56 protein-coding genes, 1 tRNA gene and 1 pseudogene (2 of these 58 cut by a window edge) are annotated in these 57,671 nt (G+C 48.5%); 38 read left to right on the forward strand and 20 right to left on the reverse strand.

Annotated features, from left to right (window positions below; translation table 11 throughout):
* Positions 1–1,881 carry the 3' portion of a tetratricopeptide repeat protein gene (locus tag ACWHYD_RS19725; protein WP_447963711.1) on the forward strand. Its footprint begins 384 nt before the window's first position, so 1,881 of the gene's 2,265 nt are visible here — the last part of the coding sequence; its start codon lies off the left edge, out of view; its stop codon occupies positions 1,879–1,881.
* Positions 1,882–2,446: 565 nt separating this feature from the next.
* Positions 2,447–2,598, forward strand: a pseudogene (locus tag ACWHYD_RS19730) (transposase); the annotation flags it as partial.
* Here ACWHYD_RS19730 and ACWHYD_RS19735 read toward each other — a convergent pair.
* Entirely contained in the window at positions 2,587–4,107 is a 1,521-nt protein-coding gene (locus ACWHYD_RS19735) for a hypothetical protein (protein WP_447963712.1), read from the reverse strand. The pseudogene ACWHYD_RS19730 and the gene ACWHYD_RS19735 sit on opposite strands and share 12 nt — an antisense overlap.
* Positions 4,108–4,861: 754 nt before the next feature.
* On the opposite strand from ACWHYD_RS19735, the gene ACWHYD_RS19740 reads away from it, so the two are divergent.
* From ACWHYD_RS19740 to ACWHYD_RS19755, 4 genes are all read left to right on the forward strand, one after another.
* Positions 4,862–5,125 carry a transposase gene (locus ACWHYD_RS19740; RefSeq protein WP_447963713.1) on the forward strand — a complete coding sequence of 88 codons (264 nt, stop codon included), beginning with the start codon at positions 4,862–4,864 and terminating at the stop codon, positions 5,123–5,125.
* 34 nt (positions 5,126–5,159) lie between these two features.
* Complete coding sequence (locus ACWHYD_RS19745; protein ID WP_447963714.1) at positions 5,160–5,951, forward strand: IS3 family transposase; 792 nt, start codon at positions 5,160–5,162, stop codon at positions 5,949–5,951.
* Positions 5,952–6,079: 128 nt separating this feature from the next.
* Positions 6,080–6,328: a hypothetical protein gene (locus tag ACWHYD_RS19750; RefSeq protein ID WP_447963715.1), complete on the forward strand. Its 249-nt coding sequence runs from the start codon at positions 6,080–6,082 to the stop codon at positions 6,326–6,328.
* Between the two features lie 253 nt (positions 6,329–6,581).
* Positions 6,582–6,827, forward strand: a complete 246-nt coding sequence (locus tag ACWHYD_RS19755; RefSeq protein WP_447963716.1) for a hypothetical protein — start codon at positions 6,582–6,584, stop codon at positions 6,825–6,827.
* Positions 6,828–6,888: 61 nt separating this feature from the next.
* On the opposite strand, the gene ACWHYD_RS19760 is transcribed toward ACWHYD_RS19755, so the two are convergent.
* Positions 6,889–7,398, reverse strand: a complete 510-nt coding sequence (locus tag ACWHYD_RS19760; RefSeq protein ID WP_447963717.1) for a JAB domain-containing protein — start codon at positions 7,396–7,398, stop codon at positions 6,889–6,891.
* Between the two features lie 161 nt (positions 7,399–7,559).
* Between ACWHYD_RS19760 and ACWHYD_RS19765 the strand changes: the two genes are divergently transcribed.
* Entirely contained in the window at positions 7,560–8,108 is a 549-nt protein-coding gene (locus ACWHYD_RS19765) for a hypothetical protein (RefSeq protein ID WP_447963718.1), read from the forward strand.
* Positions 8,109–8,193: 85 nt separating this feature from the next.
* Here ACWHYD_RS19765 and ACWHYD_RS19770 read toward each other — a convergent pair whose 3' ends face one another.
* The 3 genes from ACWHYD_RS19770 to ACWHYD_RS19780 are packed head-to-tail and all read right to left on the reverse strand — an operon-like array spanning position 8,194 to position 9,981.
* On the reverse strand, positions 8,194–8,670 hold the full coding sequence (locus ACWHYD_RS19770; RefSeq protein ID WP_447963719.1) for a hypothetical protein: 477 nt from the start codon (positions 8,668–8,670) through the stop codon (positions 8,194–8,196).
* Positions 8,667–9,230, reverse strand: coding sequence for a hypothetical protein (locus ACWHYD_RS19775; protein WP_447963720.1), 564 nt, complete (start codon positions 9,228–9,230; stop codon positions 8,667–8,669). Before ACWHYD_RS19775 ends, ACWHYD_RS19770 begins: the two co-directional genes overlap by 4 nt.
* Positions 9,187–9,981 (reverse strand): TIGR04255 family protein, encoded by a 795-nt coding sequence (locus ACWHYD_RS19780; protein WP_447963721.1) that lies wholly within the window; start codon positions 9,979–9,981, stop codon positions 9,187–9,189. The genes ACWHYD_RS19775 and ACWHYD_RS19780 overlap by 44 nt, the downstream gene beginning before the upstream one ends.
* Positions 9,982–10,623: 642 nt before the next feature.
* Here ACWHYD_RS19780 and ACWHYD_RS19785 point away from each other — a divergent pair.
* Together ACWHYD_RS19785 and ACWHYD_RS19790 are read left to right on the forward strand one after the other, a co-directional pair.
* Complete coding sequence (locus tag ACWHYD_RS19785) at positions 10,624–10,908, forward strand: hypothetical protein (protein ID WP_447963722.1); 285 nt, start codon at positions 10,624–10,626, stop codon at positions 10,906–10,908.
* 179 nt (positions 10,909–11,087) lie between these two features.
* On the forward strand, positions 11,088–12,515 hold the full coding sequence (locus tag ACWHYD_RS19790) for a phosphoglucomutase/phosphomannomutase family protein (RefSeq protein ID WP_447963723.1): 1,428 nt from the start codon (positions 11,088–11,090) through the stop codon (positions 12,513–12,515).
* A gap of 263 nt (positions 12,516–12,778) precedes the next feature.
* Here the strand turns inward: ACWHYD_RS19790 and ACWHYD_RS19795 are convergent, their stop codons facing one another.
* Positions 12,779–13,156, reverse strand: coding sequence for an HPF/RaiA family ribosome-associated protein (locus ACWHYD_RS19795; RefSeq protein ID WP_447963724.1), 378 nt, complete (start codon positions 13,154–13,156; stop codon positions 12,779–12,781).
* A 291-nt stretch (positions 13,157–13,447) separates the two neighbouring features.
* Between ACWHYD_RS19795 and msrB the strand changes: the two genes are divergently transcribed.
* Positions 13,448–13,933 carry a peptide-methionine (R)-S-oxide reductase MsrB gene (gene msrB, locus ACWHYD_RS19800; protein ID WP_447963725.1) on the forward strand — a complete coding sequence of 162 codons (486 nt, stop codon included), beginning with the start codon at positions 13,448–13,450 and terminating at the stop codon, positions 13,931–13,933.
* On the opposite strand, the gene ACWHYD_RS19805 is transcribed toward msrB, so the two are convergent.
* Positions 13,899–16,505, reverse strand: coding sequence for a sigma 54-interacting transcriptional regulator (locus ACWHYD_RS19805; protein ID WP_447963726.1), 2,607 nt, complete (start codon positions 16,503–16,505; stop codon positions 13,899–13,901). The two genes, msrB and ACWHYD_RS19805, sit on opposite strands and share 35 nt — an antisense overlap.
* Here ACWHYD_RS19805 and ACWHYD_RS19810 point away from each other — a divergent pair.
* Positions 16,450–16,710 (forward strand): hypothetical protein, encoded by a 261-nt coding sequence (locus ACWHYD_RS19810; protein ID WP_447965914.1) that lies wholly within the window; start codon positions 16,450–16,452, stop codon positions 16,708–16,710. The genes ACWHYD_RS19805 and ACWHYD_RS19810 overlap by 56 nt on opposite strands.
* Positions 16,711–16,762: 52 nt before the next feature.
* On the opposite strand, the gene ACWHYD_RS19815 is transcribed toward ACWHYD_RS19810, so the two are convergent.
* The 3 genes from ACWHYD_RS19815 to ACWHYD_RS19825 form a co-directional block, all read right to left on the reverse strand.
* On the reverse strand, positions 16,763–18,751 hold the full coding sequence (locus ACWHYD_RS19815; protein WP_447963727.1) for a tetratricopeptide repeat protein: 1,989 nt from the start codon (positions 18,749–18,751) through the stop codon (positions 16,763–16,765).
* Positions 18,752–18,868: 117 nt separating this feature from the next.
* The gene (locus tag ACWHYD_RS19820) at positions 18,869–19,492 is read right to left on the reverse strand and encodes a class I SAM-dependent methyltransferase (protein WP_447963728.1); all 624 of its coding nucleotides are present in this window, start codon (positions 19,490–19,492) and stop codon (positions 18,869–18,871) included.
* 474 nt (positions 19,493–19,966) lie between these two features.
* A tRNA-Leu gene (locus ACWHYD_RS19825) sits at positions 19,967–20,050 on the reverse strand.
* Positions 20,051–20,159: 109 nt separating this feature from the next.
* Between ACWHYD_RS19825 and ACWHYD_RS19830 the strand changes: the two genes are divergently transcribed.
* From ACWHYD_RS19830 to ACWHYD_RS19860, 7 genes are all read left to right on the forward strand, one after another.
* Positions 20,160–20,855: an HAD family hydrolase gene (locus tag ACWHYD_RS19830; RefSeq protein ID WP_447963729.1), complete on the forward strand. Its 696-nt coding sequence runs from the start codon at positions 20,160–20,162 to the stop codon at positions 20,853–20,855.
* 244 nt (positions 20,856–21,099) lie between these two features.
* Positions 21,100–21,753, forward strand: coding sequence for a 7-carboxy-7-deazaguanine synthase QueE (queE, locus tag ACWHYD_RS19835; protein WP_447963730.1), 654 nt, complete (start codon positions 21,100–21,102; stop codon positions 21,751–21,753).
* Positions 21,754–21,806: 53 nt separating this feature from the next.
* Complete coding sequence (locus ACWHYD_RS19840; RefSeq protein ID WP_447963731.1) at positions 21,807–23,312, forward strand: leucyl aminopeptidase; 1,506 nt, start codon at positions 21,807–21,809, stop codon at positions 23,310–23,312.
* 15 nt (positions 23,313–23,327) lie between these two features.
* Positions 23,328–24,416, forward strand: coding sequence for a beta-N-acetylhexosaminidase (gene nagZ, locus ACWHYD_RS19845; protein ID WP_447963732.1), 1,089 nt, complete (start codon positions 23,328–23,330; stop codon positions 24,414–24,416).
* Positions 24,417–24,680: 264 nt separating this feature from the next.
* Positions 24,681–25,082, forward strand: coding sequence for a hypothetical protein (locus ACWHYD_RS19850; RefSeq protein WP_447963733.1), 402 nt, complete (start codon positions 24,681–24,683; stop codon positions 25,080–25,082).
* Positions 25,083–25,097: 15 nt separating this feature from the next.
* Entirely contained in the window at positions 25,098–25,577 is a 480-nt protein-coding gene (locus ACWHYD_RS19855; RefSeq protein WP_447963734.1) for a phosphate-starvation-inducible PsiE family protein, read from the forward strand.
* A gap of 148 nt (positions 25,578–25,725) precedes the next feature.
* Positions 25,726–26,145: a hypothetical protein gene (locus ACWHYD_RS19860; RefSeq protein WP_447963735.1), complete on the forward strand. Its 420-nt coding sequence runs from the start codon at positions 25,726–25,728 to the stop codon at positions 26,143–26,145.
* Between the two features lie 80 nt (positions 26,146–26,225).
* Here ACWHYD_RS19860 and ACWHYD_RS19865 read toward each other — a convergent pair whose 3' ends face one another.
* From ACWHYD_RS19865 to ACWHYD_RS19875, 3 genes are all read right to left on the reverse strand, one after another.
* On the reverse strand, positions 26,226–26,978 hold the full coding sequence (locus tag ACWHYD_RS19865) for a gamma-glutamyl-gamma-aminobutyrate hydrolase family protein (protein WP_447963736.1): 753 nt from the start codon (positions 26,976–26,978) through the stop codon (positions 26,226–26,228).
* A gap of 42 nt (positions 26,979–27,020) precedes the next feature.
* A complete protein-coding gene (locus tag ACWHYD_RS19870; RefSeq protein WP_447963737.1) occupies positions 27,021–27,413 on the reverse strand; it encodes a hypothetical protein in 393 nt (130 codons plus the stop codon).
* A 123-nt stretch (positions 27,414–27,536) separates the two neighbouring features.
* Complete coding sequence (locus ACWHYD_RS19875) at positions 27,537–27,857, reverse strand: hypothetical protein (RefSeq protein WP_447963738.1); 321 nt, start codon at positions 27,855–27,857, stop codon at positions 27,537–27,539.
* A gap of 325 nt (positions 27,858–28,182) precedes the next feature.
* On the opposite strand from ACWHYD_RS19875, the gene tatA reads away from it, so the two are divergent.
* From tatA to ACWHYD_RS19920, 9 genes are all read left to right on the forward strand, one after another.
* Entirely contained in the window at positions 28,183–28,971 is a 789-nt protein-coding gene (gene tatA / locus ACWHYD_RS19880; protein WP_447963739.1) for a twin-arginine translocase TatA/TatE family subunit, read from the forward strand.
* A 7-nt stretch (positions 28,972–28,978) separates the two neighbouring features.
* Entirely contained in the window at positions 28,979–29,752 is a 774-nt protein-coding gene (locus tag ACWHYD_RS19885) for a HEAT repeat domain-containing protein (protein ID WP_447963740.1), read from the forward strand.
* 157 nt (positions 29,753–29,909) lie between these two features.
* Positions 29,910–30,155, forward strand: coding sequence for a hypothetical protein (locus ACWHYD_RS19890; RefSeq protein WP_447963741.1), 246 nt, complete (start codon positions 29,910–29,912; stop codon positions 30,153–30,155).
* Between the two features lie 171 nt (positions 30,156–30,326).
* Positions 30,327–30,695: a response regulator gene (locus tag ACWHYD_RS19895; protein WP_447963742.1), complete on the forward strand. Its 369-nt coding sequence runs from the start codon at positions 30,327–30,329 to the stop codon at positions 30,693–30,695.
* Positions 30,696–30,973: 278 nt separating this feature from the next.
* Positions 30,974–31,228 (forward strand): hypothetical protein, encoded by a 255-nt coding sequence (locus tag ACWHYD_RS19900; RefSeq protein WP_447963743.1) that lies wholly within the window; start codon positions 30,974–30,976, stop codon positions 31,226–31,228.
* Positions 31,229–31,904: 676 nt separating this feature from the next.
* Complete coding sequence (locus ACWHYD_RS19905; RefSeq protein WP_447965902.1) at positions 31,905–32,057, forward strand: putative metalloprotease CJM1_0395 family protein; 153 nt, start codon at positions 31,905–31,907, stop codon at positions 32,055–32,057.
* 670 nt (positions 32,058–32,727) lie between these two features.
* Complete coding sequence (locus tag ACWHYD_RS19910) at positions 32,728–33,822, forward strand: methyltransferase domain-containing protein (RefSeq protein ID WP_447963744.1); 1,095 nt, start codon at positions 32,728–32,730, stop codon at positions 33,820–33,822.
* A 161-nt stretch (positions 33,823–33,983) separates the two neighbouring features.
* Positions 33,984–34,496 (forward strand): DUF3015 family protein, encoded by a 513-nt coding sequence (locus ACWHYD_RS19915; RefSeq protein WP_447963745.1) that lies wholly within the window; start codon positions 33,984–33,986, stop codon positions 34,494–34,496.
* 157 nt (positions 34,497–34,653) lie between these two features.
* Positions 34,654–36,468 carry an Lnb N-terminal periplasmic domain-containing protein gene (locus ACWHYD_RS19920; protein WP_447963746.1) on the forward strand — a complete coding sequence of 605 codons (1,815 nt, stop codon included), beginning with the start codon at positions 34,654–34,656 and terminating at the stop codon, positions 36,466–36,468.
* A gap of 124 nt (positions 36,469–36,592) precedes the next feature.
* On the opposite strand, the gene ACWHYD_RS19925 is transcribed toward ACWHYD_RS19920, so the two are convergent.
* Together ACWHYD_RS19925 and ACWHYD_RS19930 are read right to left on the reverse strand one after the other, a co-directional pair.
* Positions 36,593–37,225, reverse strand: a complete 633-nt coding sequence (locus tag ACWHYD_RS19925; RefSeq protein ID WP_447963747.1) for an outer membrane protein — start codon at positions 37,223–37,225, stop codon at positions 36,593–36,595.
* Between the two features lie 127 nt (positions 37,226–37,352).
* A complete protein-coding gene (locus ACWHYD_RS19930) occupies positions 37,353–37,697 on the reverse strand; it encodes a TRL domain-containing protein (protein ID WP_447963748.1) in 345 nt (114 codons plus the stop codon).
* Between the two features lie 290 nt (positions 37,698–37,987).
* On the opposite strand from ACWHYD_RS19930, the gene ACWHYD_RS19935 reads away from it, so the two are divergent.
* The 3 genes from ACWHYD_RS19935 to ACWHYD_RS19945 all read left to right on the forward strand — a co-directional run bounded on the left by ACWHYD_RS19935 (position 37,988) and on the right by ACWHYD_RS19945 (position 41,531).
* Complete coding sequence (locus tag ACWHYD_RS19935; protein WP_447963749.1) at positions 37,988–38,839, forward strand: MBL fold metallo-hydrolase; 852 nt, start codon at positions 37,988–37,990, stop codon at positions 38,837–38,839.
* A 407-nt stretch (positions 38,840–39,246) separates the two neighbouring features.
* Positions 39,247–40,020: a site-2 protease family protein gene (locus tag ACWHYD_RS19940; RefSeq protein WP_447963750.1), complete on the forward strand. Its 774-nt coding sequence runs from the start codon at positions 39,247–39,249 to the stop codon at positions 40,018–40,020.
* Between the two features lie 107 nt (positions 40,021–40,127).
* Complete coding sequence (locus ACWHYD_RS19945) at positions 40,128–41,531, forward strand: M20/M25/M40 family metallo-hydrolase (RefSeq protein ID WP_447963751.1); 1,404 nt, start codon at positions 40,128–40,130, stop codon at positions 41,529–41,531.
* Here the strand turns inward: ACWHYD_RS19945 and ACWHYD_RS19950 are convergent.
* The 5 genes from ACWHYD_RS19950 to ACWHYD_RS19970 all read right to left on the reverse strand — a co-directional run bounded on the left by ACWHYD_RS19950 (position 41,528) and on the right by ACWHYD_RS19970 (position 47,855).
* Entirely contained in the window at positions 41,528–41,914 is a 387-nt protein-coding gene (locus ACWHYD_RS19950) for a c-type cytochrome (protein ID WP_447963752.1), read from the reverse strand. The genes ACWHYD_RS19945 and ACWHYD_RS19950 overlap by 4 nt on opposite strands.
* Before the next feature lie 107 nt (positions 41,915–42,021).
* On the reverse strand, positions 42,022–43,437 hold the full coding sequence (der, locus tag ACWHYD_RS19955; protein WP_447963753.1) for a ribosome biogenesis GTPase Der: 1,416 nt from the start codon (positions 43,435–43,437) through the stop codon (positions 42,022–42,024).
* Positions 43,438–43,853: 416 nt separating this feature from the next.
* On the reverse strand, positions 43,854–44,381 hold the full coding sequence (locus tag ACWHYD_RS19960) for a hypothetical protein (RefSeq protein WP_447963754.1): 528 nt from the start codon (positions 44,379–44,381) through the stop codon (positions 43,854–43,856).
* Complete coding sequence (locus ACWHYD_RS19965; protein WP_447963755.1) at positions 44,381–45,763, reverse strand: radical SAM protein; 1,383 nt, start codon at positions 45,761–45,763, stop codon at positions 44,381–44,383. Before ACWHYD_RS19965 ends, ACWHYD_RS19960 begins: the two co-directional genes overlap by 1 nt.
* Positions 45,756–47,855 (reverse strand): universal stress protein, encoded by a 2,100-nt coding sequence (locus ACWHYD_RS19970; RefSeq protein WP_447963756.1) that lies wholly within the window; start codon positions 47,853–47,855, stop codon positions 45,756–45,758. Before ACWHYD_RS19970 ends, ACWHYD_RS19965 begins: the two co-directional genes overlap by 8 nt.
* Positions 47,856–48,626: 771 nt before the next feature.
* Here ACWHYD_RS19970 and metK point away from each other — a divergent pair.
* From metK to ACWHYD_RS20010, 8 genes are all read left to right on the forward strand, one after another.
* Complete coding sequence (gene metK, locus ACWHYD_RS19975; RefSeq protein ID WP_447963757.1) at positions 48,627–49,778, forward strand: methionine adenosyltransferase; 1,152 nt, start codon at positions 48,627–48,629, stop codon at positions 49,776–49,778.
* 102 nt (positions 49,779–49,880) lie between these two features.
* Entirely contained in the window at positions 49,881–51,263 is a 1,383-nt protein-coding gene (gene ahcY / locus ACWHYD_RS19980) for an adenosylhomocysteinase (RefSeq protein WP_447963758.1), read from the forward strand.
* Positions 51,264–51,703: 440 nt separating this feature from the next.
* Positions 51,704–52,564: an acyl-CoA desaturase gene (locus ACWHYD_RS19985; RefSeq protein WP_447963759.1), complete on the forward strand. Its 861-nt coding sequence runs from the start codon at positions 51,704–51,706 to the stop codon at positions 52,562–52,564.
* 123 nt (positions 52,565–52,687) lie between these two features.
* A complete protein-coding gene (locus ACWHYD_RS19990; protein WP_447963760.1) occupies positions 52,688–53,920 on the forward strand; it encodes an acetylornithine transaminase in 1,233 nt (410 codons plus the stop codon).
* Between the two features lie 3 nt (positions 53,921–53,923).
* On the forward strand, positions 53,924–54,928 hold the full coding sequence (gene argF, locus ACWHYD_RS19995; protein ID WP_447963761.1) for an ornithine carbamoyltransferase: 1,005 nt from the start codon (positions 53,924–53,926) through the stop codon (positions 54,926–54,928).
* A 62-nt stretch (positions 54,929–54,990) separates the two neighbouring features.
* Positions 54,991–56,424: an argininosuccinate lyase gene (argH, locus tag ACWHYD_RS20000; protein WP_447965903.1), complete on the forward strand. Its 1,434-nt coding sequence runs from the start codon at positions 54,991–54,993 to the stop codon at positions 56,422–56,424.
* Entirely contained in the window at positions 56,421–56,672 is a 252-nt protein-coding gene (locus tag ACWHYD_RS20005) for a hypothetical protein (RefSeq protein ID WP_447963762.1), read from the forward strand. Before argH ends, ACWHYD_RS20005 begins: the two co-directional genes overlap by 4 nt.
* A gap of 87 nt (positions 56,673–56,759) precedes the next feature.
* Positions 56,760–57,671 carry the 5' portion of a B12-binding domain-containing radical SAM protein gene (locus tag ACWHYD_RS20010; RefSeq protein WP_447963763.1) on the forward strand. 966 nt of this gene lie beyond the right edge of the window, so 912 of the gene's 1,878 nt are visible here — the first part of the coding sequence; the start codon lies at positions 56,760–56,762; the stop codon falls past the right edge of the window.

Here is a 57,671-nt window from a genome sequence, read left to right on the forward strand (position 1 = left end):
CATCGTCTAAAACGCATGACAATGGGCTACTTAAGAATGGGTGTTCCTGGTTTAAAGAGTATATGGGAATTAGACAAGGAAAGAAGGAACGGGAATCCTGATCAGCGAGGACAATCCAATATTAGTTCTCGTTTTTGGTTTTACCCCGTCCTTCACAGTGTGTCCGTTCGACAGGATGTGGTGGCCATAAAAGGGTTACAGGTAGGAGTATTTACGGAGATACTTTCGGCAGAAATTGATGGGAAGGTGATTGAAGATCTTTCTAGTTTTACCGATGAAACTTCCGAAACCTTTGCCCAGATGGTCAGCAACAGCTTTGATGATTTGGCTCAGGTGCACCCATCGTTTTCAAGAGTGCAGGGCTTGGATGAATTGGTCGCTCTTACCAAAGCCATGGAGGACATGGAGGAGAAGCCCAATCTCGATTGGTGGCTGGAGAGGTATACGGTAAAAGAAGTTCCAATCCCCCAACAACTCAAATTTCTCAAACGAGAAGAAAAATATAAAGTTTCAACTAACGATGGTTACATTGTAAGGGGAAGGCGGACTTCCTCAGGCGGGGTGCAGCTTATGGCCCTTGCCTTGAGATTGAAATCCGGGGATGTAACTGCGTTAAAAGAAGCAGTATTAAAAACCCGCATCTCCCTCGATGCGTTGAGCTGGGGGTTTGTCGTAGGCGAATGGATCATCCCGACTTCGGGAGAAATGGTGTCCTTGGAGAATATTGTGCCGCTTTTCACGCAGGCTGTGTTTCTTCAGAGAAATAAACGATACGATGCAGCCATCACCCTATACGAAAAGATCATCAGTCTAAAACCGGACTGGGAATGGGCCTACAACAATCGGGGAGTGGCATACGTCAGCAAGGGAGATGGGGACCGGGCCCTCGCGGATTACACTCGAGCCTTAGAACTCAACCCCAAAGATGCGGAAGCCTATTACAATCGGGGAGTGGCATACAACAGCAAGGGAGATGAGGCAAGGGCCCTCGCGGATTACACTCGAGCCTTAGAACTCAAACCCAAATTTGCTGAAGCTTACACCAATCGCGGAGCGACATACTTGAACAAGGGAGATGAGGCCCGGGCCCTCGCGGATTACACTCGGGCCATAGAACTCAACCCCAAAGATGCGGAAGCCTATTACAATCGGGGAGCGGCATACAACAGCAAGGGAGCTTGGGATCGGGCCCTCGCCGATTTCACTCGAGCCTTAGAACTCAAGCCCAAATTTGTGGAAGCCTACACCATGCGGGGAGTGGCATACAACAGGATGAAAGATTGGCCCAGGGCCCTAGCCGATTTCACTCAGGCGTTAGAATTCAACCCACAACATGCTAATGCCTATGCTAATCGGGGAGTGACATACGCCTGGAAGGGAGATTGGGACCGGGCCCTCGCCGATTTCACCCGAGCCTTAGAACTCAACCCACAACATGCTAATGCCTATTTTAATCGAGGAGTGGCATACGACAGGATGAAAGACTGGAACCGTGCCCTCGCGGATTTCACTCGGGCCATAGAACTCAAGCCTAAATCTGCGGAAGCCTACACCAATCGCGGAGCGACATATTTGAACAAGGGAGATGAGGCCCGGGCCCTCGCGGATTTCACTCGGGCCATAGAACTCAACCCAAAAGATGAGGAAGTCTATTACAAGCGGGGAATGATATACTTCGGCAAGGGAGATGGGGACCAGGCCCTCGCGGATTTTACTCGAGCCTTAGAACTCAATCCAAGGAATTTTGAAGCCAATGACAGTATAGGATTAATTTTTGGTGAAAAAGGAAATCAAGAAAAAGGTTGTTATTATTTGAAACAGGCTTGTCGGTACGGAAAGTGTAGAAGTTTTAATATGTTAAAGCAGAAAGGTTATTGTTAAAATCTAACTTCTGGTTTTCCCTTGATCCATATATGTAGTACCAAACCCCTATCAAACAGTACTATGAATCCCTCCGACTCACACAATGGCCCTCAGCGATTTCGAAAGCCCATGCTTGCGGGAGTTTGAGCGGATCAGGGAAGAGGCTTTTTTCAGCAAGCCCTATGTAAAAGACCAATACGGCCCAGGAGGAGCGGAGTGCAGCAGAGCAGCTGATCAACAATCGGTGGGCCTAGGTGAGAAAAGTCCTTCCCGGTGAAAGGCTTGTGCTTGCGCCTGATTGAACGAAACCTGTTTTGAGACCTTTTTGGATGGACCGCGCTTGAAAAGAAAAGAAGGTTAGATGAGTGAATTGACCATTCGCGGTGAGGGATAATTAGTCAAAACAAAAGACTTGATAAACATCTAGCAAGCTTCTCAAGTGGGCGGTACGGCGGAGAGAAATTCCACTCGCTTTCCATCCTCCAACCCAAAGGAGGAGCCATGAACAAATTGTGTAAGCTTTCCCCAAACGTGGACAGACGAAAAGTAGAGCTTCCTGGAATGATTGACCCAGGAGATTCTCATGAAAACGTCTCGATTCAGCGAAACCCAAATTGTCGCCATTCTGAATCAATCCGATGCCGGCATCAAGGTCAAGACCTGTGCCGCGACCATGGGATCAGCGATGCGACCTATTACAACTGGAAGGCCAAGTACGGCGGACTAACCGAAAGCTTCAAGTTTCTCAATTACCTCCAGGTCTTGAGGTATTCCACATTCATGCGCCTTTGAGAGGAATTCTGCCGCTAGAGGGTATTGAGAAGTTCGAAAGTAAAGCTCTCCAATTGACTCATAGGCTCTGCAAAGATTGGGTTGTAGTTTAAGAGCTTTTTCTAGGTCTGCTATTGCTTTTTTTGCTAATGATTCATCCGGTTTCATCATATTAATGAATGGATCATTTTGGGGAATCTCGATGAAAAAGTTCCATTGAATAAAATGGTGAATATTATATATTTCCCCACGAATAAAATACCCCTTAGGATCTAATGGGGCTAATCGAATAGCCGTATCAATATCCGTAATTGCTACTGAATCAAATTGAGCTACATGCTTTGTTACTCCACTACTGCTGGTCATCAAACTTAGGTTTCCATCTCGGTCATATTTTGTTCTGGCAAACGCTCTTAACCTAAAGGCTTGAGCATTTGTGGGGTCTATTGTAATGGCATTTGAAAATGCTTCTATGGCCAACAGATAAGAAGAAAGTTCTTCCTTAATAACATCTTTAATATCCAGACCATTTTGGTTCAGTTGTTTAGCTTTTTCCCGGAAAGAGTCGCCTGTTTGATCAAAGTTAATTCCTTCTCGAATACGGGCGTCGACATCTTTTGTAGCTTGCTCGAGTTTGGACAATACCTGAGTCTTGTATTTTGTATCAGGATAGGATGCCAGGAAGTTTTTGAAATCATTGCGATTTCCATTCTTGATGATTTCGCTCCAGGTTGCCGCTTCGAGCTTGTCCTTCAATTCTGGCAGATATTTCGTATCTGGATAGCGATTTCTATAGGCTGCATATGTCTCTGACTCATCCTTCTTTAAGGCCGCTTGCCATTCGAGTATTTCTAGCTTTGCTTTCAATTCTGGCAGGTATTTCGTATTTGGATAGCGGTATTCGAAGGCCGTATATGTTTCTAACTCGTCCTCCTGTAAGGCCGCTTGCCATTCGAGTATTTCTAGCTTTGCTTTCAATTCTGGCAGGTATTTCGTATTTGGATAGCGGTATTCGAAGGCCGTATATGTTTCTAACTCGTCCTCCTGTAAGGCCACTTGCCATTCGAGTATTTCTAGCTTTGCTTTCAATTCTGGCAGGTATTTCGTATTTGGATAGCGGTATTCGAAGGCCGTATATGTCTCTATATCATCCTTCTGTAAAGCTGCTTGCCATTCAAGTATTTCTAGCTTTGCTTCCAATTCTAAGTAATGCTCTGACAACGAATATTTTGTGGCAAACTGCAGAAGAGAAGTTATTGTATTTTCTGAACTAGCCTTTTCCCACTCCAAATCTTCGACTCGTGACCTTGCATTCTTTGCATACTTAGTATCAGGAAATTCTTCCAAGAAATTCTGGTAAGCGATAACCGAGTCTTTCTTTTTTGTCGCTTCCCAATGACTTTCGACGCTCGTACACCCTGGGAAGATAATGAAAAAAGTAAGCGAGGTTATCAGAGCTAAAAGAGTCGGCATCTTTTTTTTCCTCTATAGTGAGGGGGACACTGAGTCTAGCCCAACAAAGATAATGGAATGGACGGCTTCTTTCAAGGGCACCTCAGGTGCTATGTTGGTTCGCATTTATTCTCCAACAAAAAAGAAGGCCTCCCCAATGGATATGGTTGCCATGGATCTCGACCTGGCAAAGAATGTCTATAACTCCACGGGGTTAACGCAAGCGGGCCCGTGGTGTTGCGCAAACGTTTGATCCCTCCTAAATTTCTTGCGTTTTTACCGTCCCTTCCTCCGTGTGTTATCTGCATGAAAGCCTGTTCTGGTGTATATCATCGGGCACAGGAATTAGACCCTCGTGGCCATGATGTTCGGCTGATGCCCGCGCAGCACCCTATTTCCGTCGTTTCATGACGGATTCTTCCCTCGTTGATCAGCCACACTGTACTAAGTTCCAAACCCTTCTGTCTTAAGGGAGTGCAGTATAATATTCCCTCAATTCTCTTTCTTCTCCAAAACTAGAAATTGAAATAACTCAAAGGCCACGCTTTTTCGATATAAAGGGTGTTATGCAAGACACCTTATACATAAGGAAGGATGTGGCGAATCCCTTGCTGATTTGACCTTCTAATATAGTCTGATAAAAACTATTATCAGATATGGACAAAAACACAAGGTGAGGATGTTTTTAGGAAAATTTGTCAAAATACTCTTGGAGTGCCCCCCGCATTTTGGACTAAAGCTATGTTAGGTTTTCCTCAACCTGGGGAGGATCAACATGAAGAAGAACCGATTCACGGAAGAACAAATTGTGGGCATTCTTCGTGATGCTGAAGCCAGTACGATTGAGAAGACCGCTCGACAGCATGGGGTCTCGGAACAGTCGATCTATCGGTGGAAGCGCCAGTTTGGGCAGATGGCGGTCGCGGATGTGCGGGAACTGCGGCAGTTACGCCAGGAAAATGTGCGACTCAAGAAGGTCTTGGCTGAACGGGACCTGGAAGTCGAAGTGATGAAGGAATTGCAGGCAAAAAAGTGGTAAGCCCGCGTGGACGGCGGCAGGTAGCTCGTGCCGCTTGTGTGCGTGGGCTTCGAGCGTGCCGCGCCGCCTGGCTCTGCTCAACGCCACGCTCCGGCCTGCGCTATATTTCACGACAAATCCGACGGGATGCAGATTAGCTCAAGCTCTCCGTGAGGTGGGCAAGCGTTATCCGCAGTGGGGGTATCGATTAGCGGGGAGTTTTCTCCAAAACCGTGGTTGGCGGGTGAATCTCAAGCGCGTTCATCGAGTGTGGCAGCAACAGGGGCTCGGGCTCCCAAGCCGGAAACGTCGCAGGAAGTTCCGCACCGGAGCAACGATCCAACCCAAGGCTAAGACTCAACACGATGTCTGGAGTTGGGATTTCGTCCACGATATCTATGCCGACGGCGAAACCTTTCGGTGTTTAACCGTTAAAGATGAAGCTACTCGGTTTTGTTTGGCCATTGCCGTGGGGTGCTCCTTGACGCATTACCATGTGATCGAGGTGTTACGCCAGCTCATGACTCGGTATGGCCGCCCGCGGTATCTGCGCAGCGACAACGGGCCGGAACTGGTCGCCCTCAATCTCATGATGTTTTTGAAAGACCAGGAAATTATTCCGAGTCGAATCGAACCCGACAAACCCTGGCAAAATGGGAGTAACGAAAGCTTCAACGGCACATTTCGCCGCGAATGCCTCGATGCCGAGCTCTTCCAGAGCTTGGCAGAGGCGAGGGTGGTGATTGAAGCCTGGCGGCGGCAGTATAATTACGAGCGGCCCCACAGTGCCCTTGGCTACCAAGTGCCTGCGGCGGTCTTTGAGGGAGCCATTATCCGGAAAACCTAACAAGTAAATTGGACAAAGAACGGGGGCAGCTCACCCTCTACCAAAGGCAATAAAAAATGAGAGCGCCAATCTTCTTTTACCTGTGGGACGGTTCCCGCCAGCGTTTTATTGAGGAACACGAATTCTACGTGGATCAAGCCAAAAAGCGCTTACTATCTCAATTCGGAAATATTGAAGAGGAAGCCCAAGAATTTGGGGAAAGATGGTTTTCTGAAGCTGGCCGAGGGGTTGGTCCCGACAATTACGATCTGGGTAATCTTGCCGATCAAGCCACCGACCAAAGCATTAATTTTTTTGAATTGCTAACTCACCTACATGCTCAAACCCAGCTAAGTGTTGTTGCGGGCATGTACCATGAATGGGAAAAGCAACTTTGAGATTGGGGCTCGCAAGATTTAGTAATTCATTCCCAGGGTGGGAGGGCGATAAAAGCTGCGATTTGGAATGTAAATGTAAAAACATTTTCAATCTTTTAAAATGTTGTGATTGGAATGTGTATGATAAGCCTTATTATAGTCACCTTAATATCTCCCGTTTAGTTGTCAATGTTTATAAGCATGGGCGAGGACCTTCCTTTGAAGAATTATAAATCGATTCTCTCGATTCTTAAGGGACATTTGGGGAGGTGATTTGGAAGGAGATGACCTTTTTCATTTTTTGGATTACCCAAAGGTCAGCATCAACGACAAAGACTTCGACAAATTTTCCAATGCTATCATCTCCTTTTGGAGGGATGCGCCAGAGAAAACTCCACCAATTCCTTTTGATGAAATTACAACCCGTACTCCCGAATGGTTCTGGAAGGCAATCAAAAAAGATTCCCCAACTAAAAAAACCAAAAAAATCGTTGAAGGAAGTTTTTTCATAAAATTGTAAATCCTTACCAAGGATTCTTATTTTAGCTCCACCCTATTTGAGAGTATTGAAAGAAGGAGAACTACGGGCTGGGAACGGGTGGAGCTGTAGCCAATTGTCCTTGGTCGACAAAACTGTAATGCGTGTGTTCCCCAATAATGACTTGATCGAGGAGCGTAATACCTAACAACGTCCCAGCCTCTGATAATCGCTTGGTGAGTGTATGATCTTCTGGGCTTGGATCGGGATTGCCCGAAGGGTGATTATGAACGCCAATGATGGCAGCGGCATTGGCCAGAAGGGCCGTTTTATAGACTTCCCGTGGATGGACAATCGAGACGGTTAAGGAGCCGATCGAAACGGTATGTTGGGCGATCACTGTATGCTTGGCATTGAGCAACAACACGCGAAGTTCTTCCCAGTCGAGGCGGAGCATGTCCGCACATAACCGGGCGACATCCTGACTGTGGGCAATGGGGGGATGATAGGGTCCTTCCGTTTCTTGGACCAGCATCACGCGCACCCATGGCATCGAAAGGCTGGGGGTGAAGGCAGAGGGGTCCGATGTCATGTCATACTCAGTGAGGTTCATTACAATAATCTTTTCAATAATCCCCTCTCTAAAGGAGGAATGGCGGATCGTCAAGGATTAATGAAGGAAAAGGGAAATTATGGCGAAGGTCTCGACGCCTCAATAAACGGACACGATTGCTCTTCGTTAATTTCCATGACGACCATGGAATTAACGCGGGTATGTGCAATTGCCAAAACCCATTTTTTTTGTATCCGGTCCCGTTATCGAAGATTGTTGATCGGGTGCTCGATTACTCGATTCGAACGGTCGAACCATGGGACCTGATTGATATTGAATTTATGAATGGGGACGAAATTGATTTCGAACGCTGGTTTGAGTGGTGTGATGATATGACGCTTTCGATCAGTTTCAAGAACCACGAACATGACACGACCGAAACCTTAGAGGTGGATATCATCCAAGTCATGCGCGACGTGTTAAAAGAAAAAAGTTGGTCTTTATACATCGGCGGCTTAGAAATTGAGCTGGGAGGAGACCACCTCATGGTGGAGGGAAAGAACCATTATCTTAAAAATGGGATGGTACGGATTGCTGTTGTAAGCTCCCCTGTCACACCGAAAAGCCAAGTTATTAGCGTGTGTCAGGGTTATTTCATCCATTTGGACTTGGGGAGTTTGAGGCGGCGCGGGCTCCGCAACCGTGGACGAAACTTCGGTTTGGTAAATTTATCCCCGGTACGGCATGGTAGGACTTTGGCCGCTCGATAAAATGACGCAGTGACATTCATCCAGAAAGTATGAATTCAAAACCGGGAAACGCCAAAGCGTTTCGGTGTTTTTTCCACAAGTGTGCTTATGTATTACTCGGTTCTATTGTCCAACCGCGCCTTGTAGCAACCCTGGCTAAAGCTTTTCTCAGTAATTTAAAGGCTTTGCCTTGTTTATCAGAAGAAAGAAATTCTGGTTCAACAACAATCAAGGAGTGGGCGTCGTTTTCCGGGTCTTCTGGTGGGTTTGGAACATGAATGACATCAACCGCATGTTGAACTTCTTTCCCCTTGTCGTTCTTACTTATCACTTGTCCAATTTGACGTACTTCTTCAGTGATAAGCGATACGATTCCATTGGTATCGTTTAACAGGGATTGTTGGGGGTCGAAGTTTTGTAATTTTGCTCGGTCAACTGAGGGTGTACGTTTGCGGTCAAGAAAGGCTTGGCTGGTAAACTCTAAACGTCCCGTATGTGGGTCGATGCGGAATTCGTCTGCGTCTTCTTCTCCCCGGACATTACGATATAGTTCTTCCTCATCAGAAACATGATCTTTCGTCACTCGCTCAACCAATCCCACAAATTGAACAATTCTTTTCGTTTTAAAATTCCTACGTGCATTTCATGTTCGATATTTATGCCCCAAATCTTTATATATTCTGCGCCTTCTTCGCTTATTTCTATATGAAGTTCATGGTCGCCACTCGTCCATTGAATGGTAATATATCCGTCTTCATCAGTTGAAACAAATGGGGCGATCCAAAGACGACCACTATTAACAATGGAATAGAGGACATTTTCTAAAGTGTTGTGTGCTTTACTGAGAATAAGATCGGTTGGTTTTTTTGACCCCTTGCCATCCCAATTATCTTGCCGCTCACTTATCTTGTGAAGTTTTTGTTTGAAGCCATCTAACAAAATCGGGTAAATGTCTTGTTGCCATGTTTTGTAAAGCTGTTCTCTTTGTGAAAAATTGTATCCTTCTGCCCGAGTTGAATTCTCTTCGTTTAAGCTAACTACGATCATTCCGTTTGTGGAAGGTACAAACTTGTACGCATCTTCATGACCGCTTGTGTATTCAGTTCTTTCCTGAAATTGGTCCCATGGCTTTTCTGAGAGCATCTGTAATGCTCCAGTGGAAGACGTTCCGAATGTTTCCTTCGTTGAAGGATTTGCTTTTAGCAATGGCATCTTCAACCTTTCGTATTTTTTCAGTGGTAAAAGAGTCTGTATCGATTATATAGGATTTTTCGCCATTTAGGTTAAATTTTCCAAATTTTCCTGACAAGTCCCCGTAAACAAAGCGCACGTTGGCTATAGAGCTATCATCTTTTAATTGAAGAGTTTTTTCAATTACTTGGACTTCATCCCTTATTGAAGAGCTTGTTTCTAATTCAGGGGCTATGTGAGCGGGAATAAATTCTCGAATATCTTCCTTTATTCCGAGCGTGCTCTCACTCGCAAGATTTCGATATCTGAGGCCAATTCGGCTGAAATAATTGGGGTCGTATTCCTCCCAAAAAGTTTTCAACATTGTTTTCAGGTGTTTTTCAAACCCTTTGTAATTTTCATATTCGGTACATTTCAGAGCTATAAAATCTTTCGTCAGGGTAATTTGCCAGTTTCCATCTTCGGAAAAGAACATATATTCGTCCTCACCAAGTATCTCTTTTCGTAGGTGCTCTGGAAAATCAGGAGGGGCCGCAACCTTTTTTATCTTAGTTTCAGGAAATCCTTTTTTTCTTATTTTTTCCTGAAAGCTGGCAGGTGTTTCCTTAGTGAGTTTTAAAATTGAGGGGAACCGCGCTTGAAAAATTACCTCAAAGATCGTGTTTTTTTTATATTCCGTTCTTTTCCACTTATTAAGTTGCATAACTGTAAGAACCTATATTTCCTAAATGCTGAATTGCAAACATACCTAGCAAGAAAAGTTCTTAAAGTCCATTTCTGTTGATATGCCGTTAAAGCTTGGGAAGAAATGCCAAAAGATGGGCTTATTTTTCATAAGTTATTTTATCAATCAAAACCCGCCGCAAAAACTGAGGATAGGTTACCAAACTTCAAAGAGCGACGCCTCGCATTTTTACGGGTTATCGCCTTTTTTCGATAAAACAGCAGACAGGCTTCTTGGCGAAATTCCACTACTGAGTTCAATTTTTATCGTTCCTTTTCAAAAAAAAATTCATAAACGCCCATTTAGCAGTTGCACAGGACCCTTAATCTCTTATTTTTGGGTTTTTGCCGCATACGAACCGGACACAGGCGGAGAAAAAAGGCGGTGAGAAGGGTTACGTAGCCGGGTTATCGACCTCCGGTGTCCTCCTCTTGGCACCAGCCCTAATTTAACCATGAACTATGATCCGTATGGCCCCTTTCAGACTTCTGGGTACCTTCAAAACGAAAAAGTGGACTCCAGGACGAATTCGGAAAAATTGATCAAAAAAACTGAATTAATCTGATTGGCAAATGAGCAAAAATCTTCTATTCTGTAATACCTTTGGAATCAATAGCATTTATGGTTCTTGCCTTACAGCTTTACGATGTGTATCGAGAATCCACCTTGGGGCTTGGCAGAAAAAAGGGGCTGACAGGGGAACCCATTGCACTTGTGCGCACAACTCTCATGTTTAACGTGATTTTCTGTGTTACCGGGTTTCACCCCGGCAGGCAAGGCCCTTTTGTTCCGGCAAAAGGCCCCAAAACCATCGACGCCCCGTCTGGCCTTATCAGAGGGGAGGGGCGCCGGACTGAAGAGGCCGGACCAACTCGCTCCGCTCAGACAAGGCCCGCCGGCGGATGAGAGCGTCCCTCCCTCATGCCAGATGGCAGGCATCGGAGACGATCATTTCAGTGACTCGGATGAAAGAGCGAGGAGCCATATTTTCTGTATGATCACCCTTCTGGGTACCAAAGCTCCAAATCACGTTTTCACTGTTTTCTGCTGAGAAATCCCTTCTTCGCAACGAGCATATATCGAACATGGACTCCATTAAATTCGGGACTTCAGGGTGGCGGGCCATTGTGGCCGAGGACTTTACGGTCCGGAACATCCGGATCGTGTGCCAGGGAATCGCTCAATATCTTCGTCAACAGAAGTTGGGGCAACAAGGCATCCTGATTGGCTACGACGCACGATTTTTAGGGGAGCATTTTGCCAAAGTGGCTGCAGAAGTCATGGCGGCTCATGGTATCCCTTGTCTGATTTGCGACCGGGATACCCCGACGCCCGCCATCTCCTACCATGTGGTGAGTCGTAAGCTGTCAGGCGGCATGAACTTTTCGGCCAGCCACAATTCTCATGAATGGAATGGGATCAAATTTACACCGGACTGGGGAGGGCCGGCCCTGCCGGAAACAACCAAAGCCATTGAACTGCGCATCCTACCCCTGTTGCATGGGGAACACATCAAATGGCTTCCGTGGGAGCGGGCCGCACACGATGGCATGGTACGGCATTTTGACCCCCAACCCGAGTACCTGAAAGCCCTGGAATCGCTGGTTGATCGCGATCGCATCAGGAACGGCCGGATCCGGGTGATTTTTGATCCCCTCTTTGGAACCTCCAGGCAGTACCTGGACGAATTTCTACGCCAGGCCGGCGCAAAAATGGCCGTCTTACACCATTGGCGGGATCCATATTTTGGAGGATTTCGACCGGAACCGACGGACGAGACACTTCAGGACCTGAAAGAGACCGTTCGCCGCGAAGGGGCACACCTCGGCCTGGCCACCGACGGAGACGGAGGCCGGTTTGGCATCGTGGATGCCGACGGCACGTTCATTCAAGCCAACTATATCTTGCCCGTCTTGCTCGATTATCTTATTCGCAGTCGGCAATGGACCGGTGGAGTCGCCCGCTCGGTCGCGACCACCCATCTCATTGACGCCGTGGCGACACACCATGGACTCACCGTTCACGAAACACCGGTCGGATTCAAATACATCGGCGAATTGCTCGCGAGGAGAGAAGTGGTCTTTGGCGGAGAAGAAAGCGCCGGGATGTCCATCCAAGGCCATGTGCCGGAAGCAGACGGGATACTGGCCGGGGCGTTGGTCGCAGAAATGGTGGCCTTTACAGGACAGACCATTCAGGAGTTACTAAACGATCTCTTTGCACGGGTTGGGGTCGTCTTCACGACACGACAAGACCTGCCCCTCAACGAACACCTCAGGACGCAGGTCAAGCAGGTTCTTGAACATCCACCTTCGGAGTTTGCGGGTACAGAGGTCATCCATGTCAATAAACTGGATGGCTGCAAACTCATCCTGGCGGATGGCTCCTGGTATCTCATTCGACTATCAGGGACAGAATCTCTCGTCCGATGCTATGGCGAAACCAAAAATCCTGAGCGACTCGACGTACTCATGAACGCCGGCAAAGACCTGCTTCATCTTCCCGGCAGGTAAGTCGATCCAAATCCTTCCTTTTCCGCTTTTCTTCCGTCGAATAGCCATTTTACCCCATGCCTTCCTTGGGGAGACTCTCGCACATTAATCCAACCACCAGACGGCCAGATGATGGCAAGAGGCGGCAGAACAGGATAAGAGAACCAGATTTTAGAGAAAATGTTACGAAATTGAGGATGAAAGAAAGGTCCAAGACAGAATGAGAAGAAGGTCATTGGGGGTGGGCAAAGCCCCTCCCCAATGACTCTCATGAGAACTTGACTTCAGACAGCAGTCAATAGCATCGCTTTTTCAGCCTTTTTGGCTGTGGCCTTGGCATTGCGGGCCAACCGTTTTTCTTCAACTTTATCCAGTTCATGCTCTATGGCCTGAAAGGCTGAGCGAATGGCTTCTTCAAAGGTTTTCGATTCTTTTCTGGCGGTCACCGTCCGACGCCGGGGAAGCGTCACGACAACCAGCGCCTCCGCGTTATCGGCACCTTTTTTATGATGGGCATTTTTGGTGAGAGTGACACGGGCATGAATGATGCGAATGGTATCCGTCTGTAACGCCTCAGTCCGTTTCTCGATTTCGGCTTTCCACCGAGGGGTCATGCCAACGTTCCGGCTCTCAATTTTTACATCCAGCGTGTGTTCATCCATAGACTCTCCTTCTTTGCAGTTCGTTGAATCTGTGAAGCCCCCAACACGTTCCGGCCTGTTTTTCCGATGCCGCAATCCTGAGTCAACCCTCCTTTTCTTTGAGTTCTCTTTAGTGTAAAAATTTTCCTTCTTTCAGTCAAAGGCCTTATGACCAACACTGTAATTTTTTTTACCGTGGCCAGACTGTTACAGTATACCAGGTTGGATGGAAGATGAGAGCATCTCCACCGTCTCAACTCAGAGGAGGGATACCGGATGTCCATAAAAATGAATGTAAACAGGAGAAATCTTATGAAAATCGGCGTGGCATTGGGCTTGGGAGTTCTGGCTAAAACCCTCGGCGTGGCCTTGGCCGCTCCCAATCCCTTAACCGGGGAGTCAGACATCACCAAAATAACGAAAACGGATGAAGAGTGGAAGGCGCTTTTAACCCCTATGCAGTATCAAGTCTTACGCCATGAAGACACAGAACCGCCCTTTACCAATGAATATCACCAAAGTAAAGCCAAAGGCATTTACCAATGTGCGGGTTGCGAACTGCCACTTTTTTCTTCCGACACAAAATTCGACAGTGGAACCGGATGGCCCAGTTTTTGGCAACCGATTTCGGAAAAAGTGGTCGAAACCCGGACTGATTGGAAAATTATTTACCCCCGGACGGAAGTTCACTGTGCCCGGTGCGGGGGCCACCAGGGACACATCTTCGACGATGGCCCACAGCCAACTGGATTACGGTATTGCATTAATTCTGCGGCATTGAAATTTGTTCCGGCATAATAAAACGCTGGCGCACTAACTGCTCGACTGCCGGAAAATGACGCTCAGGAAGATTGCGAAACCGTTTTCGACAGTCGGCAATGGCGACTTCAACAGACGAATAGTGTTTGGAAGAAGGGAGTAAATTTTTGGAATACTCGCGCAACCGTCTTTCTACCATTCGCGTCAAAGTCTCATCCCCTGCCAGCGCCTGCGCCGCCGCTTCTATATTCCCGTGACAGTCGACTAACGCTTGAAATCCGAGACCCTTCAAGCGTTGGGTGACGGTGCTGCGATCCCACCCTAAAGCCTTGGCTGTCGCCTGCATATCGAATCCATGGCGTCGCAGGCATTCCAACACCATGTCATCCTCCAATCGTCCCAGTTCCACCAGACCGTGTCCCTCACCCTTCACGTAAGGCATGACGGGGCTACTCAGATGCAAGTCTGCTTCGGTAATGAGGGATCCGTTGGCCAACGCCACGGCTTGGGCCACGGTTTGTCGAAGTTCTCGAATATTCCCCGGCCATCGATAGGCCGTCATCGCCTCCAACGCACCTTGCGTGAACGCCAGGTCCATTCGACCCTGTTGCCGGGAAAAATACTGCAGGAAGGATTGAGCCAACAGCAGACAGTCTTCCTCTCCCCGTTCCCGGAGAGGAGGCAGAGTTAAGACAATACTCCGTAACCGATAGTATAAATCTTCCCGGTATCGGCCGGCCTCCACATCCTGTTGAAGATTGCAATTCGTGGCCGCGATAATGCGCACATCCACCTGGGTCAGTCGACTTTCTCCGACCCGGTGAAATGACCCGTCCTCCAAAAACCGAAGCAACTTTGCCTGCAAATCGGATGGGAGTTCGCCGACTTCATCCAAAAAAAGCGTTCCGCCATTCGCCGTTTCGATATACCCCTCACGGCCTACCGCTCCGGTAAAGGCTCCCTTTACATGACCGAAGAGTTCCCCTTCAAATAACTCCGACCGGATAGCGGCCATATTCACCGACACAAATGGCCCCTGATGCCGTGGACTCAACGCATGGGCCGCTCGAGCAAACACCTCTTTCCCCGTGCCTGTTTCTCCCAATAGAAGAATGGGGCTCCGGGTCCCGGAGGCTTTTTTTAGATCCTGAAACACGCGAAGAACCGAAGGTGCACGGGTCAGAATATGCAGCGACTCACATTCCTGAAGTAATACCTGATTCTCGTGGGTTTCGGGCATCGGATGCCGAGCCGACCGCATGGCCGGGACCTGCTGCCGGAGATCCTCCAATTCCCCCTCCAAACGGTCAATCTGTCGCCGGGTTTCTTCTATTTCGGATTGAGCAATCTCCAATTGGCGAGATGCTCCCCCTTGCAGCGTTTCTAAACCTTCAATAACTGTCGCCGCCTGGTGTGCATGATCTTGTGCCACATGCAAGTGAGTTTCGAGTTCCCGGACATGCTGCTGTCTCTCGGCCAACTCTGCTTCCAATTGTTGTAGCTGCTGTTTCCCCTGTATAATCCACCCTTGAATAATTGACCGGGACCGGGACACCCGCCAGGCCTGCGTTCCCCCCATAGCCATTCCTAAAGCCAAGCCTGTACTCAAGATCGGCCACACCCAGCCACTGTGAAGTCCCCACAGCAGAGCAAGCCCCGCAAGAAAAATACCGGCTAGGCTCATCATCCCAAAGCGGGCTAGCGGAATTCCCCAAAGTAGAAAACTGGTGAAGAACAGGCTTACACTCACGGTCACAAGAAACGCGACCCATAAAGGAGTCGTGAATACCCATCCATTGGTCAGTACGGCGTTGCTCAATAAGGCATGAAGAAATTCTCCCGGCACTGCCGACTCCCACGGAGTCGAAAGCGTTGGTTCCTTTGACACAAGAGAAAAAAGGATCACCGTTTTTCCGCGAAACAACTTCATTAATTGATCGCGATCTTTACTCTGGATGATGTTCCACACGTCCGCAAAGGCATGCCTAGGGAAGGGTGAACTGTCCCAACGTCCAATAAACCGGAATTGAGGGTCTTTGATCTTCGGATGAGCTGTGGTCGTTTCCGAAGACAACGAGGCGATTAATAGGCCGATCGGAGGATGCGCCGATGAATCAGTAGAGAGAGTAGCGGACGGCACACCCCTAAACACCCCATCTGCATCAGGTATCAGGGTCAGCGTCCCCAACACGGTTGCCGCATCCGCCAAGGCGGGAGGAACCGAGTCTGGATAGACCACAGACCCGACTCGTTTGGTCACTTCAGCCAGCCGAACCAGTCCAGCCAAACCACCACATTCCGAGGCTATCGGGGAAGACGCATCAATTGAGGGTACGATAACAGCAGCACCAGCTTCATGAAGGGCCAGCAGGGTGGATTCCAACACGGAAAGATTCCATCGTCCTTCACCACATAACGCGGGACTCATGCTTTCCATGACCGTCACCAACACCAGGGAAGGGTCGACAGGTCCAGGTGCCATGTGAGCCAGTTGCCAATCAGTCAACCATCGTTCTCCCTGTGGAAAAAGTGAGGAGACGCTAAAAGACAGCACCGTGCTCACTAGTGAAAAGGCGAGGGCCAATGCCATGGTCTTGGAACGATTCGTCATTGAGGTCCTAAAGGGAGTGTTGAATAACAATAATTTCCAAGGGCATATTGACCCACAGGCACGGTGCATATTAGAGGCCTTGGGGCTGTTCAAAAAAGTTGTCCAGCAAGGCCGCCGTCATTTTTGCGCGCAGAGCGTACTTCCAGTACGTGAGCACGGAAAAATGGCGAGAACGCCGCTGGCGGCTTTTTTCAACAGCCCCTAATCATGGAAAATTCAGGAATTTCTCACTCCCATACATGCAACCCGGCTCGGAATTACAATCCCGGCATGACGGTCTGGTCCGGACATCCATTTGCCGCCAATTGCCAGTCTGCTGAAAAACGCTCGGCCGATTCAGGAGCAACGGCTCGAACGACCTGACAGGAAAAGGGATCTCCTTCTTTCGCCGTTTGCAGAAAATAATTTCGGATCTGAGGATCTGCTGGAACCAACCGACCACGCTCTCCATTCACATACCAGGAATGGAGTGTATGCTGGGAAGACTGATCACCGGCCAAGGCCTGGTCGATCACCCATGCAACAACGGGTTCACTCGGAGTCAGGTGGCCCCAGGTGTCTTCATCATTGGCCAGCTGAGTGGACATGCGATGGGGAGGAGCCAACCGGTGCAGATCTTCTCGAATAAGACCAAAACCGGTTAACACCTCCTGCTGATCACCGGGCGAAAAGAGGTGTCGATGCAGGCCGCGACGGAAATGTGAGAGCTGTTCTCTGGCGGTCTGCGTGAGCGAATCGGCCATCGTGGCCCGACTACTCCGGAACCACCATAACATCGCCAAGGGGATGTTGCGATCCACGCCACTGCCATTGGCATACATCGAAGCCAACAGGCTTTGGGCTTCGCCCGATCCCCCTTCCGCCGCCAGACGAAGCGGCTCGACCGAATCATTGGTCCGGTTCTGAGCACGAAGCACCACCCCCAAATGAAACCATGCGTCGACAAATTGAGGTTCAACCTCGACCGCTCGCTGAAAGGCTGCAGCGGCCTGAGAAAATTTCCCCGCTTCAGCCTGTGCTTTGCCAATGGCAAAATGAAGGTGTGCCCAGGCCGGTTGCAATCGAGCAGCGGATTCCAGGGCGACCACGGCTCTTTCCCATTGTCGGGTTGCCAGAAGCGCCGAGCCCAACTGAGACCACCCCGGAGCCCATTCAGGACGCTGACCCGTTACCACATCAAATTCAACCGCCGCCTCGTCGATTAGTCCCATGGCAGCCATGGCGACTCCCAAATTGTAATGGAGCCACACTCCATCCTTGGCAAAGGGATCCCGGCGTAATGACTCACGCCAGAGCGAGGCGGCCTGCGCCCAATTTCCCTGACGACTCCACACAACACCAAGCAGCAATCTCGCTGGAGTCAAGCGGGAATCGAGAGAAAGGGCCCTTTCCAGATATGGAACACTGGCTGACTCGTCGCCTTTCGCAAACAACGCCACACCAATATTGTAATGCGCGGCTACAAGGTCAGGTTGAAGTATCAACGCCTGCCGGGAATGTTCGATCGCCTCTTGAAAATTTCCCTCCTGCAAACGAAGTAACCCCAAATTGGCATGGACCTTGGGGGAATCGGGCTCCAAAGCCAGAGCCTGACCCCAGGCCTGCTCGGCCAGAACATTTTCATGTGAGGCATAATAGGCCAATCCCAAGGCTTCATAGGCATGCGCCCAATGGGTCGCATCGTGAAGCGTCTCTTGAAAATGGGCCACAGCTTGCACAGGATCGCCTGCGGCCAAATACCCCAATCCCAACGCATAATGGGCTTCTGTAAAATCAGGTTGAATGCGAAGCGCGACCCGCCATTGCGCCAGAGCCTCCGCAAGCCGACCATCTCGCACCAGGGAGATGCCATAGTTATACGAAACCAGGGCTGATAGGTGGTACCGCAATGCGGCTGCCTGAACATCCAAACGCTCCGCTTGCGACCAGGCCGCAATGGCCCCGGTTAAATCCCCCGTTTTAGCCTGGGCCACTCCAAGATTATGATAAGCATCGGCATAACCGGGACGCTGACGAGTGGCCTCCCGAAACTCATCAATCGCCACATCCAGGTCATCGGTGAGAAAAAAATCAATGCCTAACTGAAAATGCGCTTCCGCAGAATCCTCAATGGAAGATGAATCCGCTTGGGAGGCACCGGTCACCTCCGCATAGGAGAGAGAAAGGTCAGGAAATCCCTTCAAAAGGAGAAGTCCCACAATGGCGGCACAGACTATTAAACCGCCAGGTACCCGCCGATTTACCATTAAGACACTCTCAGGAAGCAGAGATTGGGACAATTCCGAAAGACAGACGAAACCCTCATGAACACCAACTTCAATGTATTAAGAAATCAAGAAAAATGGAAGGGCGCACCGGGAGGATCAGGCCTTCACCGCCATCCCCTGAGAAAAATAGGCAAATGCCTTCGGAACGCCTGGAAGATAAAAGTTTTCGAGTGCGGTGACCGTCCAGCCCTGCGTCTGAATCATCTGAACCATTGGACGGTTCAAATGACAGCCATCGCCAAGATGTTTCCACACCGGCGTAAGACCATCCTGCCACAGGCGAACCGAACGATCCGGACTTTGCCCGTGCTCTAAAAATAAGAACCGCCCTCCAGGTCTCAGAACCCGAAGCAATTCCTGCAGGGCATTGGAAGGCAAAGGCACGCTACATAAGGTCATCGTGCTCACCACCGTATCGAAGGAGGAAGAGGGAAAAGGGAGCGCTTCCGCCGAGCCCAGGGCAAGGTGAACGGGAATCACGGCCTCCTCCTGAAGCGAACGGGCCATAGGGATCATGCCGGGATTGGGATCAATTGCCGTCAAAGAATGGATCTGGGAAGGATAGTAAGAAAAATTGGCACCAGTCCCAAACCCGATTTCCAAAACCAACCCTGATGCCTGCGAAACCAATGACTGCCGCAAGGGGATAAAACCCGCTTGCCCCATGCTCCATTGCACCAGCCTGGGAAACACTCGCCCTGAATACCACCCGCGTTTCATGGATGTCCTTTAAGGAAATTGAATATGTCTTCTAATTCACCTTTCCTAAGCACCAGAATAACGTTTATCTTCCTAGGTATTCTGTAAGCGAGCGCATGATCCAGAATCCCATCGACGATATTTTTCAATATCCCCGGTTTTTTTAAGATTGAAAAACCGGAATGCCAATTTTCGCTGAAAATGGTTTTATCCCCAGAATGGATGGGGCGTCAGTGGTATACCTGAGTAAAATCAATAAAATAATCGGGGGATAGGGATTAGAGCTAAAGATCTGACTTGAAGTCGCAGGAGCGGAAGCCTGGCTCCTTCTCCCACTAATATGGCTATTCCCTCGTGACTCCGCGCCGCTCCGGCCACCCCATGAAGGGGGAATACCCCTTTCAAAACCCCAGGTTCAAGCCCCGCGTTAATCCCATTTGAGACCGAGTAAAGATTTGAAGTACGAGAAGTGTATGCAATGGGGAGGATTTTTTTTGGTGCCGAAGGCGGGACTTGAACCCGCATGGGTTTCCCCACACGCCCCTCAAACGTGCGTGTCTGCCATTCCACCACTTCGGCACGAACTAGGCAGATTATGAAACCTCCTGATGTCCTTGTCAACGAGTGGAGCGCGGAGTAGAATCCCGACCATTCATTGATCATCTGATCGTTCGGATTATAGCTCACCATGACCCGCTCAACCACTTCGCCCGCACCACTGACTCATTCACAGCATTGGATCGGTGCGTTTTTTGATGTGGATAACACGTTGATTCCCGGCGCGTCGATTGAAATCGGGTTTTTCAGGTATCTCTGGCAAGACGGTGTCATGGGTTGGCCGGAAGTATGGCACAGCTTGGAATATGCCATTCGGCAAATGCCGCCCATTTCGTTTAACCCTCTGCGACGGAGGAAGCTGTATCTGATGGGACATGATGTCTCTCTCATTGAACAGATGGCCAGCGAGTACGTGGAGTTATATGTTGTTCCCCGGGTCTCAGCGAGAGCTTTAAATCGTTTATCCCGTCATCGGGATGCGGGACATGTCGTCGCCTTCGTCAGCGGATCACCTGAGTTCTTAGTGAAACCACTGGCTGAGGCACTTGGAGTCTCATTGGTATTTGGCGCGAGACCGGAATCCCAGGAAGGACTCTATACGGGAAAGGTGTTTGCCCCGTTGCCCTATGGTGAGGGAAAAGGCCGATATGTGGAGCGCCTGGCCGCCCGTTTCAATCTGGACTTGACGCGTAGCTATGCCTATGGCGATAGCCCTGGAGATTTCCACGCGCTCCAATTGGTTGGCCATCCCTTTGTCGTGAATCCCATTCGCGGCATGGCCCGCATTGCCCGCGAGCGAGGTTGGCCGATAACGCAATGGGCTTAGGAGGGGACCATCGGGGACGAAATCGGCCGGCTTGCTTGCGCCAAATTGACAACTTCTCCTGTCCTTTTCATCGAATTGACTTTCTCTTCTCCCCACATTATCAAAAATATCACTCAACCCGATCCAACCTTGTGACAATTACTCATTTCCGGCAGCCATCTAACGCAACCTTCTCTGTCCCCTCCCCAACACCAGGCTTTTTGAGTACAATATTATCTGCTGTGTGCTGGAGTTGAGAGTGTTTATGACCACTTTGCCTTCCTTAAAGATCACCGAAATCTTTCATAGCCTTCAAGGGGAATCCACCCGTGTGGGACAACCGTGCGTATTTGTCCGGTTAACGGGGTGCCCCCTTCGCTGTACCTGGTGTGACACGGAGTATGCCTTTCATGGTGGAACCACTATGCCAATGGAGGAAATTTTGGCGCAGGTGCAATCATATGGGTGTCCGCTCGTCGAGGTGACGGGCGGTGAACCATTGCATCAACCCGGCTCTCTGGTATTGTTAACACAACTATGCAACGCCGGGTTTCAGGTGATGCTGGAAACCAGCGGGGCGTTTGATATTGCCAACGTGGATGACCGGGTTTCGATTATTCTGGATGTGAAATGTCCTGGGAGTGGCATGACGGATCGGATGCGGTGGGATACCCTCACACATCTATCCGGAAAAGACGAAGTGAAGTTTGTTTTGAAAGACCGGGCCGATTATGAGTGGGCGCGTGATATCGTGAACCAGTATTCATTGGGGGACCGCTGTCCCGTCCATATGAGTCCGGTCTTTGGAGTCCTCCATTTGCAATCCCTGGCTGAATGGATTCTGGAAGATCGACTGCCTGTTCGATTTCAACTCCAATTGCATAAAGTGATCTGGGATCCTGAAACCCGCGGCGTGTGACGCGGGAAAAGGGTCGTTTTACGGTAGGGGCGATTTATTTTTTGAGGAGGCGTATGAATATTCTTGTGAAGAGTGGTGAAGCCACCGCTGCAACAACGGACATCTTGGTATGTTTGGAATATGAACAAGACAAAACCTGGAGCAAAGTTGTCCAGTCGGTCGACCAGAAACTTGGTGGACAATTGAGCACCTTGCGCAAAAGTGAAGAATTTTCCGGCAAACCGAATAACACCGCCTTACTGCATATCGATGGGAAATTGCCGGCAAAACGCGTACTTCTTGTCGGCCTGGGTACACGGGAGACGGTCTCCTTGGAACGAATTCGTCAAGCGATGGGGACCGCTGCCAAACGCGCCCGCACCGCCAAGGCCAAAGGGATGGTTTGCGTGATGCCGGACGTGCCAAAGGGCACCGGCCCTATGGATGACGTGGCTCAAGCTATGGTGGAAGGGTTCGTTCTTGGGGACTATCGGTTTAATGAGTACCGCACGGACCGCTCGGACATTAACCACTCCTTGCAATCCTGCACTCTACTCACCACCTCAACCACTCACCTGAATGAGGCCAAAAATGGAGCCAAACGTGGCCAAATCCTTGGGGAAGCGACCTGTTTCGTCAGGGATTTGAGCAACCATCCCGCGAACGTGATGACCCCTTCCCGAATCGTCACCGAGGCTAAAAAAATCGCCAAGGAGGCCAAAGTCCGACTCAAAGTCTTGGATCGCAAACAGCAGGAAAAACTCGGCATGGGCGGATTATTGGGGGTCTCTCGAGGCAGCATCGAACCGCCTCAATTCATCATTCTGGAATATATGGGCGGTCCTCGCACACAAAAACCCATTGTCTTTGTCGGCAAAACCGTGACATTTGATAGCGGTGGTATCTCCCTAAAACCATCAGAAAACATGGAACATATGAAGGCCGACATGACCGGTGGCGCTGAAGTCTTGGCGACGATTCGAGCCGCCTCCCGGCTCAAACTTCCGGTGAATGCGATCGGCCTCTTGCCTGTGACGGAAAACATGCCGGGAGGACGAGCTACTAAACCCGGCGATATCCTTACCATGCTCTCCGGAAAAACGGTGGAAGTTCAGAATACCGATGCGGAAGGTCGTCTGATTCTTGCTGACGGCTTAGCCTATGCCTCACGGCTCAAACCCGCCTGCGTGATTGACATCGCCACACTGACTGGTGCGGCCTCTGTCGCGTTGGGACAGTTCGCGATTGGCATGCTGGGTAATGACGACACCATGAAAGCCGACCTCAAAAAGGCTGGCAATCATGCCGGGGAACGAGTCTGGGAAATGCCCCTGTGGGATGAATATTTTGAGCAGCTTAAAAGTGACGTGGCGGACATGCGGAATATTGGTGGGCGCGGAGGTGGAATGATTACCGCGGCACTGTTCTTATCAAAATTCGTCGGAGACCATCCTTGGGTCCATTTGGACATTGCCAGCACCGATTGGGGCACAACCGATCGTCCCTATGTTCCTAAAGGTCCGACTGGTATCGGGACCCGGTTGCTCATTCAGTATTTACTGAATCATGCCAATCGCTAGGTGGCCATACACGCGATGTCTATCGCTGAACTCGTAGGGCAACTATGTATGATCGGGTTCGAAGGGACGGAGGTCACTCCGGACCTTCGAACCTGGATGCAGGAATTCCGACCGGGAGGGATCATTCTTTTTTCCCGAAACCTGGTTGACCCTGCTCAAATTGCACACCTCACGAACGACCTCCAAGCACTTGCCGGTGACATCCCGCTTCTCATCGGCATCGATCAAGAAGGTGGGCGCGTCTCCCGCCTTCCTTCAGGCTTTACCATCTTCCCTCCTGCATCAACCGTCGCCCACTCGGGATCCACGGAACTGGCCTACCAAGCCGCGGCCGTAACTGCTAAGGAGTTACGCGCCGTAGGGATTAATATGAATATGGCCCCGGTCCTGGACATCCATACAAATCCCTCCAATCCTATTATCGGAGATCGGGCGTTTGGGACCGAGCCGGAACAGGTGTGCCTCATGGGAGCGGCCACTCTCGCGGGCCTGCACGACCATCGCGTATTGGCCTGCGGAAAACATTTTCCTGGTCATGGCGATACCAGTACGGATTCACACGTGGAACTGCCAGTGGTCCATGCCTCCCGGGAGCGACTCGAAAGTGTGGAGCTCAAACCTTTTCAATACGCCATTGCTCACGGTCTTCAGGCCATGATGACCGCCCATGTCCACTATCCCGCCCTCGACCCCACAAATCCCGCAACCCTCTCTTCCATTATTTTGACAGACATGCTTCGGAAGCAAATGGGGTTTTCCGGTGTCATTTTAAGCGACGACTTGGAGATGGGCGCCATTGTGAACCATTCGACAATCGGCGAGGCGGCTGTACGCTCGTTGCAAGCCGGAGTGGATATGTTATTGGTGTGCAAAACCCGCAGACTCGCAACCGATACCATTAACGCTGTTTGTGGTGCCGTTGAATCCAATTTGTTGGATCAAAGCCACCTTGAGGCTAGCCTGGCCCGCATAGCCTCCGTCAAACAGCAATTTGTCTCTCCCTATCATCCAATCAATGTTCCCTCCATTTTTGATACCGTCGGCCTTCCTGCTCATCGCCATGTGTTAGCACAGATCCAAGACCAAATTCGCACTTTGACCTGAATGCATAGAAAGCTCAAAGACGGATTACCGTCCATACTCCAATAGGCAGTCGAGGCTTCGTCTCCCACTGGGCCACTTTATGGATACCAGCGATATCACTTACCTGACCAACTGACAAAAGAAGGCCATAACCCAATTCTGGACATTCCCTACAAAGATTTGTTTAGCTAATAACCTTGCTGTATAAACCGACACATCCAAACCTCTATTCCTATTGCTGATGACAGAATTTCATGATTCATTTCGAAAGCAAGGAGCATGGCCATGGCATTGAAAAAAGGGGACATAATCGACGAACGCAAACGGTTTCCGGATTCTTGCGGGCTGGTACTCAAGGTGATGGGCGGAGGGGAAGGTTTTGAAAAAATTCGGTGTTGCGGGCATGACCTGACCCAGGAAGATGTAGTTCCCTCGTTTAATCAAGAGCGGGGCCGCAGAGCAGGAGCCTTGGCAGTCGGCATGCCACTCAATGAGAAAATAGTTGCGACTGATTCCTGTGGACTTCGACTAATGGTGATGGCGGGAGGTGAGGGCTTTCAGGAAGTCATCTGCTGTGGTCATTCGTTTGGGGCGAGTGCAATTCAGAGTTTAGAGTTTGGTCAGATGCGGGGAGAGGACACGGGGCAGGAACACTCCCCCAACACCCCTCATCAGGGAACCGCCTAAGAGGACACATTCGACATGTTAGGGTGGACACCAGAATCGATCAAGCAATGGGTCAAATGGATGCAGTTCCTCGACCGGTGGGGCTATATCACGGCCTGCCTGAGTTTTCTCCTCGTGGGCATGCTGGTTTTCGGTTATAGTTGGGTGGCCTATGCTCAATCGGTACAGACCGGGTTTTTGCCGGCCACCATCACCTTACTGAATGACCTGTTGTTCGTCATCATTCTTTTGGAGTTGTTTCGCACGGTTTTAGGCTTCTTGCAAAACGACCGTATTCGCCTCGAACCCTTCCTCCATGTAGGGATTATCGCCTCCGTCCGAAGAATTCTCACCGCTGGAGCTGAATTTTCGCACCAGGATTCCGTCCCTGATGACATCTTTCGTCATTATCTTATGGATATGTCCCTGCATGTTGTCGTGATTTTAGTCCTCATGATCGCATTATATCTTCACCGAAAATCCGAACTCCCCGTAGTGCCTGTTTTCAACAAATAGCCCTTCCGAGTTCCAGTAATATTCTGTTTCTTATTCATCATTCCTACATCAAATTATTGTCAAAAATACCTGATGAACTTCTTTCATTCATATTGCATACCGCCGAGGGCTGTGGCAGTATAGCCTCCTTTTTGGACAACAATCGGTTGTGTTGGTCATCATGGAGTCTCTTCCTGAATTAGTTGGCACGGTCCATATTATCATGGGCCCTTATCGAGGAAATCCGATTGCACTATATATGTGCCAGGAGGAGTCCACCTGCCACATTTCTCCTCGCATCTATCCATGGAATCAAACAGTTGGATCTGGAGATACCCCCAATAAAGCCGCAGCAGACTTTGAAGCCAAGTGGAAAGAAAGGGACCTGGCCGACGACATGTATACCGGCCCTCATTGGGAAGGTGGCATCAAGCCAGAAAAACCCAAACCCGTTCCTCCTCCTAAACCCGCCACTCCTCCTGCAGCTAAGACCGCGGCCGCACAAGACACCAAAACTCCCTCACCTAAATCTCCAGCTCCGCCGGATCCACCTCAACCAGCCCCAGAAGCTGAAGACGCAGCTCCGTAAGACTCCGTCCTCTTCGCCATACCAGGTATTCTCTTTCGTAAAGACCATGTGCGAACTAAGCTAAAAAGGCCGAGGACAGGCTATGTCCGGCTGGCGGCAAACTGTCTTGCGGATTGTATCAATGCGATAAATAGACGTTTTTGAATCGCGTCGTGCCGGTATAAAAACTCCGGATGCCATTGGACCCCAAGCCAGAATGGATGACGGGAAGATTCAATCGCTTCAATGACTCCATCTGGAGCAACCCCAGAGACTTGAAAGGACGGCGGAACAGATTTGATAGATTGATGGTGGGAACTATTCACAGCAATACTTAACCGCTTAGCGATACGCTGAAGGAGACTGTTGGGTTCAATGTCAATCAGATGGGCTGTTTTCGTTGCGGATTTGGTGGGACGATGTTCAATTTTGGTAGACATTTGAGAGGAAATATCCTGCAGCAGGGTTCCTCCCAAGGCCACATTCATGGATTGCATACCCCCGCAAATGCCTAGAGTCGGCAAACCCTGACGAAAGGCCAACTTGGATAGTCCTAGCTCAAGTTGCGCGCGGTCTTCACTCATTCGCTGAAAAGGATACCGCTGTTTCTCTCCATACAACTCAGGGGCTAAATCCGATCCGCTCCCGGTCACCAGGAGGCCGTCCAGCCGTTGTAAAAGATATTTCTGTTTTGCCAGGCCACGCACCAGGGGAAGCACTAAGGGCATTCCCCCGGCGTCCTGAATCGCCTGAAGGTACCTGGCCCGCAAAAAATAGGTGGGTTCTTTCCCACCCATATCCTTACGATTTCCAGGGTTAAAATCCGGTGTGATCCCAATGATAGGTTTGACCATGCCAGTCATTTCAACTTAGGCGGGTAGGTTTGATGAGTCCGTCTAAAGGGCTTGATCCTCGTATGCGGAAACCCCAATGAATCGAACGGGTTCATTCCCCTTCAGATGATCGGGCGTGATAACATACGTACCATAGAAGCTCGGTTCCCATACGGCTTTTGCCGTATCAAGGTCGCCACCCGTCAATCCATAGGTAAAGGTTCCCACAACCCCCCCCAAGATGGCATAGGCCAATTTAACAGGGAAATAGACCACGGTCAGCAAAGCACTCCCAATCCCAAGCCCCGCCTCATTAGTTGGGCTCGACAATTCGTGTTCGGCAGCCAGACTCACCCCAGTGGCACCCAGGCATAGGACCAGTGAAAAAGCCAATAACACACATACCCCGGTTACCTGGTTAAGCACATCTCTCAATAAACCCTTGGATTGCCGCATAAGGAATACTCCTTCCTGTTTAATTTTTTATGCAAACCTTCTGGTTGTTATTCTAATCATGAATGATTCGTCAGTCTTCTGTTTTTAAATAAAAAACAAAAAATTATAGCAAATTTAATACCTTCATAGTGAATGGGGGCCATCTTCTGTTTCAACCAGATCCAACTCAATGAAAATCTGCCTCTTGATTTCCTCGGCCTCCAGCTCAACAACCCTATCTGTCTCAGCAACAAGAGCATCTCCGGAAACCTGGATATTCTCCTGCTTGATTCCCTGATGAATAAAGGCATGGAGCTTGTGGAAACACAACAACTGCACCAACAAATCATGACTTTTTTCGCGGTAGCTTTCCTGGTCCTCCACCGGAACGCCCCCTAGAACGACTTCCAACCATGATGAATGCTGAAGGATTCCTTCAAGCTTGGCAATTTGGTTCTTTTTCATTACCACCTCAACTTGCACCCCGCCTTTCCAGCTGCGCTTTTTAACATTAAAAACACAGTGTACTGAATCAGAGGCACCTTCAACGGCTTCTGGGCCGTAAAAAAGGGTAATCCGAAAGAGGGGAATCTGAGGTGGTGAGAGTAATGACATTCTGGACCTACTCGCTAATTAAAGGGCATAACACAATATGAAGCATACGCAAAAACTTGGCTTGGGCATAGCGTTCTAAGCCTACCGTATTTAGGTTGACACTCGTCAATCTTGAAAGATAGAGTCTTTTTAGTTGCATATTTTCACAGTAAGCTGAAGGGAAAGGGGCTTCTCTATGTTCGGAACCATGGGGTTCTCTGAACTCATGATCATTCTGGTGATCATCCTGATTATTTTCGGGGCAGGTCGTCTCCCGCAAATCGGGGAAGGTGTCGGGAAAGCTCTAAAAGGCTTTAAGAAGGAAGTCGCCGATATCCCTCAACCTGTGGACCCCAATGAGCCACTTCCATCTGCACCGCCCGAACCAGCACAGGCTCAATCCCAACCGACTACCTCGGTGGGCACCCAGACCAATCAACCATTCCAGCCTGGTCCTGAACAAACGCCTGGAACCACGGCAGCGTTACTTTACCAGGGAGCAGGGCCTCAAGTGGTCGAGCCTTCAGCTAAATCTACTGTAGCCCCTAACTCTCCTCAAACCACGACAGCCCCCTCTGCACCGTTGCCGATGTCCATGGAGGATAGGCAAGCGCAACCCGCCCCTATGGCTTCGAGGCAATACCCCGCCCTCCCGGCTGGGGCACAGGCAAAGCCCGTGCTGAAGCGCCCTGCCGCTGTTGTCAATAAACAGGCCGTGGCCAGAGTCCAAGCCCAGCAAGCTGCAATGAAAGCCCAGACTTCCCAGCAGTCAGGATTAGCTCCACGAGATATGCAATCCTTAGGAGAAGGTCTTGGAAGTGCCGTACGCACCTTCCGGGATGCCGCAGCAGATATTAAAAATTCGATCGATCCTCAAATGCGCACCATTCAGGCCGAATTGGAGTCTGCCGAAAAAGAGATGCAAGACTCCATCGAAGTGGCTAAAGAGCCTCTGAACCCCAAAGAACGTTCAGGATCTGCCTAATCTTTTCTTGCTACCATTCCCTACCAGTCCTGCTATCCTTATCGGAGCCATTTGTTTCTATGGACTCATTGGATGTGTTATTGAATCCCCACCTGAACCACCCGAAACTGTCACCGAACGACTTATTCCACTTCTGACCGATACTCAGCCTGATATTCGACGGACCGCAGCTTTATCACTAGGGAAAATTGGTGATCCTCAGAGCGTACCAGCCCTTGTTCTCGCCTTATCGGACCCGGATGACCAGGTTCGACAATCAAGTGCATGGGCCTTGGGAACAATGGCCGAATCCTTATCGGATCAGTCTCTAGTTGCATTGGTTCAGCACCTTACAGATCCATCCGATTCAGTCAAAAAAGCTGTGGTATTGGCCTTGGGTCGAACAGCAGTGCATGAGGATTTATTGCAGGTATTAACCGAAGCCTACGCTATTTCCACAATTGACACCCAAAGAACCATTATCCAATCTCTCGCTCACTTTGAATTTCCATTTTCCTATTCCGTGTATCTCCAAGCTCTGGAAAGTCCAGATTCTCTCACACGTCAATCGGCAATTGCAGGGCTCGGTGAATTAGGTGATCCCAGAGGACTCCCATACTTACGCACCCATCTTCTCCAAGACCCAAACGTGGGAGTGCGATCGGAAGCCGCATTTCGTTTAGGCAAATTGGGAACCAGTGCGGATGTGTCTGCACTGAAACAAGCCATGGAAACAGACCCGACCCCCAATGTGCATTTTTGGTCATCCTGGGCTCTTGTCCAAATTGGTCCGAATACCTAATCTCCACCAATTTTTCCTGGTCGACCTATTCATGATTCTCTCAGATTCCCAGTCAATACTGTCCCTAGATTAGAATCTTTCCATATTCAATGCGCCTGATTGAATACTCGAGATAAAGTTATTACAATTCGCCTTCTTTTTCTCAACGAGGCAATACATGAAGAAAATAAAAATAAATCTGCTCATAGGCTTAATGACAATACTTTCGAGCGTGAGTTGTGCCTCAGACCCGGTGAAGTGGTACAGGTCTGGCACCTCCCAGGAAACCTTTACCCGTGATAAATCGGATTGCGAGGAAGCTTTGCTCTCAACAGGAAGCACTCAAAGGGAAAAGGATATTTATTCCTTAGAAGGGTGCCTGGAGTCTAAAGGCTATACGGCTATCCCTCTTTCTTCTCAATAACGAAAAATCCAAAACTCGGTTTTAAAATAATCCTGGGGAGGATAAACTCTGGAGCTTTCGTAAAAAAACGGCTAGTCTCTTCGGGGGGTGGACAATGTGACGTTCTGATCATTTAGAATAATGAGGTGATAGCTCAAGATTGAAGAACGGGTTAAATAAGCGAACAAGAACATGAAAAAGGTCCTTCTGGTAGATGATGATCTCAATGCTCGGGAAGCCCTTCGCCTAGTCCTGGAATCCCAACAATTAGAATGTATTGAGGCCAGCAATGGATCGGAGGCCATCGCGTGGTTATCCACTCACCGAGCTGACTTAATCATTTCCGACAATCAAATGCCGATTCTGGCAGGACTAGATTTCATTGACCAAATCAAGCTGCAAGAGAAAGAACCCATCCAAACCCCCGTCATCTTACTCAGTGGACATCTGAAAGAACAGGATAAACATCGTGCGCGTCAGGCGGGAGTCTTTGCTATTTTAGATAAACCCTGTAATTTTAGTCAGTTCCTGTCTATGGTTCAGCTAGCGTTAGACCAATAAGTCTGGTCTTTGCCATCCTGCTCTTCTCCTTAAAACGGTATTCTCCCCTTCCTCGATAAGAAAAAAGCTCCCCCCTTAACTCTATAGCCTTCCTAATCAGTGCTAGACTTCCAATCCTTTAGCGGTATTTACCCATTAACCTTTTTCTCTATATCTCTTCACCAGGGGGAAGGATTTACTTCCCAACACAAATCCTTTCCCCGCCTTGGGAAGAGGTTGACCCAAGAGATTGAAAATTTTTCTCGTTGACCTTCGTCTTCAACAAAAGGAGTGATCTCATGCTGAAAATATTCGGAGGAATGATTATTGGGTCCCTCATGACCATGATACTCTTGGGCGGGGTATCTGCTGCTGACAAGGTTTTGGCAAATGCGCAAACCTTATATTTCGAACAGATCCAGCGACCAGACATCACCACCACACTTCTACTACTTGTTTTTTCAAGTATCTTCCTTGCGGTTCTGACTCTATGGCCCGCAAAGCCTGTTTTGGACACAAAGAAGATCACAAAACAATTGCGCCGGCACTGTTAGAAAATAAAAATCCTTCAATCCCCCGGAAGCAAAACAATTTAAGGTGAAACAACGGCCACGGGAGCCCTATTCCACTTGAGACCTTCAAGCGGACTCTCAGACAAAATTAATAAGCCTGCCATTTGTGCAATAGGAAAATGAATCTGCGTTAATTGTTTCATTAGTTTCTCAATGGGCATTTGTATTGCGCGTAAAATCAAGAATGGCGGTTTAATCTCCCGCTCCCATTCCTGCTTTGAAGATCTGAGCATGAACGGGTGCGGTAGTAGGTTTTTGACCTAAGAACCGCCTGGGACGCGGCCATTAGAGTGGAAAGGGATGGCCTGCTTCCGTTTTCAGGACGATATATCCAAACCATTTTTCGGACATCACTGTTTCTGCGCCACCCCCGCAAAACATTTTTTAGGCGTTCTATTTATACGATTAATCCACCACCATTGGCCAAAAATGAGTCAATTTATCTCCCCAAAAAAGCCGAAATTAATGTGAACAGGCTTTCCCTAATGAACATATCCTCTTCCACCTCACCCTTTTCACCCCAGAATTCTCTATTAGCCCTCCAAAACCATTCTGACGGGCACAAGGCCAAACAATCACAAGTTACTCCCTCCATACAAAAAAAATCGTGGAACTCCAGAATAGCGATCGTGATGTTAGAAATAACCAATAGGCACACATAGCAGCATCAGGAAGACTAGCCAAAAGTGCGGCCAGATTTTCCTTTCAACGAGGGTCTGATGGGAAATTCTATGCGGTCGGAGGTGAAGTCAGTATTGCCACTTTTCTCATCCCAGGTAATCCACAATCCACCATACAAAAAGCCCAGTAAATTCGACCAGCAGCCCTAGCACCTGCAGATCTTCAGCCCAGGATCGGACGGTGGCCGTGTCAGCCAATACGGGTCAGCCAATACCATTGAAGCGGCAGCCCGCAAAAAAATGCACCCAAAACCAAAGAAGACGGGATTCCGTCTGAAAAACCAACGGATGCTATATCCTCTCGTATTGATGTGTTCGCTTAGTACCCACTTATTCACTCCTCCCTCAAATCTTCATATTTCTCTCACCTTGGAAGTCCCGTTTTTTATTGACGCCCCATTACAAAGCCTGCCCTACTAAAGTTCATCCACCATCTGATCGAAAATATCTGCAAACAAGTACATTAACCTAGTCATTAAATTTTAAAACTCGGCATACCTTTCCACTCACAAGAATCTCTTGCCCATTGCCTTCTCCACATTGAATAAACTCTTTCTCTCTCAAAAATGCGCATTTCACCAGCACATTCTGGAAATTGTGAGCCCGATATATGACATGCCCTCTCCAATGAAGTTGGCAACGGACTTGCTAAACCTTTTGTCACAAGACAAAGCATGGAAAGCTTATCATTAAACAAGCAGAGCCTTTCGTACGGATACATCAACATACCCAAGCACACAGAGAAAAAGTTCAACATTGGACCAGGTGCAATATCTCGAACTGATGGAGGCGAGGAAACCTATGAACATTGCGGAAAAAATGAAACATGACTGGAACGAACGAGCCCAACACCATGCCAGATTTTGGATTGCCACCGAGGCTTACCACACAGAGGAAATGTTTACTCAATCAGGAAAAAACACTGCCCAGGCCTTGCTGGCAACTCTCCCAGTCCCTCACCTGCCGTCGTGGAATGTTTTAGATATCGGATGCGGCATTGGCAGAGTCCTCAAAGCCCTCGCCTCCCATTTTCATCATTTAGTAGGTGTCGATGTCTCTTCCGCAATGATTGCCCAGAGCAAACAATGGTTAGCTGACTTTCCCCATATCCACACATATGAAACCTCTGGGGTGGATCTTTTGGAATTTCCTCACTCCTCATTTGATCTAGTCTATTCCTATGTCACATTTCAGCATATGCCTCGTCCTGTATTTGAACGGTACCTGAGAGAAATCCACCGCGTCTTGACTCCTAAGGGGTATCTGGTCTTTCAACTGCCCATAGGCCATTTTCAAGACGTTCCTCTCGAGGACACCATTGGGATACGGTCGTATTCCAATCAGGAAATTGAGGAAAGCCTTAGGCGGAACGGCCTAGGTTTTCATCCATCATCGGATCCCGAATTCACAGAATTATCTGACCCACACAGCCATCGATTCCGACTGGCACAAAAGATCGGTCCAATAAGCACCCCTGTCCCAATGGACTGGGAGGAGTTGAAACAACCGCACTTTGTCTCTGAATGGGATAACCATCTTTATGGCATTTATGCCGACCACTGCGCGGATGCAGGCAACTATCAAGAAGGAATTCAGACGTTGCAAATGCTGGTCAATAAGAATCCCGTAAATTTAGAAGGAAGGTTACGGTTGGCAGCATTATTAATCGAAACCGGACAGCTACCAAAAGCTTTTGCCACCATGAAAGAAATCATCACCCTCCACCCTGGCTACGAAGAAGGCCATCGAACGCTCAGACAACTCATCGAGAAATGCCCTGATCTAAAGCCAGCTAGAATTCCTTCCTTATCCACAACCAGTCACCATTCTCCGGCTGACGCATCACGAAATATTCCTGCTTTGACCAACAGGGAATATTCAACCACTGAAGTCTGAACACAAAATAAACTAGCCAGAGGGGCCCCCGTCAGGCGTCAATGGAGAATGAACATGTTTGTGTAAATTTTGACTTTCCAATAGCCTTCCATTTGTTATAATCATCTTCACAAGTCGTAAAACAATTCCTTTATCTCTCACCACCAAATTAGGAGGAAAGCATGGCAAAAAAACCATTGGCATTGGTGTCAACATTTTTTCTGGTCATGGGAATGTCAGGCATGGCGTTAGGGAATCCCCCAAACAATGGTCCAGGTTGCGGATTAGGGAAACTCGCGTGGGAACAGTCCAGCCAAAATGAAAGCATTGGTGGGCAGGTCCTGATGGCCACCACCAATGGTACCGGCTTTCAAACTTTTGCAATCAGTTCAGGCACTTCCGGTTGCACCAATGATGGGAAAATTTTTGCATCCGAAAAAGTCAATGTGTTTACAGCCCTGAATTTCGACAACCTATCCCAAGAAATGGCGCAAGGCCAAGGAGAACATTTGACATCACTAGCCACATTAATGGGGATACCTCAAGAACAGCACCCAGAGTTTTTTTCAATGACGCAAGAGAAATATTCGACTCTGGTGCAAGCCGGAGAAAGTTCACCGAAAGCCGTTGTGAAAGCAATAAATAACGCGATGCAGGGCCACATTATTTTAGCCCAAACCACAACCAACAAGTAAATTCCGAAAGGCTCCGCCTCTAAGAGCCGGAGCCTTATCGTCTCTCAATTTTCTCTCCCCGCATGTGGTAATACGCCTTCTTATTGGCCTTTGGCTATTTTCTTTCCATTTTTTTGTCTCCCCCATACAAGGGGCAACCCCACTGTATCTTCAAGAATTGAATGAGCAAGCCGTCAGGGACAAACTCCATGAGCAACGCTACTGGCACCTCTTACTTCATTACCAGCCAAGCCTCTTTGGTGGTCACACCAGCGAAGTGGATGATCCAGGGTTTTTCCTATCAGAAAATGGGAAAGAAGATCCCGAGGCTGAGTTACGGGCAACAATTTCCTTCTTTTTTTCTGATAAATTGGTCGGTCGGTCACAACAACCTGCCCAGTGCGCCTTTGTCGCCCGCTATCATTGGCTGAAAGAAAAATTAAAATTTGAAGAGGCTAAACTCCCTTCTCACGAATGTGAACGGTTTCATCATTGGTATGATGAATTTGATGCCGAATTTATTTCCATGATTTTCCCCTCAGCCTTTATGGGGAACCCAGCTTCCATGTTTGGACACACTTTCCTCAGAGTTGATCCAAAAGGCCAAACCGAACAAACACGGATTCTCGCCTATACGATTAACTATGCGGCAGAGGTGCCGCCCAATCCTGGAATTGAATACGCTTACAAAGGAGTATTTGGAGGATACAAAGGGTTTTTTTCGACTATTCCCTATTATATGAAAGTCAAAGAATACGGAGACATTGAAAATCGAGACATCTGGGAATATCGCTTGAATTTTTCTCCCGATCAAATTCATCGGCTGTTGATGCATGTGTGGGAATTAGGGAATGCCTATTTCGACTATTACTTCTTTAAAGAAAATTGTGCGTACCATATCCTGTCTTTATTGGAAGTGGCCGATCCCAATCTGCATCTGACCGATCAGTTTCATTTTGCTACGATTCCAGGCAACACCATTCGCCTCCTTTTTCGTTACAAAGGATTGGTCAAAGAGAGCGTGTACCGACCTGCTCGCAGCACTCTGCTTAAAAGAAAGCGAAGCGATTTGGAGAAACAAGAAACCTCGTTACTTCCTAAACTCCTCAACGATCCTCATTTGACAGAGCGATTTGAATTTCGCCAACTACCAAGGAATCGCCAAATTTTTCTTCTGGATTTCGCATCAGACGTATTACGATATAAAGCCGCAACCGATCAAGACAAGGCTGAAGACTATAAGGCCAAAAATCGATCTATATTAGTGACGCGCAGTCAAATAAAAATACCTTCGCCCTCCTTTCATGTGGAGCCATTTTCCCTTTCCCCCGATAACGGACACAATTCACTAAGAGTCGGCGAGGGATTCGGGTGGAGAAACCATGAGATATTCGAAGAAATCAGCGTCCGAGCCGCCTATCACGATCTCCTAGATCCTGACGCAGGATATACCCAAGATGCCCAAATAGAATTACTTGATTTACGGTTGAGGTATTATCACAGCCGAAATCAATTTCGAGTAGAACGTTTTACTTTTGCAAATATCCTCTCCTTGGCCCCCATTGATTCCTTGTTCATTTCGCCCTCATGGAAATTTAATGTTGGAATGGACACCGTCAAGACCTCAAGTTGCGACCTCTGTTCTAACGGAAACATTAATGCAGGAATCGGTGGAGCCCAAGAAACTCAGATCTTTAAACGGGAGGTCTTTTTTCTCCTTGGGGAGATAGATGCCAACGTCAGTGGCGCGTACAAAGAAAATCATCGAGTGGGGGGAGGAATATCTGGCGGCGTGATGGCCACAATCACTCCGAGATGGAAATGGCTCATTTCAGCAGGATATTTGTATTATCCCCTTGGAGATCGATCGCATGACATCCCTGTTTCTGTGGGACAACGATGGACATTCGCCAAAAATTTCGCGGTGCGCGCCACGTTCACTCACCATGATCAGGACAATGAAATTTTTGGTGTATTTCATGGATATTTTTGATTCATGAATGCCATTATTTTCATCGACACGTCATACGGTCCACAGATCCCTACAACGCCACAGAATCACTTAAACGTAAACGGGACGAGAGCATGAAAACCGCAGCGACAGGTTGAACACCACATTAAAAAACATATCCAATTCCGCCTAAAAAATATTCGCTTCGGAAATTCAGGGAGAGTTGATTCCAATGATAATTCGCAGCACTGTATTTATACTCCCCAAACACAAACCAATTGGCGGCAACCACCAACTGAATCCCGCCAAAGAACTGATATCCCGGAGCGTAACTCGTTTCAAAATTGTGGTCCTTTCTACCAGGAATATCTGAATGATGGAGGATTCCATTCGAGAGTCCCCCTCCTATTCCCACATAAGGCCGTGCATGCCGCCCAGGATACCTCAGGATGAGATTGACCATCGAACTATACGTGATAAGGCCACTCTTGCCTTTACCCGTTCCGACACCACTTTCCCCGACTGGAAAACGTAGGGAGTTATTCTGCCCAAATGATTCCAGTTCCACGCCAAGATACCCATGAAATAAAGACGGGAATAACCCAATCTTTACTCCCAATCCAGGGTCACCATGAATCTTTTCATCTTTACCACCGCTCCCTTTAAATAAAAGGCCCTGGTTTAAGGGTTGAGTGGCCATCCCATAACCGGCCAGATAAATTTCTATGTTCTCCAACCCAAATCCGTTTGACGGAACAGAAAGAAGAAGCAACCATATCAGGACTACGCCAATTTTCATGCTGAACATTTCCAATTGTCACTCAACAAAAACCCAGCACTCGTCCTTATGGCCAAAAAAAAAGGGAGCACCCAGAACAATCTTCCAGGTGCTCCCCCGTCAACATGAGACTCTCTCTTATGGAAACCTAGTTTCCTCTCGCAATCGTACAAACTTCAGTATACACTCCCCATACAATATTTTTATAGGAGGTATTCACATACACCAGCTTTGAAATTCCTCCATTCGCCATGGCGGTTTCAACACGTGTATCTCCCGAGGCCAAAATGCCCAAAATTTGGTGGCTACAAGCTGTTCCTGTTTTCGTCGCTGCCACACCGTTGTCTAACACCAAGCTACCACCTTGCACATCAGTGTAAATTCCCGCAACAGCAAATGACGCATTGGGCTGCTGAAGACTTGCCGCCCCCATGCAACCGACGAGCAAGAAACACATCAGTCCCACAAGGATCAAATTTACGCACTGTTTCATCAAAACCTCCTCTGTTAATTGTATATGAAACTTTCACCAAAAATTCAGTTACCCTTAAGTAGCGCATTCTAAAAATAATGTCAACAATCCCTTATCTGCTGATCTTATAAGAAGCGCACTATATACCCTATAACTCTCAAGAAAGTTAGGTAGGAACTTTCTATAAACCTCACTGGTCAAAATCAGGGACGACCCCACTTTCCACAGAGCCCTCTTTTTTGATTAGATGAACCAGCCAGCCAAGAGAGGGAACTTTCACCACTATAGCCAATTTTAATTTGAGCATGTAAATGAGTTTAGAAGACGAATTTTGCGATATCATTAAAAAGGCTCGATTTGGGCAGGGACTGGGAATTGAAACCCTGGCGGACTTGGCGAAAATGAGGCAAGCCGACCTGGAGAACCTTGAGAAAGGCAACCGAACTCCGACCAAAAGCGAAATTCAGGGAATTAGCCAGGCCTTGCACCTACGCCTTGCACCCCTGATAAACCTGACTTTGGGCGGATGGTTACCTCAGCCCCAACCAGAGTGGACGACTGAACACGAACTTGTTCAAACCATCAAAGGCGACGTTGGCGGATATCAAGTCAAAGGGTATCTATTAACTGATCCGGCCACCAACCAGACCCTCATGATTGATACAGGGTACAATGCCAAGCAGATGCTTTCGAGCATCTCCCAACGTGCATTGACCTTAATCGGCATCTGCCTTACCCATGGCCATAGGGATCATGCGGGAGGATTGAAAGAGATTTTGGCTCAATGGCCAGTAACGGTCTACCTGGGAAACGGAGATTTTGACCTGCTCCCCTGGAGGCCGCCTGACGCCTCCATAAAAATACCAGCCGACCATCAGATGATTGCCCTGGGGGAGTTGTCGGTCGAATGCTTGGCAACCCCGGGTCATACCCCTGGAGGATTTTGCTACCTGTTATCGCTTAAAGGCCAGGCCCTGTGTTTTGTGGGAGATACGCTCTTTTCCGGTTCCGTAGGGCGCTCCAACCCTTTTTCCCTGTATCCACAGCATTTGCAATCCGTTCGCCATTCCCTGTTACACTTACCAAAAGACACCGTCTTGTTTCCTGGCCATGGTCCCTCCACGACAGTCCGTGAGGAACAAGCGCACAATCCATTTGCCTGACATTGAATGTCAGACCAATTCCTGGCTTGGCATTCAATAAGGACGTGTTAATGGATCACGAATCGCCTACACATTCAACGCCTTCGGAGAACAACCCAACACCCTCACCTTCTCTATTGAATCCTATTGCTCCCACTGATCCACTGCCTTCAACTAACCCAATTTCCCCTCCGCCTCTGATCATGCCAATCTCCAAAGACGCCATGCTTCGAGAACGCACACTCGAGACATCCTCCCGCGGAATAGATCATTGGCATTCAATTCAACCTGACCGGCTCGACTCTCGAGATGAGGAGGATGAATTCCCCCCTCCAACTCCCAGCACCTTTTCCCAATGGGGACTTCCTATTTTGCTATTTGGGCTCACCATATTCACTACTCTCTGGGCAGGAGCATTTCAGGTTAATATGAAACCAGTCAACGGGGCCTGGGATTTTTTAATGCGTTATCCCGGCTCTTTAGTCAATGGGATCCCCTTTGCCGCAACCCTATTAGGAATCCTCGTCACCCATGAATTCGGGCATTACCTCCTCTCCCGCATTCATCGTGTACCCGCGTCCTTACCGCTGTTCATTCCCGGTCCCCCACATTTCATTGGCACCTTTGGGGCGGTCATTCGCATGCGATCCGCAATCATGAATCGTCGCGCGCTTTTTGATATTGGCGTTGCAGGTCCCATTGCCGGATTTATCGCCGCAGTTGTTGCCATTATTATCGGCCTCTCTTTCTCCCATATCGTCCCCAGATCCCAAACGTATGGGTTACAGTTGGGCGAACCTCTCCTGCTGCAATGGTTTGCCTGGCTCATGTTTGGCCCGATTCCACCCACGCACGATATTGTGCTCCATCCGATTGCTTTTGCCGCGTGGTTCGGGTTTTTCGTCACCGCGATTAATTTATTACCCTTGGGGCAATTGGACGGAGGCCATGTGGCATTTGCGGTATTAGGCCGTCGACAACGCTCCCTGGCATTGGCCACGATTCCCATCCTCATTTATTTGGGCCTCACGGGTTGGCCTGGGTGGATTCTCTGGGTCGGATTGGCCAGCCTTGTCGGGATTGCCCACCCGCCAGTGATGGACCCGCACACGGTTTTGGGTAAACACCGGCGATGGGTCGCCTGGGCGGCCTTGGCTATTTTCATTGTGACTTTTGCTCCGGTGCCGTTTTCAGTTGGATGACGACATGCTAGCCCCCTTGTCGTTGTTCTTGGAATGCCATCCGTATTCCCGACTCTCGTTTTCGTACTTGCACTCTCAGCCCACTCACGAAAAGGAACCGTCATCTCATGAGTGATTATCAATCCCAATTACACACCTACATTCAAGATCAGCGCCCCAACTTTGAAGACCTTTTAGGTCAGATGGTAGAAGTGCCATCAGTAAGTTCAGACCCTGAGCATGCCCACGATATGCACCGAATGGCCCAATTAGCCGTTCAATACCTGGAACAATTTGGAGCCCAGGCCTCTATCGTGAACACCAAGGGTTACCCAAGCGTAGCTGGCGAATGGGTGGCCGGTCGACAACACCCCAGTCTGACCATTTACAATCATCTCGATGTCCAACCGGCTCAAGAACCCGAATGGCGTCAGCCTCCCTTTGCCTTTAAAAAGGATGGTGATCGGTACTGTGGCCGTGGGGCAACGGATGATAAAGGCCCGGCGTTAACCGCCCTCTTTGCTGCCAAATTCGCAAGAGAAGTCGGCATTCCCCTAAACATTCGGATCCTCTGGGAATTGGAGGAAGAAATTGCCAGCCCGAATTTCCCCGAGGTCCTTCAAAACCGTAAAGCTGTCCCACCGTCTGATTCGGTACTGGTGTCCGACACGATTTGGGTGGCGAAGGATCGCCCGGCCCTCTCCTGTGGGCTTCGTGGTTTGTTGGTCGCCAAGTTGCTGCTTCGCACAGGGGAAACCGATATTCATTCCGGTCTCACGGGCGGCGGGGCGCGCAATCCCTTGGCTGAATTATGTGACGCCGCCTATTCCTGCTTGGACGCGAAAACCGGACGCGTGAAAATCCCAGGATTCTACGATGATGTCGTCCCGCCCACCCGAACCGAAATGAAAAATTTTCTGGCATCAGGATTTCAGGTTCGCCTTTTTAAAGAGGCCTATCAACTGCGATCGCTTCGAACCTCCGATCCTCAAGATTTACTCAAACGGATCTGGGCCTCTCCCACCTTTGAAGTGCATGGATTAACGGGTGGGCACATGGGACCAGGCGTCAAAACCATTGTGCCGGCCTGGGGCGAACTCAAAGTGAGTATGCGATTAGTTCCAAATCAACATCCCTCAAAAATTTTCCGACTCCTGAAAAAACATCTTCGTGCCCGCAATCCTGATATTGAAGTGATTAATGATGGAGAACTGGAACCCTATCGTGGAATTTCCGATGGCCCCTATGCGGAGGCGCTGCAAGAGGCGGTAGCCCAGGGCTTTGGACGCCGACCGGTGTTTGTGCGGGAAGGTGGATCTATTGGGGCCATTGCGGTGTTACAACGCGCCTGGAAGGTCCCGATTCTGTTTATGGGTCTCAGCCTACCCGAACATGGGTACCATGCCCCCAATGAATATTTCGATTGGGGACAAGCTTCAGGGGGGATACAAGCCTTCGTGCACTACTTCGATCACTTGAGTCGGATGCGACCGGATAAATCCAAAACCCGCCTCAAACCGACAACAGGCTAAGGTCCTGGAGAAGGAGGAGAAGATAGGTCATGAAAATGCACGAGGGTTCGAACGTAGGCGAGGACATTGCGCCGTTGCTCTTCTGACAATTGATCACTCCAGCCATGCATGGCCGTTCGGGGAACTCCATTGGCAAGGATCTCAAGGAGTTCTTCATCGGTTTTGGTAGAGGTGGCTGCCGAAACTAGATTTCCGGGGCGAGGGGCCAACAGGGCCGCCCGTGGACCATCACCCCGTCCTTCCGCCCCATGACATTCCAGACAATGAATACGATAGAGGTCTCGCCCCTGCTTCCCTTCGGGTTGCGCTTCAACGTCCCTTGTCTCATAGGAAGCGGTAAAGCCTAAAAGGATCAGGACGCATATCCACAGCAACCGATTCATCCGTCAAATTGTACTGCATGAATCTCTGAACTTCAAAAATTTCTAGCCTGTCTGACTCACGATGCTTCACTTAGGGAACTCGCGTGAATTCCAGTGTTCCTTATTTTTTATTGACTGCGCAACAATATCCGGAGCGGAATGCCCTCAAAACCATATTCCGTCCTGATGGAGTTTTCTAGATAACGGAGGTAGGAGGCTGGAACTTTTGGTGCGGATTTAACAAATAACGCAAAGGTAGGCGGCTTGGTCGCGACCTGAGTGATAAATACGGATTTTTTTGGATTGCCTCGGACCAACGTCATGGGATTTTTTTCCAGAAGTTCCTGAACAAAGAGGTTCAGCTTACGGGTCTGAATACGCTTGGAAAAATCTGCCACTACCTGATCAATTTTTGGAAAGATTCGCGTGAGCGTTTCCGATTGAATGGCGGCACCAAAGACAACCGGCACATAGGTAAAAAATGGAAACCGCCGAGCTAATTCAAGATTGTAGGCGGGGTACGCCTCACGATCATCCGCGCGCAAGTCCCATTTATTCACGAGGATAATACAGCCTCGCCCTTGCTTACTGATTAAGCCGGCAATTTTTGTATCTTGTTCTGTGACTCCTTCTACCCCATCCAAAACCAGCACGGCAACATCAGATCGTCCCAACGCTCGAATGGCTCGCACGACACTATAGCCTTCAATTCCACGCTCGATCCGCCCCCTTCGCCGGAGACCTGCCGTATCTGTAAAGATATACCGTCGCCCATGAAGACTGACCATTGAATCAATTGGATCGCGGGTCGTTCCTGGGATATCACTAACAATGAGTCGTTGTTCACCGAGAATGGCATTGACCAGCGTCGACTTACCCACATTGGGTCGACCCACTACCGCAATCCTTGGGATCTCTCTTTGAACTTCATTCTCGGTGGCTTGAGGAAGATAGGGCAAAAGGGCTTCCAGTAATTCATCCACTCCTAATCCTCCTTCGGCCGAAATAGGGAAAATCTCTTTTGCCCCTAATTTGTAGAAATCGGCCAAGAGCGGTTCAGCCTGAGGAGTATCAATCTTGTTGACCGCCAGAAAAACGGGCTTGGTCACCGGTCGCAATAGCTTAACAAGGTCCGCATCCAGCGGAGACAACCCCACACGGCCATCCATGACCGCAATGATCAGATCAGCCTCCTCAATAGCCGCTTGGGTTTGAAATTTGATCTGTTCCACAATGACATCGTCGGTGGTCAGATCCAGCCCACCGGTGTCGACCAACGTGAATATCCGATTTTGATAATCGCACTCTGCCGTGTTTCTATCCCGAGTGACCCCTGATACATCATCTACAATTGCCGTGCGATGGCCGACAATCCGATTAAACAGCGTAGATTTTCCTACATTCGGCCGTCCCACCAGGGCTACCAATGGTCTATGTGGGGGTGGTTCCAAGGGAACTTCGACAGGCAGATCAGACGGTAGGGACGATTCCAGAGATGGTCTGGTACGGGAGCGAGGGGTGCGAGAACGGGAAGATCGAGCCATTGGACAGCAAATAACCTAATAGGGTGGAGCAAATTGGTAGGAAAATTAATTTTCAGGCGTCCGGTCGTCTACCAGATCAACAAGACGATTTATCAAAGGAACCCGCCCAGTGATAGCCTGGATAAAGCTACCCAGTCAACTATCTGGAAATTAACCTTCATTAAGACCCTGATTTTTCCTCAGCCACACGGTAATTTATCGAGGAAGATCTTTTCTGCAGTTGGATCCATTTTGAGAAATGGATCCCTTCGAATTCTTTAGCTATTTGGTATCAACTATGACAGGTATTCGAAAGGGTTAGGCTTTTTTGTGGTCAACCCAGCCAATCCCACTGGTAGGTTCAATTATTCAGAAGATTGAAGCAGGGGAAAAGCCTCTAAAACTACGCCATGCAAAATTCAATGTAAAAAAATTAATTACACATGGAGATGTTTCATCGCTGCCGCACAAAGTATGATAAACACCCCCATCCACAATGCTACACGCTGAAATGGAACTGGCTCTATGGCCATCTCTTCTAATTCTTCGCTTGTCTCACCACCTGTGGGTTCATTTTTAAAGATAATGGTGTATAGAAAGATGGTCAGAATTCCTAGCACCAAGAACAATTTAATAAAGAAAACAGTAAGGTATTTGGCATGATGGGAGACACCTTCCCCAGACTGCATGACCATCCCCTCACTGACATAATGGAGATTGAATCCTCCAGTAAAAAGGATAACTACCAAGAGAATCCCGACCACCCGTTTATATTGCTGATAAAAGGTTTCAGATATTGGTCGGATAAATTGTTTTGGAACAGTGTTTTTGAGACAGGGCGTTACGGCCATGACAAGAAACGCCAAACCACCAATCCACACCACGGCAGACAGTAGGTGCAACCAATGCACCAGGATGGGAATAATCTGATTAAGATCGGTGAGAACTCCGAGGAGGGACTCCATTAGAACTTAAACACAGGTTTTTCATTTCCGAATCGACGCTTCCGAAGTTCTTCCATTAATTCAATGGTCACGATTGGAAGACCTTGTTCAACGGCATGACGCTCGACACCTTTTTTGACCATGGCTCGAAGAAAATATGGGATCCGACTGAGCCGTTCTTCTGCGTCGGCTTCCCATTCCACCGACGAGGCTTCCGGCATATTGAAGGCCACTTTAATTTTTTCTCCCCCTTTGGGAGTGTACAGACACCATTCATCCTCATCCATCGCATCCCCGTGGTCCACATAAGGACGAGCACGGCACCCGCCGCAAATTTCACTGTATTCGCAATCTCCACATTTACCCTTGAGGTGTGGATAGCGAAAGGAGTTGAATACTTCTGAATTTTCCCATAAATCGACAAAACTGGTGTCGCGAATGTTTCCTGCAGAAAGGGGCATATATGGGCATGGCGTCAGATCGCCATTTGGCGTCACTCGCGCATAGTTTGTGCCTGCCAGACATCCTCCTCCCATATATCCTGTCGCTTTGGTGATGGGAGAATTTGGGTCCTTTTCGTAGGCCAAGCGTTTGAAATGTGGCGCACAACGCGCCCGAACCAACATGTCCTGGTATTTATCTTGGCTCTCAACCATATAAGTCAAGACCTCTTCATATTGCGAAGGAGTGATGTCAGTGAGTTCTTCACCCCGTCCAGTACACACCATGAAAAAGACATTTAAGACTTTGGCACCTAAATCGTGTGACCAATCGATGACCGCTGGTAATTCCTTGTAGTTCATGGGCTGTGCGCTGAAATGTACTTGAAATTGAAGACCGTTTCGTTTGCAGGCTTCAATGCCAGCCATAGCGCCTTCCCATGCGCCAGGTAAACCTCTAAACGCATTGTGTGTTGCTGAATCTAAGGAATCAATACTAATTCCTACGCCCATCACACCAATGTCTACCATGGCTTTCGCCATCTTATCGTCAATCAGCATACCATTGGTGCCAAATACGACCATAAATCGCTTCTCGACTGCATGACGCGCGATTTCAAGAATATCAGGACGAACCAACGGCTCTCCTCCGGTAATAACAAGAAGACTACCGGCATTGACTTGGGCAATCTGATCAATAAGCTGAAAACATTCCTCTGTCGTCAATTCATCCTGCCCACCACCCATTTTCGTTGTGGCATCCAGATAACAATGGTCGCATTTGAGATTGCAACGCTTGGTTAAATTGAGAGCCACGAGGTAGGGCTTAAAATCATCCACGGTTCGACCATCCCCAGGCGCTCCGGAGTCTGGACGAAATGATTCAAACTTAGAAATTGCTCCGGCCCCTAACGAATTCAGCGTGTTAAGGAATGAATTGAGAACAGGCAGAGACTTACCCATTATGTCCGGCTCCGGATTGAGCTTCCGAGGGAGCCCCTGTGCCAGTCAACTTGGCCACGATGTCTTTGACATTGCCAGTTTTCATGGCTTCTTCCATAGTAGTTTTGGCTTGTTCAATTCCCTGGTTCGCTACATCTAGAGTGATGGTTGTAGTACCAATTTTTTCAGCATGTTTGATAATTAAGGCTTTGGTGCAATCACGCATAAATCCGGCAGGAGCTCTTTCCAATCGTTGTAGGGCATCAGGCTCCCACACATACGGGTCGGCTCCATTATTATTGCCAGTATTTTCAGTTTTGGATTCAGAGACCATAGGTGCCGTCTCCCCAGCCGTTTTATTGGCAAAAATTGGTGTATAGTCCTCGCTTGCCGCTTCTTGAATCATTGCTCCTGAATATTCCAACGTAATCGTGGTCATTCCGAGTTTTCTTGCAGTTTTTTCGATTTTCGCTTTTGCCCGTCGGCGTTGAAATCCAGCGGGAACGGCTCGAATGGCTTCACGAGCATCTTTCGTCCACTGCATAGGAATATCGTCATATGATACTTGGGTTTCCAAGCCACCTTCCGCCTTGGCAGCCGCATCAAAAATAGATTTATCTACTTGTTTGAATTGTGCTCCATCCAGACCACAGACAGGGCACATCACCGGTTGATCGCCTTTCCCAATATATCCACATCCACCACAAACATAATAGTCTCTGGACATTCGAGCTAGATACGACTTGTTCCCTGCGCTCATTGGCGCAGAAGCCTCCGACGGCTTTTCTTCTACCACCTGAGACATCATGCCGCTCAGGGTGGAACCCATCAAGTCCTGCGCCACCTCATCCCCTGCCTGCATGGCATTCCGATCGACTCCAGCAGCATCGAGAGTACCGCCTAATGTTTTCATGGCGTCCATGGCCCCTTTGGGTAGAATATCACCAACCGCATCATCAATGACAGAATTACTGATGATGGTATGCCCCTTTTCGATAGCATATCGATGAATCGCAGTCTTGGCCACTCCCCGTGCAAAGACAGGTATCTTTTCCATCCGCCGTAAGGCTTCTTCCGTCCAGGCGATCGTGTATTCGGCCTGCGTGTCAATCGGAGGAACAAACTTCTTGTTAGATATTAATACATTGCAAGGAGCTGAACGCAAAAGATTCTCGGCATTGCTGCCAATATCCATATCATCGTCGCTATGCACCCCAATCCGTCCAACGATTAGCAGCCATGGCTGCTCTTTCCGAACGTATTGAATGATTTTCTCAAACGCTTTGCCGTCAAGAAGAGTTGTCTTAATATCCGCGCCCTCATCCTGGGCAACATCGCGAGAGACATCAAGATGAGACTGGTAAATTTTTGCTAACCCGCTGTCAATGACTTCCTCATGAAGCTTTTCCTGTTCCTTAAATCGAAACACCTTTCCAGCCTCTTCATTCAGGACACCGGAAATACTGTGAAACGCGGCGTAATGAAAATAGGGATCGAATGCCGAAATCGCTTCTACAGGCTTATTGAGCGCCTTTCCCAAGGCGAGTGCGGTTTTCAATCCGCCGAAGGAGTAATGGCTCCCATCTACAGCTACCACAATTTTCCCACCATTCATGGGTTTGGTATCTTTCACAACGAACATGTCCGAATTACGAATCCGACGGATCACACGTTCCGTGTTACTGCCGATCACAGAGTCCTTCACTGCCCCAACCCCCAAGGCCCCCATAATGGTCAAGTCATACCCATTTTTTGAAATATCTTCTGCAATCGCCTTCCAATTTCGTCCCTCGAGTGAGCGCCGCTCCAGAGGAATGTTCGCTTCCGCGCATTTCTGATCGACAAAATCCAAATATGAATCTGTAATTATTTGCAAACCTCTGGTAATAAGGGAATCATGTATTTGGCGTTGGCGATCTAACTCCTTTTCGTCGTGATATTCCTCAGGAAGACCTGCCTCCATTTGCTTAAACCGCTTATCATGCATCTTCGCCGCATACACATGACTACCCACAATTTTCGATCCGAAAATTTTCGCGAACTGCACCCCCAGTTCTACAGCCATATTCGAATGGTCTGAATTATCAACCGGGACATATATTGTTTTGTACATCAACAAGCCTCCTTAGAGATTTCCGCCTCAGAAAAAGCGGCATCACACCCACGTCTCAATCGCCGGGAAATGCTTATAAACAGATGTTTTTTCACACGAAATAAGAGCGGATCTTACCACTGAGAATTCTAGGTACGCAACCCAATGAACATTTCCACCTTGACATGGGTGAGATAATAAATATCATATATTTATCAGTGGAATTCAAAGTCTACTGTGGGGGTTTTCCCAGTTCTTACCAAATTCAGGTCAACCACGTAAAATTACTTGCCTTCCCTTAGCTTACTTCTAATCTAATGTTTCAATATGAAACCAGTTAATGCTTGTGCCCTACACTATCACTAATCGAACCTAATACAAATTCCCACCAAAAAGCACGCAAGACTCAAAAAGTTCGAAGAGCGATGGCTGACTCTGGAACCTTCACAATCCGATGGGTGCGTGTAGAACGATATGTGTTCCTGGAAAATCATATAAAAAAGAAAACAACTATTCATTGCCAGGGCCCGGTTCACCCTTGCACTCCTTTATTAGGGTTAGGGGAACTGCTCGTTGTAGAGAATTTCACGTTTCACCGATTCTCCCGCCGAAAACGTCGAAAACAAGGAGTTAACCAGCATAAAATCAAAAATTCAGCTATAGCCAATATCAAAAATTGCGGAAGGCGGTTAAGTTACGCTACATTGAATGTTTTGCGCTTTGCTTTATTCACCACTGAGACCATGCCCGGCACGGACATGTGGGCTCAAGCAATTGGTTAGGGGGAACTCGATGAGACAAACCAATTTCCTTTTCACCTCGGAATCGGTCACGGAAGGGCATCCCGATAAGATTGCCGATCAGATTTCCGACGGTATTCTTGACGCAATCATTGCCAAAGATAAGAACTGTAGGGTGGCCTGTGAAACTATTCTGACAACAGGAATCGCCTTTGTAGCCGGGGAAATCTCCACCCGGGCATATGTAGAAATTCCTGAGATTATCCGTGAAACGATTCGGGAGGTTGGATATGCAGATGCCACATGGGGATTCGATTACAGCACCTGCTCGGTTTTGACCGCCATTCATAACCAATCCGGTGACATTGCCATGGGAGTGGACTCTGGAGGCGCTGGCGATCAAGGGTTGATGTTCGGATATGCCTCGAATGAGACCCCTGAACTCATGCCAATGCCAATTATCCTGGCCCACCGGCTTACCAGAAGACTCGCGGAGGTTCGGAAAAAGAACATACTTCCCTGGGTTCGCCCTGATGGAAAATCACAAGTAACCATCGAATATAAAAACGGCAAGCCTATTCGCATTGACACCATCGTAGTTTCCACCCAACACAGCGATGCTGTCACTTCGAAGAAAATCGAAAAAGATGTGATGGAAAAAGTGATTATTCCCGTCATGCCTAAGAAATTATTCAATCCAAAATCCACCAAATTCCATATTAACCCCACCGGGCGATTTGTCGTCGGTGGCCCCATGGGTGATACTGGCCTTACAGGAAGAAAAATCATCGTAGACACATATGGCGGAGTTGGCAGTCACGGAGGAGGCGCTTTTTCAGGGAAAGACCCCAGTAAAGTAGATCGATCAGCCTCATATATGGCCCGTTATATTGCAAAAAATATCATTGCGGCCCAATTGGCAGAAAAATGTGAAGTACAATTGGCATATGCCATTGGGGTCGCCGAACCGGTTTCCGTTTTGGTCGATACAAAGGGCACCGAAAAAGCACCTATTGATCGGATTGAAAAGCTCATCATCAAGCATTTCCCATTGACGCCAAGGGGTATCATTGAGCACCTCAAGTTGCGGCGTCCTATATATAAAAGGACCGCTGCATACGGACATTTTGGCAGAAACGAACCAGGATTCACTTGGGAGAAGACAGACAAAGCCAGCTTGCTCCGAAAAGGCGCAGGCTTATAACTTCCAAGTGCTTAGCCCGCCGAATGATGGGGAAGGGGACCAAACCTTCCCCCCTTTTCAACAGACCTTCAATACTCAAACAGAGAAGGAGAGACAATTCCTATGAGCACTGCAACTATGACCAAAACCGCCTCGATTGACTACAAAGTTGCGGATATCCGTTTAGCTGATTGGGGGAGAAAAGAATTATGCATCGCCGAAACAGAAATGCCGGCATTGATGGCTCTTCGGGAGAAATACCGCCAGTCCCAGCCATTAAAAGGCGCAAAAATTCTTGGCTGCATTCACATGACCATTCAGACAGGAGTGTTAATTGAAACGCTCATCGAACTGGGTGCTGAAGTCCGCTGGTCATCCTGCAATATTTTTTCAACACAAGATCATGCTGCCGCTGCCATCGCCGCAAAAGGAATTCCTGTATTCGCCTGGAAGGGTGAAACAGAAGAAGAATATGATTGGTGCTTGGAGCAAACCATTTTAAAGGGCGGACAACCCTGGGATGCAAACATGGTCCTGGACGACGGCGGAGACTTGACCATGATGCTCCACAAAAAATATCCAGCTATGCTGGAGCGAATTCATGGAATCACTGAAGAGACAACCACTGGGGTACATCGTTTACTGGAAATGTTAAAAAATGGAACACTAAAGGTTCCAGCCATTAATGTGAATGATTCAATCACCAAATCAAAGAATGACAATAAATATGGCTGTCGCCACAGTTTAAATGATGCAATCAAACGCGCCACTGACCACCTCCTGTCAGGGAAAAAAGCCCTGGTAATAGGGTACGGCGATGTCGGGAAAGGCTCCGCTCAATCACTCCGACAGGAAGGCATGATTGTCAAAATTTCAGAAATTGATCCAATCTGTGCCATGCAAGCCTGCATGGATGGCTATGAAGTGGTCTCTCCCTACAAAGGTGGCATCAATACAGGCAAGGTCGAAGACACCAACTCCGTCCTTCTTCAAAACACAGATTTGGTCGTCACAGCTACCGGCAACTTGAATGTCTGCGATTCAGCCATACTGCAATCATTGAAATCTGGGGCGGTTGTTTGCAATATCGGACACTTTGACAATGAAATCGACACTGCTTTTATGCGGAAGAACTGGGAATGGGAAGAAGTAAAACCTCAGGTGCATACAGTGTATCGTGACAAAGCCAGCAAGGATCACCTCATTTTACTGTCCGAAGGGCGCCTGGTGAATTTGGGAAATGGGACCGGACACCCTTCCAGAATAATGGATGGTTCATTTGCCAACCAAGTCCTCGCGCAAATCTACCTCTACGAACGGAAATTCGCAGACCAAAAAGGTGGAACCATTACAGTGCAAGTTTTACCGAAACATCTCGACGAAGAAGTGGCTGCCCATATGGTTCGTGGCTTTGGAGGGGTTATCACTAAACTCACCCAAACTCAGGCTGCCTATATTCACGTCCCAGTTAATGGACCATTCAAAGAAGACAGCTACAAGTATTAAAATATAGCTCAGGCAGTTCTGATATTTCTTCAAGGGACTTCTTAACAAAGACCATAACAAATGCACTGGTCCGCAATTTTGTTTGCGAATTCAAAAATAAATACCAGACAGTAGTATTTAGGGGGCCTTGGCTTGTACAGGGTCCCCTAGCTTTTTTCATTACATCTGGTATTCTGGACACATAAAGAGTGTCATTATTGAATTCTGCCATGGGATTGCCTCTTCCCGACTAAATTGTTACATTATAATCTCAAGCCACTCTTTTACACGGGAAAATCAAGGCCCGTGTTAGTCGGTTTCAACAACCCACTTTCGTATATGTAAAAGAGATTTCAATCCTAGGTTTTATTTCACAAACAAATCTCTCGCCGTTGAATTTTCCCTCTTGTATGGGGAACATTCTCTTTGGTGACTGGAGATATAAGAGGACTTAGTCAGCTATGTCACGAACGTTAGATCCATCCTTAGCCGGAACTCCACAACGAGATTTCCCCACAATGATTCTGTTTGGATCAATTGTGTTGACCACAATCATCGGGCTCCCTTTGTATGCCTATTTTTACGATTTTTCCTGGGTAGACTGGACCATGTTTATCACGCTTTACCTATTTACAGGATTAGGCATTACAGTGGGCTATCATCGGTTAATTACCCATAGGAGCTTCAAGTGCCCAAACTGGATCAAAGCCATATTCTTAATCGCAGGCGGTATGGCGTTAGAAAACTCGGCGTTAAAATGGGCCAGCGACCATATTAGGCACCATGCCCGGTGCGACCAGAAGGAAGACCCCTATAACGCCACACTGGGCTTTTGGCACAGCCATTGTGGCTGGATTTTCTGGAAGGATCCCAATCGTGACCCCAAATATGCCACACGCCTTCTTCAGGACCCTCTGATTTTGTGGCAGGACAAATATTACCTTCCCATTCTTTTGTCTGGACTGGTGCTGCCATTCGTAGTGGGATTTCTGTACAATGGGTGGATTGGCGGTCTCGGATGTTTTCTGCTGGCTGGGCTTGCACGTACTTTCTTTGTTCTAAACTCAACGTTTTTCATCAATTCCATTTGCCATATCTGGGGCGATCAACCCCATGGCACATCTGATTCGAGCAGGGATAGTTGGTGGATATCATTACTCACATTTGGAGAGGGATATCACAACTATCATCATATGTATCAAAGTGACTATCGAAATGGGGTTCGCTGGTATAATTTTGATCCCTCAAAGTGGCTTATATGGACATTGAGCAGATTGGGCTTAGCCTATGATCTTCGGCGGCAGTCTCCTGACCAGCCGTAACGATATTTAGCATTTAAAGGCTCCTTTACCTGAATTGGGCTCTGGGAAGGAGTCTCTTCTCCTGCCTTTTTGTTATCCGACCAATCTCCCACCTAGCTCATTATTGCGAACCGAAGAAGTCGTGTGATAAATTCGCCTGCATTCACGCGGGTTTTTGCCAATATGATTACAAGTGAACTCCAAGATAATGCGGATAGATTTCTGATGAATACCTATGCCCGCCTACCCATTTCACTTGTTCGGGGAAATGGATGCCTCGTGTATGATGCAGAAGGCAGGGAATATCTCGATTGTCTCGCGGGGATTGCCGTCAATATTTTAGGTCATGCCCACCAGGATCTGGTAGAGACCATCACACGACAAGCCCGACAACTCATTCATACCTCCAACCTGTTTTACACCGAACCCCAAACCAAATTGGCCCAAAGGCTGGTAGAACTGTCCTTTGCCGACAAAGTCTTTTTTTGCAATAGCGGAACAGAAGCCAACGAGGCCGCCATTAAGTTAGCCAGACGGTATGCCCACAACACCTTCGGTCCGGAACGCTTTGAAATTCTGACCATGATCAACTCTTTTCATGGACGAACATTGGCGAGCCTCACGGCAACCGGACAGCCAAAATTACAAGAAGGCTTCGGACCGCTTGTTCCTGGATTTCGCTACGCCCCATTCAATGATCTAGAGGCGTTGAAAGCCAACATAACTCCACAAACGGCAGCTGTGATGTTAGAACCCATTCAGGCTGAAGGTGGGATTATAGTTCCTCATCCTTCCTATTTGAAAAAACTTCGAGAGTTCTGCACCGAGCAACAAATTCTCCTCATTTTTGATGAAGTCCAAACGGGGATGGGACGAACAGGGACGTTATTCGCTTACGAACAGTTCGAAATTCAACCTGACATTATGACGTTAGCTAAGGGGCTAGGGGGAGGCATTCCCATTGGGGCCTGTTTGGCCACCGACAACGTCGCAGCGGCATTTGAGCCAGGCACGCATGCCTCCACGTTTGGAGGCAACCCTTTAGCCTGCGCGGTAGCCTTAAAAGTCTTAGAACTCCTTATTGAATGCGGGAAACTTGAACAGGGCCAGGCTGCCGGTCACTATTTAGCCAAAGGACTCAGTTCCCTGAAAGAACAATTCTCCTGTATTCAGGAAGTCCGTGGAAAGGGCCTACTCCAGGGTCTAGAATTAACCATAGACGGAAAACCTCTGGTCTTGGAATGCTTGGAGCGACGGGTCCTCATAAACTGCACAATGGGAAAAGTTCTCAGATTTGTGCCTCCCTTAATCATCAGCCACGCACAGATTGACCGGCTCTTGTCCGTCCTCTCTGAAGTTCTTTCTAAACATCGATAAATCATGTCACCATCAAGTCAGTCCTCTCGTACTCAAAAATCTACTTCTGTCGCACCACGCAAAAAGACGACAGCTCTCCCCAAAGACCTGCTAACGGTGGCCGACATTCCCCGGGATACGATTCACCATTTGATTGCACTTGCTCAAAAACTGAAGGCTGCCCGAAGACATGGGCGCTCTACCTTTCCGTTGAAAGGCAAAACGCTTGGTCTTATTTTTGAAAAACCTTCTACGCGGACCAGGGTTTCGTTTGAAGCAGGCATGAATCAACTGGGTGGACAAGCCATTTTTCTTGCGTCCGAAAAAATCCAATTGAGTCGTGGGGAAAGCTTAGCCGATACGGCAAAAGTCTTAACACGATATTTGGATGGACTCGTTGTAAGAACATTCAACCAAGCCTCCTTAGAAGAATGGGCTCAACACACCTCGATTCCTGTTATCAACGGGTTAACGGACGATTGTCACCCCTGCCAGGCTTTGGCTGATCTTTTGACCATTGTTGAACACAGAGACCACGCGAAAGGCTTAAAGCTGGCATATATTGGAGACGGAAACAATATCACGCACTCCCTTGTTGAGATTGGAGCTAAGGTAGGTATGCACGTGGTCGTAGGATGCCCAAAAGGCTATGAACCTGATCCCCGCGTCATTGAGGCAGCCAAAATAGAAGGCCAACAAACCGGTGCCAGGATTGAAATCACCCACGATCCTAAAAACGCAGCAACGGACGCTGATGTGATTTACACAGATGTGTGGATCAGCATGGGCCAGGAACACGAACAACAACCACGCATGAGCGCTTTGACCCCCTATCAGGTCAACGGTCAGCTGATGAAAGAGGCAAAATCCAATGCGCTGGTCATGCATTGCCTGCCAGCCCATCGGGGGGAGGAAATAACCGAAGAGGTGCTGGACGGCCCACAATCAGTAGTTCTCGACCAAGCCGAAAACCGCCTACACATCCAAAAAGCTATTTTGCTTGAATGGTTAGGAAGGTCGCCTTCATGAAGAAACGCGCCAGCATAACCCTGCCCAGCAACCGATCCCGTTCTGCAGGGCCTCCTTCTCCAATGCCGCCACAAAAAACAGGAGATCAAAAACTCTGGGGAGGGCGATTTCAAGGCCAAACACATCAACTCGTGGAAACCTTCACGGCTTCGATTCACGTTGACCGCCGCCTGTATGAATACGATATTGAAGGCAGTATCGCCCATTGCAAAACGTTACAACGGGCTAAGGTCTTGCCACAGCGAGAATGCCAAACCATCATTCGAGGGCTCCAGGCCATTCGCGAGGACATTCGCGCCGGTCGGCATCAATGGAAGACCGAGGACGAAGATGTGCATATGAGCATTGAACGGCGGCTGACTGAACTCATTGGACCTGTTGGGGGAAAACTGCACACCGGCCGGAGTCGGAATGATCAGGTCACCCTGGACCTTCGACTCTATCTTCGGGATACTCTCCAACACCTAAGCAATGATCTCCGGTTACTTCAACAGTCCCTCGTAACCCTCGCTGAGCGGTATATGGGAGTGATGATGCCGGGCTATACACATCTACAACGGGCTCAGCCCGTTCTCTTTTCGCATCATGCCCTGGCCTATGTTGAGATGGTAGAGCGGGACAAGGGGCGCCTTCAGGACGCCTTGGTACGGATTAACGTCATGCCTCTAGGGTCCGGCGCATTAGCTGGAAACAATTACCCGATCGACCGTCACTATACGGCTTCCTTACTACATTTCCCTCGCGTGACCCAGAATAGCCTGGATGCCGTGTCGGACCGAGATTACGTCATTGAAGTGCTCAGCGCTTGCACCATCGTGATGATGCACCTCTCTCGGCTAAGTGAAGAACTCATTTTATGGTCCTCGCAAGAATTCCACTTCACGGATATTTCCGACGGATTTTGTACGGGCAGCAGTATGATGCCACAGAAAAAAAATCCGGATGTCCCGGAACTGATCCGTGGAAAAACTGGTCGGGTATATGGACATTTGTTCAGCCTCCTGACCACCTTAAAAGGATTGCCACTCAGTTACAATCGAGACCTTCAGGAAGATAAAGAACCATTGTTTGACACATTAGATACCGTAACCACATCGGTTAAAATCTACGCAGAACTCCTGGCGCAACTCACGATACGACCTGATTCCATGAAAGAAGCCGTGTCTGAGGGTTTTCTGCTGGCAACGGAGTTGGCGGACTATTTGGTTAAAAAGGGAATGCCTTTCCGTGAATCTCACCACGTGGTGGGAAGCCTAGTACGGGAGTGTTTAGCTAAAGGGAAGGATTTAGGGCAACTCACGCAGCAGGATCTAGTGAACGCCTCTTCGTCTTTTGATGCCAAGGCCTTTCAAGTTTTAACTCCCGAAGCGGCAATTAACAGTAAAAACATTATAGGTGGTACCGCTACGGCCCAAGTCACAAAACAGATCAATGGTTGGAAGAAATCATTACAGGCCGAAATGAAACGCTCCATGAAACAACCACGAACGGCATGAGTCATATTTTTAGGACTTCTACCCAGTATTTCCTCCCTTTTTGCATGCTGGTCCTGCTCTTTTCCCCAATAGGTTGCGGGGCGGTCGGCCCTCCCATTCCTCCTGAAAAGGTTGGCATTGAAGCGAAGATACTCGAACAACAGCGAGAGCAGGCCAGAATAGAGGGAGGCATTGACGAAGACCCCTCGAATGTACCGCTGGAGGAGGCAGTTGAATTACCCACCGTGTATCCTATCGATACCCGATAATATGCAGGGATTTGTTCAGGAAGAACCTCGCAGAGTAGAATAGAATCCCCCCACAGCTTATCCATCTGTTTGTGGAGGATAAAAATAATGGATACCCCTCTCACTCACAGTGAAATTCGGCCCAAACTTCTGTTGCTTGATCCCTATCCACGAAATAATCCCTATCGCATGAGCGCAAGCGAACGCCGGTCGATCTGGTTTCCGAAGCTCAGCCTACCAGCGATTGCAGCCTATACTCCGACAACATGGGATGTCGAAATCGTGGACGAAGCCGTTATGGATATCAATTTTGAGACTCCCTGTGATGTGGTTGGAATATCCATCATGACGTGTTATGCCCCAAGGGCTTATGAAATCGCGGATGAATTTCGTCGACGTCGGAAACCGGTCATTCTCGGAGGGGTCCATCCCACCTATTGCCCAGATGAAGCCCTTCGTCATTGTGATGCTATTATCTGCGGGGAAGCCGAAGACCTTTGGCCTCAAGTCATCACGGACATCGAAGCCGGGGCCTTGAAACGAATCTATCGGATGGAACAATTTCCAACCTTGAGTCACTACAAACCACCGCGTATTGAATTGCTCAGCCCTGATTCTTATATGACCAGGCTATGTACCTTCACGACGCGAGGATGTCATTTTGATTGCGAATTTTGCAGTGTTTCACCATTTAATGGCAAAACCACTCGACGCCGACCCGTTCCCGAAGTCATCGAAGAGCTGAAGCGAGCCAAAGAGTGGCTGCGTTCAGACATTGTCGAACGGATGACTCACGGATCACTGTTCCATGCCTTAACGACTTCCCTGAAAATTTGGGTAGGACTGGAAGAAGGATCGATCGTTGCTTTTGTTGATGACCTGCACAACAGTCATCGAGCCTATTGCCGTGAGTTATGGCAATCCCTGAAATCTCTCAATATAAAATGGGGCTGCCAATCCACCCTCTTCCTTGGCGACGATCCTGAAATGGTCAAATTGGCCGCCGATAGTGGTTGCGTA

The organism is Nitrospira sp. Ecomares 2.1 (assembly GCF_965152585.1).

Coding starts and splice junctions, on each gene's coding strand:
- argF (WP_447963761.1), top strand. CDS start 53,924: ATGTCACCATCAAGTCAGTCCTCTCGTACTCAAAAATCTACTTCTGTC.
- ACWHYD_RS20005 (WP_447963762.1), top strand. CDS start 56,421: ATGAGTCATATTTTTAGGACTTCTACCCAGTATTTCCTCCCTTTTTGC.
- msrB (WP_447963725.1), top strand. CDS start 13,448: ATGAAAATCGGCGTGGCATTGGGCTTGGGAGTTCTGGCTAAAACCCTC.
- ACWHYD_RS19950 (WP_447963752.1), bottom strand. CDS start 41,914: ATGAATCGGTTGCTGTGGATATGCGTCCTGATCCTTTTAGGCTTTACC.
- ACWHYD_RS19780 (WP_447963721.1), bottom strand. CDS start 9,981: ATGCAACTTAATAAGTGGAAAAGAACGGAATATAAAAAAAACACGATC.
- tatA (WP_447963739.1), top strand. CDS start 28,183: ATGTTCGGAACCATGGGGTTCTCTGAACTCATGATCATTCTGGTGATC.
- ACWHYD_RS19805 (WP_447963726.1), bottom strand. CDS start 16,505: ATGACGAATCGTTCCAAGACCATGGCATTGGCCCTCGCCTTTTCACTA.
- ACWHYD_RS19820 (WP_447963728.1), bottom strand. CDS start 19,492: ATGAAACGCGGGTGGTATTCAGGGCGAGTGTTTCCCAGGCTGGTGCAA.
- ACWHYD_RS19935 (WP_447963749.1), top strand. CDS start 37,988: ATGAGTTTAGAAGACGAATTTTGCGATATCATTAAAAAGGCTCGATTT.
- ACWHYD_RS19910 (WP_447963744.1), top strand. CDS start 32,728: ATGAACATTGCGGAAAAAATGAAACATGACTGGAACGAACGAGCCCAA.
- ACWHYD_RS19790 (WP_447963723.1), top strand. CDS start 11,088: ATGGACTCCATTAAATTCGGGACTTCAGGGTGGCGGGCCATTGTGGCC.
- ACWHYD_RS19890 (WP_447963741.1), top strand. CDS start 29,910: ATGAAGAAAATAAAAATAAATCTGCTCATAGGCTTAATGACAATACTT.
- ACWHYD_RS19945 (WP_447963751.1), top strand. CDS start 40,128: ATGAGTGATTATCAATCCCAATTACACACCTACATTCAAGATCAGCGC.
- ACWHYD_RS19795 (WP_447963724.1), bottom strand. CDS start 13,156: ATGGATGAACACACGCTGGATGTAAAAATTGAGAGCCGGAACGTTGGC.
- ACWHYD_RS19850 (WP_447963733.1), top strand. CDS start 24,681: ATGGCATTGAAAAAAGGGGACATAATCGACGAACGCAAACGGTTTCCG.
- nagZ (WP_447963732.1), top strand. CDS start 23,328: ATGTCTATCGCTGAACTCGTAGGGCAACTATGTATGATCGGGTTCGAA.
- ACWHYD_RS19865 (WP_447963736.1), bottom strand. CDS start 26,978: ATGGTCAAACCTATCATTGGGATCACACCGGATTTTAACCCTGGAAAT.
- ACWHYD_RS19760 (WP_447963717.1), bottom strand. CDS start 7,398: ATGAACCTCACTGAGTATGACATGACATCGGACCCCTCTGCCTTCACC.
- metK (WP_447963757.1), top strand. CDS start 48,627: ATGAGACAAACCAATTTCCTTTTCACCTCGGAATCGGTCACGGAAGGG.
- ACWHYD_RS19840 (WP_447963731.1), top strand. CDS start 21,807: ATGAATATTCTTGTGAAGAGTGGTGAAGCCACCGCTGCAACAACGGAC.
- ACWHYD_RS19970 (WP_447963756.1), bottom strand. CDS start 47,855: ATGTACAAAACAATATATGTCCCGGTTGATAATTCAGACCATTCGAAT.
- ACWHYD_RS19740 (WP_447963713.1), top strand. CDS start 4,862: ATGAAGAAGAACCGATTCACGGAAGAACAAATTGTGGGCATTCTTCGT.
- queE (WP_447963730.1), top strand. CDS start 21,100: ATGACCACTTTGCCTTCCTTAAAGATCACCGAAATCTTTCATAGCCTT.
- ACWHYD_RS19875 (WP_447963738.1), bottom strand. CDS start 27,857: ATGAAAAAGAACCAAATTGCCAAGCTTGAAGGAATCCTTCAGCATTCA.
- ACWHYD_RS19855 (WP_447963734.1), top strand. CDS start 25,098: ATGTTAGGGTGGACACCAGAATCGATCAAGCAATGGGTCAAATGGATG.
- ACWHYD_RS19830 (WP_447963729.1), top strand. CDS start 20,160: ATGACCCGCTCAACCACTTCGCCCGCACCACTGACTCATTCACAGCAT.
- ACWHYD_RS19930 (WP_447963748.1), bottom strand. CDS start 37,697: ATGAAACAGTGCGTAAATTTGATCCTTGTGGGACTGATGTGTTTCTTG.
- ACWHYD_RS19915 (WP_447963745.1), top strand. CDS start 33,984: ATGGCAAAAAAACCATTGGCATTGGTGTCAACATTTTTTCTGGTCATG.
- ACWHYD_RS19815 (WP_447963727.1), bottom strand. CDS start 18,751: ATGGTAAATCGGCGGGTACCTGGCGGTTTAATAGTCTGTGCCGCCATT.
- ACWHYD_RS19900 (WP_447963743.1), top strand. CDS start 30,974: ATGCTGAAAATATTCGGAGGAATGATTATTGGGTCCCTCATGACCATG.
- argH (WP_447965903.1), top strand. CDS start 54,991: ATGCCGCCACAAAAAACAGGAGATCAAAAACTCTGGGGAGGGCGATTT.
- ACWHYD_RS19960 (WP_447963754.1), bottom strand. CDS start 44,381: ATGGAGTCCCTCCTCGGAGTTCTCACCGATCTTAATCAGATTATTCCC.
- ahcY (WP_447963758.1), top strand. CDS start 49,881: ATGAGCACTGCAACTATGACCAAAACCGCCTCGATTGACTACAAAGTT.
- ACWHYD_RS19925 (WP_447963747.1), bottom strand. CDS start 37,225: ATGAAAATTGGCGTAGTCCTGATATGGTTGCTTCTTCTTTCTGTTCCG.
- ACWHYD_RS19735 (WP_447963712.1), bottom strand. CDS start 4,107: ATGCCGACTCTTTTAGCTCTGATAACCTCGCTTACTTTTTTCATTATC.
- ACWHYD_RS19965 (WP_447963755.1), bottom strand. CDS start 45,763: ATGGGTAAGTCTCTGCCTGTTCTCAATTCATTCCTTAACACGCTGAAT.
- ACWHYD_RS19765 (WP_447963718.1), top strand. CDS start 7,560: ATGTGCAATTGCCAAAACCCATTTTTTTTGTATCCGGTCCCGTTATCG.
- ACWHYD_RS19775 (WP_447963720.1), bottom strand. CDS start 9,230: ATGCTCTCAGAAAAGCCATGGGACCAATTTCAGGAAAGAACTGAATAC.
- ACWHYD_RS19985 (WP_447963759.1), top strand. CDS start 51,704: ATGTCACGAACGTTAGATCCATCCTTAGCCGGAACTCCACAACGAGAT.
- ACWHYD_RS19940 (WP_447963750.1), top strand. CDS start 39,247: ATGAAACCAGTCAACGGGGCCTGGGATTTTTTAATGCGTTATCCCGGC.
- ACWHYD_RS19870 (WP_447963737.1), bottom strand. CDS start 27,413: ATGCGGCAATCCAAGGGTTTATTGAGAGATGTGCTTAACCAGGTAACC.
- der (WP_447963753.1), bottom strand. CDS start 43,437: ATGGCTCGATCTTCCCGTTCTCGCACCCCTCGCTCCCGTACCAGACCA.
- ACWHYD_RS19895 (WP_447963742.1), top strand. CDS start 30,327: ATGAAAAAGGTCCTTCTGGTAGATGATGATCTCAATGCTCGGGAAGCC.
- ACWHYD_RS19785 (WP_447963722.1), top strand. CDS start 10,624: ATGGTTCTTGCCTTACAGCTTTACGATGTGTATCGAGAATCCACCTTG.